We start from the raw sequence: 56,696 nt of genomic DNA on the forward strand, positions 1-56,696 counted from the left end.
GGCTGGCCTCCTGCGGGTCGAACCCTGCCCCCGGTAGGAGGCCGGCCCTCCGGCCGATTGTGCGTTCGGGCAATCTCCGGCGCCGGATCGGCCAGGGGGGCTGGCCTCCTGCGGCACCTTCCCCCGGGCCGCAGGAGGGTGCATTGCCACCGCGACGACACGCGCCGCGTGACCCTTCATGATGGGGGCTGGCCGAACGGAGTCCGGACCCGCGATGATCCCGCTGTGGTTCAAGCTGAGCTGGCTCGCCTTCCTCGCCGTGCTGGTACCGGTGTACCTGCAGGAATACGGGCCGCTGAATTTCCTCTGGCTGTCCTCCATCGCGCTGGTGGCCGGCTGCGCGGCCGCCTGGCTGGAAAACCGGCGTCTCGCCTCCATGCTGCTGGTCGCGGTCCTGCTGCCGGAGCTCGTCTGGGTCCTCGACCTGGTGCTCAGCCTGCTGCTGCTAGGCAATCCGGTCATCGGTGCCGTGCACTACATGTACAACACCGACATCCCGCTGCACGTGCGCCTGCTTTCCCTCTATCACCTGCCGTTGCCGTTCGCGCTGCTGTGGATGGTCTGGCGCCTGGGTTACGACGCGCAGGCCTGGAAGTGGTGGCTGCCGATTGGCTGGGGCGTTCTGCTGGCCAGCTACGCGGTCGCGGAGGAAGGGAGAAATCTCAACTGGGTTCTGGGCCCGCATGGCCAGCCACAGGAATGGGTCGCACCCGAGCTGTGGCTGGCGTTCGTGGTGCTGTTCTGCACCGTGATGTGGTGGCTCACCCACCGCCTGGTGCGGTGGCTGCACCGCCGGCGCTGAAACGAAAAAGGCCCGGCGGGGCCGGGCCTTCGGGGGAGGGCAGGGTCAGTCCGCCAGGCGCTTGTACTTGACCCGGTGCGGCTGGTCGGCCGCGGCGCCCAGGCGCTGGTGGCGGTCTTCCTCGTACTCCTGGTAGTTGCCTTCGAAGAACACCACGTTGCCGTCTTCCTCGAATGCGAGGATATGCGTGGCGATACGGTCGAGGAACCAGCGGTCGTGCGAGATCACGATGGCGGAGCCGGGGAAGTCCAGCAGGGCCTCTTCCAGCGCGCGCAGGGTCTCGACGTCGAGGTCGTTGGTGGGTTCGTCCAGCAGCAGGAAGTTGCCGCCGCTCTGCAGCAGCTTGGCGAGGTGCACGCGGTTGCGCTCCCCGCCGGAGAGCTCCTTCATGCGCTTCTGCTGGTCCTGGCCCTTGAAGTTGAAGCGGCCGCAATAGGCGCGTGACGGCATTTCGAAGTTGCCGACCCGGATGACGTCCTGACCGCCGGAGATCTCTTCCCACACGGTCTTCTCGTCTTCCAGCGCATCGCGGTTCTGGTCCACGTAGGCCAGCTGGACGGTCTCGCCGACGTCGACCGTGCCGTCGTCCGGCTGTTCCTGGCCCGAAATCATGCGGAACAGGGTGGTCTTGCCCACGCCGTTCGGGCCGATCACGCCGATCAGCGCACCGCGCGGCACGTTGAACGACAGGCCCTGGTAGAGCACGCGATCGCCGTAGTGCTTGGACAGGTTGTCCACCTCCAGCACCTTGTCGCCCAGACGCGGGCCCGGCGGGATGTAGATTTCCTTGGTCTCGGAACGCTTCTGGTAGTCGCTGGAGGCGATCTCCTCGAAGCGCTTCAGGCGGGCCTTGCTCTTGGCGCCGCGGCCCTTGGGATTGGAACGTACCCACTCGAGTTCGGCTTCCATCGCCTTCTGCCGCGCGGCCTCGGCCTTTTCTTCCTGCTTCAGGCGCTTTTCCTTCTGCTCCAGCCACTGCGAGTAGTTGCCCTGGAACGGGATGCCCTGGCCACGGTCGAGCTCGAGGATCCAGCCGGCCACGTTGTCGAGGAAGTAGCGGTCATGGGTGACTGCGACGACGGTGCCCTGGAACTCCTGCAGGAAGCGCTCCAGCCAGGCCACGGACTCGGCATCCAGGTGGTTGGTCGGCTCGTCGAGGATCAGCATGTCCGGGCTGGATAGCAGCAGCCGGCACAGGGCCACGCGGCGGCGCTCGCCGCCGGAGAGGTTGTTCACGTCGGCGTCCCACGGCGGCAGGCGCAGGGCGTCGGCCGCGACCTCGAGCTTGCGGTCCAGGTTGTGACCGTCGGCGGCCTCGATCTTCGCTTCCAGTTCGGCCTGCTTCGCGGCCAGGGCGTCGAAGTCGGCATCCGGCTCGGCATAGGCGGCATACACCTGGTCCAGTTCGGTCAGGGCCTCCTTTACCGAGGCAACCCCGTCTTCCACGTTGCCGCGCACGTCCTTTTCCGGATCGAGGTGCGGTTCCTGCGGCAGGTAGCCGATCTCGATGCCCGGCTGCGGCCGCGCCTCGCCGACGATCTCGGTGTCCACGCCGGCCATGATGCGCAGCAGGGTGGACTTGCCGGCCCCGTTGTAGCCCAGCACGCCGATCTTGGCGCCGGGGAAGAAGTTGAGGTTGATGTCCTTGAGGATGTACTTCTTCGGCGGGACGATCTTGCCCACGCCGTTCATCGTGTAGATGTACTGCGCCATGATGCTCCTGCGAAGCGTTTGTCGGGGTAATCAGGGCGTGCACTTTACCATTCCGGCCGGCGGGAAGCTTGGTGGTCGGCCTGCGGGCGGGGCGGTGGCTCGACAGCGCGATGACCGGCCCCGAAAATGACCCGATGATCACGTGGTGGCAGGGCCTGTTGCTGGTAGGGGCGGGGGGTGCGCTGGGCGGGCTGGCGCGCTTCTGGCTCGTGCAGTGGGTCGACAACCGTACCGGCGGCGGTCGGTTCCCCTGGGGGACGCTGGCGGTGAACGTCTCCGGTGCGCTGCTGATCGGCCTGGCGCTGGGCCGGGTGTCCGGGCCGGCCCTGACCTCCTGGCTCTGGTTGTTGCTGGTGGTGGGCGTGCTCGGCAGCTTCACCACGGTTTCGTCGTTCAGCCTGCAGGTGGTGGGCGTGGCGGAGCGTGACGGCCTGCGCCCGGCGGCGCTCTACATCCTGCTGACGCTGGCCGGCGGGCTGACGCTGGTTTCCCTGGGTTATGGTCTGGCTCGCGCGGCGGGCGGGGCGGCATGACGGGGTATGACGTCCGGCTGTCCGCGTTCGTCGCGCTGGGGGCCGCGCTGGGCAGCATGGCGCGTTACGGCCTGTCGTGGACCGGGCTGCACCTGGTGGGCACCGGGTTTCCCTGGGATACGCTCGCGGTGAACATCGCCGGGTCCTGGCTGATCGGGCTGTATGCGGTGATCAGTGCGCCGGAGGGCTGTCGCCCGGCCGACCCGGTGACCCGGCAGTTCGTGCTGGCCGGGTTCTGTGGCGGGTTCACCACCTTCTCGGTGTTCAGTCTGGAAAGCCTGTGGCTGATGCAGTCGGGCGATCCGTGGCGTGCCGCGCTGTACGTGGCCGTGTCGCTGGTGCTGTGGATCGCGGGGGTCTGGCTGGGCAGCCGCATGGGGCGGCGCTGGAACGCGGCCGCGGAACGGCGGGAACGCTGAGCTCCGGTGGGTGAGGCCCGTTCGGCGGCCAACCCCGTTCCGGGGCCCGCGGCGTGGCCCGGTCAACGGGCAGGCGGAAGGGGCGGGGGCTCGATGCCGGTCCGGGTCGGGCCTCCGTGTTCGATCCAGCCGTGGAGCATGCGCGGGGTGGTGGTGCCGGCCGCGCAGCGCCCTGCATGGTCGATCGCAATGGCCCCGCCGTAGCCGCCGATCCGTTCGTCCAGGTGCTGCAGGCTTGTGCTCAGGGCCTCGCGGGCGTCCAGACCGAGGTAGCGGATGCGGTCGGCCAGGTCCCTGGCGAAGACGCTGCGCAGGAAATCCTCGCCGTGCCCGGTGGCGGAGATGGCGGCGGTGGCATCGTCCGCGTACACGCCCGCGCCGGGGATGGGCGAGTCGCCGACCCGGCCCGAGCGCTGGCCGGTCATCCCGCCGGTGGAGGTGGCCGCGGCCAGATGGCCGTAGCGATCGCGCGCAACCGCGCCGATGGTCCCGGGCGCGGGTTCGTCATGATCCAGCGTGACCCGGCCCCGGCGCAGGGCGCGCTCCAGCTGTTCCCGCCGCTGCGGGGTGATCAGGGACTCCTCGTCCACCTGCGCCATCCCCATCTCGCGGGCGAAGGCGGCGGCACCGTCCGCGACCAGCAGTACGTGTTCCCCGTCTTCGAGGATCGCACGCGCCAGGCGGACCGGGTTGGCGATGCCGCGAACCGCCGCGACGGCCCCCGCAGCGAGAGCCGCGCCATCCATGATCGCGGCGTCCAGCTCCACGGACCCCTCGCGGGTCAGGGCGGCGCCGGTGCCGGCGTTGAACAGGGCATCGTCCTCGAGCCGCGCCGCGCAGTACTCCACGGTATCCAGGGCGCGTTCGCCCCGCGCCAGACGCTCTCGGCCGGCCTCCAGGATTGCGTGCAGCGCGGCGTGATACGCCTCGGCAGCCGCTGCGTCCTGCGCCTCGCGCAGCTCCCCGGCGCCGCCGTGGATCATCAGCGAGAAGTCCCCGGATGTCATCCGTTGTCCCGGGGCATGGCGCGGATTACTCCGGGGCCGCCTGGTCATTGCCCGGCTCGGCCCCGCTTCGGCCCTGACCGTGCGGGTCGAACCCGCGGCGGCGCAGGATGGTTTTCTCGATCTCGACCAGCACGAACAGGATCACGCCGAAGGCGAGGATGCGCAGCCATTCCTCGAGGCCGATGGCCGCGGTGCCGAACAGGAACTGCAGCGGCGGGGCGTAGGTGAACAGGCCCTGCAGCAGGATCAGCACGGCCACCGCGATCAGCACCGCGCGGCTGCCCAGCAGCCCGGCGCGGTTGAACACCGGTTCCAGGATGTAGCGGCTGTTGAACAGGAAGAACAGCTGCCCCATGACCAGGGTGTTGATCGCCACCGTGCGGGCGAAGTCGTCGGGGACGCCCTGGTGCTCCAGCCACAGGAAGTGGCCGAAGGTACCGGCGACCAGCAGCACGGAGACGAAGGCCACCCGCCACAGCAGGAATCCGGACAGCAGAGGCGTACCTGGCGGCCGGGGCCGGCGCTGCATGACCCCCGGTTCGGTGGGCTCGAAGGCCAGCGCGAGGGCGAGGGTCACGGCGGTGACCATGTTGACCCACAGCACCTGCACCGGGGTCAGGGGTAGGGTCAGTCCGAGCAGGATGGCGGCGACGATGGTGAAGGCCTGGCCGCCGTTGGTGGGCAGCAGGAACAGGATGGCCTTTTTCAGGTTGTCGTAGACCGTGCGGCCTTCCTCCACCGCGTTGGCGATGGAGGCGAAGTTATCGTCCGCCAGCACCATCTCGGAGGCCTCGCGCGAGGCCTCGGTGCCCTTGATCCCCATGGCCACGCCGACATCGGCGCGCTTGAGCGCGGGGGCGTCATTCACGCCGTCGCCGGTCATCGCGACCACCTGTCCGTTCGCCTGGATGGCGGTGACCAGGCGCAGCTTGTGTTCGGGCGTGGCGCGCGAGAACACGTCCACGTCGCGCACCTGCCGGCGCAGTTCCTCGTCGGACGCGGCCTGGATCTGCTGCCCTTCCATCGCGCCGCCACGGGCACGGATGCCCAGCTCGGCGGCGATGGCCTTCGCCGTCACCGCGTGATCGCCGGTGATCATCTTGACCCGGATGCCGGCTTCACGGCACTTGCGCACCGCCTCGATCGCCTCGTCGCGGGGCGGGTCAATGATGCCGAAGATCCCCACCAGGGTCAGCCGCTGGTCTTCCAGATCCGAGTCCTGCAGTGCGGTCTGGCTGGCGTCGGTGGAACGGATCGCCACCGCCAGCAGGCGCTGTCCGCCGCGCGCGATGGCGTCGATGCGTTCCCGCCAGGCGCGTTCATCCAGCGGGCGTTCACCCTCCGGCCCCAGCTCCTTGCCGCACATGGTCAGCAGCCTTTCCGGGGCACCCTTGACGAAGATGCAGCCGTTGCCATGGTGATCATGGTGCAGGCTGGCCATGTACTTGTAGGCGGAGTCGAAGGGGATGACGTCGGCACGGGGGTGTTCGGCGCGATGGGACGCCGGGTCCAGTCCGGCCTTGGCCGCCAGGGTCACCAGCGCGCCCTCGGTGGGCGCTCCCTCCATGAACCACTCGCCGTCGCGCTGGTGCAGTTCGGCGTCATTGCACAGGAGCCCGGCATGGATCGCGCGCGACAGCACCGCATCCTCCTGCGGGTCGATCTCGGCTTCGTCGCGCGAGAACCCCCCGTCCGGGGCGTATCCGGTGCCGGAGACCGAGGTCACGCTGGTGGTGGTCACGATGGTGCGTACCGTCATCTCGTTGCGCGTGAGGGTCCCGGTCTTGTCGGAGCAGATGGTCGTGACCGACCCGAGGGTTTCAACCGCGGGCAGGCGGCGGATGATGGCGTTGCGCATGGCCATGCGCTGCACGCCGATGGCCAGGGTGATGGTCATGATCGCCGGCAGGCCTTCGGGGATCGCGGCCACCGCCAGGCTGACCGCCGCCAGGAAGGTCTCCACCAGGGCGTAGTCCCGCACCCAGTAGCCGAAGGCGAAGGTGGCCCCCGCCAGACCCACGATGCCGACCGACAGCCAGCGGCCGAACTGCGCGATCTGGGCCAGCAGCGGCGTGGTCAGCTTCTCGACCTCGCCCAGCATGGTGGTGATATGCCCGATCTCGGTGCGTTCGGCGGTGGCCACCACCACGCCGCGGCCCTGCCCGTAGGCGACCATCGTCCCGGAGAAGGCCATGTTGCGGCGATCGCCGAGGTCCGAGTTTTCCGGGCCGGGCTTGGTCTCCTTGTCTGCCGGCAGGGACTCGCCGGTCAGCACGGCCTCGTCGACGCGCAGGTTGTGCACGGAGAACAGGCGCAGATCCGCCGGCACGCGATCGCCCGCGTTCAGCAGCACGATATCGCCCGGGACCAGCTCCTCGGCGGGGATGGTACGCCGCTGGCCGTCGCGCAGGACCACCGCCTGGGGCGAGAGCATGTCGCGGATGGCATCCAGCGCCTTTTCCGCCTTGCCCTCCTGCACGAAACCGATGATGGCGTTGATCAGGACCACGCCCAGGATCACCCAGGTGTCCAGCCAGTGATCCAGCAGCGCAGTGCCCACCGCCGCCGCGATCAGGATATAAATCAGGACGTTGTGGAACTGGAGGAGGAAGCGCTTGAGCGGTCCGGCCTGCTCCGCTTCGGGCAGGCGATTGGGACCGTGGTCCTGCAGCCGCTCGCCGGCCTGGTCCTGCGACAGCCCGTGGTCCGTGTGGCTCTTCAGTTCGTCGGCGACGTCCCGCGCTTCGCGGGCATGCCAGTTCGAGGGCGACTGCTCCGGCTGGTCTTCCAATGCACTTCCCCTGTATGACCCGTATCTGACCCGGCTCTCATCCTGCCGCGGCGCGGGCGGGATGTCACCCGTGCCGGGCCGGCCGGTTCAGCGGAAGTGGCGGACCAGTTCGAGCCCGAGATACCCCCCGGAGTCGCCGCCGTCGCGGATCTGCTTGTGCCCTGTCTTCACGATCATGTCGAGGCCGGGGCGGACCTCGCGCATCTGCAGGGCCAGTCCGTGATGGACGGCGTCGTAGTCGCGATCGCCGTGCACCAGGAGTTCGGGCCCCAGGTAGAAGCGGCTGTCTCCCAGGCGGCGCATGGCCCGGCCGCGCGTCCAGTAGGCACGGTCGGCGGGGGTGACGCTGACCCCGCCGGTGAGGATCCAGCGGTTGTCGATGATGCGGCCGGCGTCCATGTCGAGCACGGCGCGCAGCCGTCCGCCGACCACGTTGCTGGAGTCCGGCTCGGGATCCAGGCGGGTGTGGTTGTAGGTCACCCCGGCGTAGGTGCTGAGCCAGCCATCCTGTACCGGGAACTGGTAGCCCAGTGCCGCCGAGGCCCCGGTGGCCCGGCCTTTCACGGTGGTGTCGTTGTCGGGGTATTCGTACTGCGAATAGTCGACGCGGTAGCGCTGGGCCCAGCCGTGTCCGAGTTCGCCGTCGTTGGGGATGATGGCCGTGGTATAGGCGTAGCCGCCGTCGAACAGGCCCTCGACCCCGGCCAGACCCAGCCAGTCGGCATGGACCGGCACGGCCAGGGCGAGCAGCGGCACGCTCAGGGCAGCCGCCCGGATCAGGCCGAGGCGGCGATGGTGTCGGCGGGTTGCGGACATGATGTCGCTTCCTTTTGCAGGTGAAGTCGATAGAGGTGGACGGGGCCATCGGCGGTGGCCAGCAGACGGGAATCGCCGACGCTGGCGTGCAGTACACGGGTTCCCGACTGGTAGGGGCGTGTATGGATCTCGACATGGCCCCCCGCGATCAACGGCCGGTTGACCAGCAGGTAAGGCGGGATGTCTTCCGGGGTTTCCACGGTCACCACGCCATAGAAGATCTCGTCATCGTATTGCACCGGAAAGCGGCATTCACAGGCGCTCCAGTAGCGGATGGAAGCCAGATGCCGGCCGAAGGCGACGGCGGGCGAGATCTCGGCGTCCGGGTGTTCCTTGCCGCATTCGGCCAGTCGCATCAGGGGGGTGCGTGACTGTTCGCTGTAGCCCCGGACGTGCCACTGCAGGTCGTTGCCGTGCAGGAAGGTTTCCAGACGTTCTTCCACCGGGGACTCGAGTTCGGCGAACTGCAGTCCGTGAATCCGGCTGTAGTGTTCCCCGTCGGGCGCCGTCTCGTTGTGCGAAAAGCGGACGGTCGCGCGGATCGGAAGGGGGCCTCCGGGCAGATGCAGGGAGCATTCCAGGGGTGATTCGGGATCGCTGCCCGAAGGCAGTGCCCCGTAGGCGCGGCATCCGGTCGGGGACAGGTCGTCCACCGTCAGCAGGCGTGGCGCCTCTCCGGGTAGCGTCACGCTCATGGCCACCGGCACGGGAAAGCGGTATTCGGCGCGGCGGTAGCTTGCATTGCGCGCGGTGTAGCGGAACAGCGAGATCGCGATGGCGATCAGCAGCCCCGCCCACAGCACGTTGGCGATCAGGGCATCCCGCGGCAGATGCTCGTACTGGAAAAACAGCGCGATGCCGGCCGGGATCGCCAGGGCATTGAAGGCCAGAAGGAACCACTGCACCCGCAGGGGTTGCGGCCGTCCGTCCTGTTCCGGGAGACGGCTCTTGTGGGTCACCCGGAAGGTGAGATGGCGCCGGAACAGACCCAGTGTGGCGCGGGCGAAGATCGCGAAGCGGGCAAAGTTGTACTGCTCGATGATGGTGGTGCGACCGTACCCGCGGGTCAGTTCCTCGAAGGCCCAGAAACTCAGCAACATGTACGGGATGAAGATGATCAGGAATTCGGTGACGGACACGCTGATCGGCAGGATCCCGGTTACCAGGACGACCGCGGGTATGGCGTAGAAGATCGCCCGTTGCCAGCCGTCGAAGTAGGTGAGCATGCTGGCGAAGTAGTTCAGGCGCTGAATCCAGGTCAGGCCCGGGTTGGTCAGTACCCGTTCCCGACGCCACACCTGCATCGCGCCCTGACCCCAGCGCAGGCGCTGCTTGAGAAAGCCTTCCGGGTCGATGGCGGCGATGCCGAAGGCCAGCGGTTCCGCGTGGTACACGGAACGATAGCCACGTTCATGCAGGCGGATGGAGGTATGCAGGTCCTCGGTCACCGTGCCGGTGGCGAAACCGCCGATGTCGTCCAGACAGCTGCGCCGGCTGATGGCGCAGCTGCCGCAGAAAAAGGCCGCGTTCCAGTGGTCCTTGCCACGCAGGATCACGCGGAAGAACAGCGACTGTTCGGTCCACAGCTGCTTGCGATCCGGGTCCAGCCGGTGCTGGTAGGAATCCAGGTTGTAGAAGTCCTGCGGAGTCTGGACGAAGGCGAGTTCGGGATCTTTGAAGTAGCCCAGGGTGTTGGTGAGGAAGTGGCGATGCGGTGCGTGGTCAGCGTCGAAGATCGCGACAAAGTCGCCCTGCGCGTGGGCCAGGGCGTTGTTCAGGTTGCCGGCCTTGGCATCCTCGCCATTCTCGCGCGCCAGGTAGTGACAGCCCAGGCGATCGGCCAGGGCCTTCATCGCCGGCCGGTTGCCGTCGTCCAGCAGCCAGGTCTCGTGGGGATAATCCATGCGCACGCAGGCCAGCAGCGTCCGCCGCACAACCGACTCGGGTTCGTTGTAGGTGGGGACGAACACGTCCACCCCGAGCCCTTCCGGCGCGGGTGGTGGCGTGCGCACGCTCAGGCGCCAGTTCATGATCACGTGCATGACCATGGTCAGTACGCCATAGATCTCGGCGCCGTAGACCAGCCAGGAGAAGGCCAGGGCTTCGGGGTTCAGGGTGGTGAAGCGCCAGACCAGGTAAAAGGCGGCAACCGCCAGGTAGAACAGGATCAGGCCCCGCTGAGGGAAGGTCAGCGGTTCAAAGTCCGGAGTTCGATGCACGATGTGTCTCGATGCTGTCGGAAGGCGTGCGATCGTTGACAGCGAACGACCACCCTGGTCGTTCGCGCAACCGGCGCCGGATGTCCAACAGCCCTGCATCGGCGCCGATTTCGCGGGAATATCCCGGGGGAACTCCTTTCTGGAGTATGTAAGTTTTTTCGACGGCGTCAATGTCCCGCGGGCGAAAACCCGAGGAATATTCGCGGCCCCCTCGGGGTCTCTCAAGAGAACGCCCCCGAACCGATTCCACCGCTGGAGAATGCCCTCATGCGCATTGCACCCCTGACCCTGACGGCCGTGGCCCTCGCTGCCAGCTTCAGCCTTTCCGCTGCGGCAGCCGAACGCATCACCCTGGAACACGATGGCGTCAACATGGTGGGCCATCTCGCCGAAGGCAGCGGTGCCGCCCCGGAAGACGGCGTGGTGCTGATGCTCCACGGCACCCTGGCGCACGGGCGGATGGAGGTGATGTCGGCCGTGCAGGATCTGCTGGCCGAGCAGCACGGCCTGAACACCCTGTCGGTGAACCTGAGCTTCGGGATCGACGAACGCGAGGGGATGTTCGACTGCGATGCCCCGGTGACCCACGGCCCCGAGGAACACCTGGACGAGCTGGCCGCCTGGCAGGGCTGGCTGGAAGACCAGGGCTACGGCCCGGTGACCCTGATGGGGCATTCCCGTGGCGGTAACCAGATCGCGCGCTATCTGACCGAACGCGAGCCGGACAACGTGGCCGGTCTCGCGCTGCTGGCGCCGGCCACCTTTGACGCGGAAGCAAACGCTGCCGAATTCTACGAACAGACGGGCACCTCGCTGGACGAGGCCCTGACGGCTGCGCGCGAACGGGCCGAAGCCGATGAAGGCATGCTGGAGGACCACCGCTTTCTCTACTGCGAGGCCCTGGAGGTCGCGCCGCAGGCATTCCTCGGGTATTACGAGCCGGGATCGCGGCACGACACCCCCAGCGTGCTCGACGGCATCATCACGCCCACCCGGGTGATCATTGGCGAGGCCGACGAGACGGTACCCGACCTGCCCGAGCGCATGGCGGCGCTGGAGGACGACAGCCATATCCGCGTGGATACCGTGCCCGGGGCCGGGCACTTCTTCCGCGACTTCTTCGCCGACGACGCGGCGGACCTGATCGGGGAATTCGTCCGCCGCTGATGCGTTCGCCATCCCGGGTGGTTCGGGTCAGGGCGTGAACGCCATGGCCGCGTACAGGCCCAGTAACGACAGGCCGAACAGAAACGCCAGACGTCCCCAGCGGGTCATACGTCGTTCGGCCCATTCCAGCTCGTGCCGGGTGATCCTTTGCGCCCGGCGCAACCGGGCCCGCAGGCGCGGGTGCAGGCGGATCTCGCGCAGTGGACTGACCCGGGCATGCAGGCCCTGCGCTGCATGGATCAGCGCATTCGCCAGGATCGCCACGTCCCCTTCCGGGACGTGACGGGCCATCCATTCGCGCAGAACCACGATCCCCAGTGCGCTCAGGACCAGCCCCGCCAGGATGGGCCACAACAGGGAAACAGCCGCGAGCCCGGGTAGCGGTACCGCGGGCGAGGCCAGGGCCGTCAGTGTGGCTACTGCGGGCAGGACCAGGGACATCGCCGCAAGCAGCGCCCAGGGCAGCCAGCGCCCCGTTGGAATCGGGCGTGCCGCCAGTGCCAGATCCTGGCGCAGGCGCCACAGGAAACGCAGCACCAGCAGGGTAGTCCCGATGGCCGCCAGGGTCAGCAGGGTGTAGACCAGCCCCGTGCCGTCCCCGGTCAGCGGGGCCTTCAGGAGGTTCTTGGCGAGCGCCCCGCTGGTGAACGGCAGCCCGGCGAGCGAGAAGCCCGGCAGGGCGATCAGGCCGACTACCGCGTAGCGGCGCCAGCGCGAACGTGGGAGCTGGCCGGCGATATCCACCGCGAGAAACAGCGAGCCCTTGGCCAGGCCGTGATGCAGGGCGTAGATAGCCACGGCGAACAGCAGCGGTTCGCGCATCGCGGGCAGCAGCAGCGCGAGCCCGACCCCGGTGGTCATCAGGCCCATCTGGCTGATCGACGAATAGGCCAGGATGGTCTTGGGCCGCGCCTGGAGCAGCCCCGCCAGTGCGCCCAGGAACGCCGCCGCCAGCCCCAGGGCGACCAGCACCTCGCCGAGCACGGCATGGCCCGTGGCATCCAGCGGCAGCAGGCGCATCCAGCCCAGCAGCCCGGCCTTGATCATGGCTCCTGAAAGCACCGCGCTGGCGGGTATCGGTGCGGCAGGATGGGCCAGTGGCAGCCAGAAGTGCACCCCGAGCATGCCGGCCTTGATGCCCAGTCCCAGCACCAGCAGCACCATCGCCGCGCCCTCGGGCCGTGCCACGGCGATGGCCGCCAGCGTGGTCTCGCCGCCCGCCTGGTGGATGGCGAGCATAAGACCAGCGAACAGTGCGACCTCGCCGAACACCGACAGCACCAGATACAGCCGTGCGGCCATCCAGGCCTCGGTGCTGCGCTTGTGCACCACCAGGCCCCAGGCCGACAGGCTCATCAGGGAGAAGAACAGGTAGAACGAGGCCGCGTCCTGCGCCAGGATCAGGCCCAGGTTGCCCGCCATCGACAGCAGGAAGAACACGAAGAATCGCCGCCGCGCGGGATCGTCCGCGCGTTCGTGCAGCGCGTGCAGCCCGGCGGCCAGCCACAGGCCGGCGGTCAGGACGAGGAAGATCCGGCCGAGCGGGTCCAGCCCGAGCTCGACTCCGGTCATCAGCCATGGCAGCGAGGCCTGCTTGCCCTCCGGGCCCAGCGCGGCCAGCAGCAGGGCAGGCAGCGCCGCCCAGGGCACCAGACGCAGCGGCGCGTGTCCCGGCCGCAGTGACAGCGCCGCGGCCAGCAGCAGCGGAAGCAGCGGCACCCCGAGCAGGATGAACGCGTTCATGGCGTCACCCCCGTGCCGTTGTCCATGTCACCGCCCGGCACCAGCACGTAGCCGCGTTCCACGATCCGTTCCACCCAGCCCAGCGGGCTCAGCTCCAGCCCGGCCAGCAGGCCCGGCAGCAGTGCCAGCACGGCCACGAACAGGGTCGGGAACAGCAACATCCAGTGGCTCTCGAAGCGCGTCTTGTGCGCTGGTGGCCGGGTCACCTCCGGTTCGGCCATCCATCCGGCGATGATGGGCGGCAGGAAATACGCCGCGTTGAGGAGGCTGCTCAGCGCCAGCACGCCGAGGATCCAGACCGCATCCCCCTCCAGCGCGCCCAGCCCCAGGTACCACTTGGAGATGAACCCGGCCAGCGGCGGCAGCCCGATCATGCCCAGCCCGCCGACCGTGAACGCGGCCATGGTCAGCGGCATGCGCCGGCCGACCCCGCGCATCTCGCGGATCTCGTGGATGCCCAGGGTTTCGGCGAAGTTGCCGGCACAGAAGAACAGCGTGATCTTGGTCAGGCCCTGGTGCACCAGATGCACCAGTCCGCCGACCACCCCGAGTGGCCCGGCCAGTGCCAGGCCCAGGGCGATGTAAGACACCTGGCTGACGGTGGAGAAGGCCAGGCGCTGCTTGATGTCGTGGGCACGCAGGGCCTGGATGGAGCCGTAGAGGATAGTCAGCGCGGCCAGCACCAGCAGCACGTCGGTCAGATGCAGGGTCGCGGCCAGCTCCAGGCCGAACACGTCGTTGAACGTGCGCACGAGACCGAAGGCCCCGGCCTTGACCACCGCCACCGCGTGCAGCAGGGCGCTGACCGGGGCCGGCGCGACCATCGCCCGCGGCAGCCAGGAATGCAGCGGGATCAGCGCGGCCTTCACCGCAAAGCCGGCAATCAGGGCCAGACCGATGACCTGCAGAAGGCCATGCGTGTCCGGCGACAGATGCCGGAGGTACCCTCCCGACTCGAATGGCTGCGAACCCGCCAGCAGGTTCAGCGCGATCACCGCGACCAGCAGCACCAGCCCGCTGGTGATGGTGTAGGCGAGATACAGCCGTCCCGCGCGCAGCGCCTCCGGTGTGCCGCGGTGGACCACCAGTGGCCAGGTGGCCAGGGTCAGGATCTCGTAGAAGATCACGAAGGTGATCAGGTTGCCCGACAGGGCGATGCCGACCGTCGCGCTCACGCACAGCGAGAAAAACCCGAAGAAGCGGCTGCGCCGCGGCGACCCCTCCAGATAGCCGATCGCATACAGAGTGGTCACGAACCACAGGATCGAGGACAGGGTCGCGAACAGCAGTGACAGGGCATCGGCGGCGAGCACGAAGTCCACGCCCGGCAGCAGCGTCAGGCCGAACTCGAAGGTCTCGCCCCGCTGCACCCCGAGGAGCAGCATCCCCACCAGTACGAGCTTGATCCCCGCCGCGCTCAGGTTCAGCAGGGTGCGCAGCCCGTGGCGTTCTTCCGGCAGGAAGAAGATCAGCAGTCCCGGTACCAGCGAGCTGGCGAGGATCGCGAGCAGGAGCAGGCCGCCGTCGACGTTCATGACACCCCCGCCGTGTGCTCCAGCAGGTGCATCAGCGGTGCCCCGGCCAGGCCCATGGCCGCCGCGCCCGCGGCCAGTGCCAGTGGCATCCATTCCATGCCGGCGGAGACCGGGACGCCGGGATCACGCTCACCGCGGGCGAAAGCCGGTGCCACCATGCGCAGGATGTACGCAGTGGCCAGCAGGGAACCCAGCGCGACCATGATCACCCACAGCGACGTCCAGGCCTGCATGACCGGCGGGGCATCCGCTGCGCCGTGCATCCCCGCCTCCAGCAGCAGATATTTGGCCAGAAAGCCGCCGGTCAGTGGCAGTCCCATGAGCGAGATGCCGCCCAGGCCCAGGGCGAACACCGTGCGTCCGCGCGCCCGCAGCACCGGTCCCAGGGCATTCATGCGGTCGTGTCCCGCAGCCTTCTGGAGCGTGCCGGCGCCCATCAGCACCGCGGCCTTGGCCAGGCCGTGGGCGAAGGCGAAGAACACCACCACCGGCCAGGCCGCCGGCTGCAGGATCAGGATGGGGAAGGCCAGCGCGATGTAGCCCATCTGCGCCACCGTGGAGTAGGCCGCGACGATCTTGAGCCGGGGCGCGCGCAGCGCCTGGAGCGAGCCCCAGACGAGGGCCGCGCTGCCCAGCAGTCCCAGCAGCACGGCCAGCGCGGGGGTGCCCAGCGGCGCGAAGATCAGCAGCCACAGCCGCAGGATCAGGTAGAACATCGCCGCCACCACCATGCCCGACAGCATGCCGCTGACCGGCGCCGGCGCGCTGGCATGCGCGGTGGCCAGCCATACGTGCAGCGGGAATACTGCCGCCTTCATCAGCAGTCCGCCCAGCATCAGCGCGGCGGCCATGCGTTCGGTGGGGCCGTCTCCGGCCAGCGCGCCCAGCAGGGTCAGGTCCAGCACGCCGAACTCCCCGTACAGCAGCGCGGCACCCAGCAGGAACGACAGCGAGCCGAGCAGGTTGATCAGCAGATAGCGCATCGCGCCGGTGACCGCGTCGGTATCGCCGGTGAGGGCCACCAGCGCCACCGCGGACAGGCTGGCGATCTCCAGGGTGATGTACAGGTTGAAGGCATCGCCCGATAGCACCAGCAGGTTGAGCCCGCCCCACAGCCACAGCCACAGCGGCCAGAACTGTCGCTGTTCGGCGCTCCCGCGGATATAGCCGCGGGCGTACAGGCTGCCCGCCAGCGCCACCAGCGCATTGAGCAGCAGCATCGCCAGTGTCAGGCCGTCGAGATGCAGGGTGACTCCCAGCGGTGCCTCCCAGCCACCCAGCCCCACCCGCACCGCGGGTGCGTCCATCCCCGGCGCGGCATCGAGGAACAGCCCGATGGTCGCCAGTAGCCCGAGGATCGACAGCGACAGGCCCAGCAGGCCGATGCGCCGGGCCTGCCACGGCCAGGCGGAAGCCAGCAGCGGCAGCCCCAGGGACACCGCGGCCAGGGCCCCGGTCGCGAACACCAGGGACTCGGGGATGGTGGCGCTCACGGGTCTTCGGGGCGATTGCCGCGGTGGGTTCTCAGCGGCCCGGGCAGCAGCACTGCATGGCCGGTCAGGCGTGCCAGATGCACCGTCAGCGCGAGGGCGAACGCGGTCGCGCTCACCGCCACCACGATCCCGGTGAGCGTCAGCGCCTGGGCCACCGGATCCGGCGGGGCATCGCTACGCGCGGCGATGCCCAGGAACACCATGAACACCCCGGAGCCCATTATGTTCACTGCCAGGATGCGCAGGATCAGGTGACGCCGGCGGATCAGTCCGTGCAGGCCCAGCGAGAACAGCGCGGCGCCGCCGAAGGGGTACAGCGTGCCGGGATCCAGGGATTCGATCATGTATCCTCCCGCGGCGAGCGTCCGCCGATGAACAGGGCGACCAGGGTCAGCGCGATGGATAATGTCGCGCCGGTCTCGATGATCAGGATCAGGGGGTAGGCCAGATCGCGCGGCCAGGTCAGCAGCGCAGGACCGGCGAACAGCCCCCACAAGCCGAGGGCGAGGAACAGCAGCGCCCCGGCCGTCACGCCGATGCGCAGCAGCCGCGGGTCCGGGTCGGGCAGCGAGTGCGGACGCGCGAGGCTCATCAGTATCCCCGCTGCGCCCAGCACCGCGCCGGCCTGAAAGGCGCCGCCCGGGGCATGGCTCCCGGCCCACAGCAGATATACCCCCGTGACGATGGCCACCGGCAGCAGCAGGCGTACCGCCCCCGGCAGGACCGGACCCGGCGCCGGGCGCGCGGGCAGCGCGTCATGGCGCCCCAGCGACCAGGCGCCCAGTCCGGCCAGCAGGACCATGGCCAGTTCCAGCAGGGTGTCCCAGGCGCGGAAGTTCAGCAGCACCGCGGTGATGCCGTGGTCCACCCCGGACACGTCCATGCGATCGGCCACCGCGGGCTGCAGTCCGGGGCCGTGGTCCTGCGTGGCCAGCGTTGCCATCAGCAGCAGGGCCAGTCCGCCACTCACCGCGACCGCGCTCCAGCGTCCGCGTGCCGGGGTCGGGGCACAGCTCAGCGCGACATTGCCGGCACCCGGGTCGCGGGCGTCGCGGGTCTCCGCATCCGCGTTGTCCGTGTCGGGCGCCACCGGATCCGGGGGCGGGCTCGGGCCCGCGTCCCCGCGGTGCGGGTTCATGATGTGCTTCAGGCGTTCCAGCGTGACCAGCAGCAGCGCCCCGGTGATGCCGGCCCCGATGGCCGCTTCGGCCAGCGCGATGTCCGGGGCCTCGAGCCGGACCCAGGCGATCGCCAGCAGCAGGCCGAAGGTGATGAACAGCACCACCGCGCGGAACAGGTCGGTGCTGGCCAGACAGCGCCAGGCCACCCCCAGAAGGCCGGCCAGCAGGACGACGTCGAAGGCCAGCAGCGCTGCGTTCATTCGCGCCGCTCGAACTCGCCGTGGGTCCAGGTGCGCTGGGCGACCATGTGCGCCGCGGTGGCCCCGGCGGCCAGCACCAGCACCCAGATCAGCACCAGCTTGAGGATCATTGCCGGCCCGTCGGCCTGCAGCATCAGCCCCAGCACCACCAGGCCCAGGCCGAGGTTGTCGGCCTTGGTGAGCGCATGCAGGCGGGTATAGACATCGGGAAAGCGCAGCAGCCCCAGGGTGCCGGCGGCGAAGAACACGAGCCCCGCGAGGACCAGCACGGCGGTCAGCAGATCAGCGATCATGCGTCTTCTCCGTCGGGTTATGCCCCGGGTCGTGCGGGTCTTCTTCTACCGGGTTTTCGTGCATCGGCGTGCCCGCCGGCTCCGGCAGCCCGTGCTGGCGCACGAACGCGACGGCCGCCACCACCGCCAGCAGCGCGAACACCAGCGCCACGTCCACCAGCGCCGGCTGGTCCAGGGCAAAGCCGAGCAGCAGCAGGATGCCGACCCCCGAGGTGCCGAACAGCTGGGCAGTGAGCATCCGATCACCTGAGCCCGGGCCACGCAGCACGCGGATCAGCCCGAACAGGATGGTCAGCAGCAGGAACCCGGCGGCGGTGACCAGCAGCAGGTTCATCGGGCGCTCCCCGGAGGGTCAGAGTCGAGCCCGTAGAGCCGTGCGATGCGCCGCTCGAGTTCCATCAGCGTGGCTGCATTGTCGCTGCGGCCGTCCAGCACGTGCAGGGTCATGCGGCGGCCCTCCAGGCGGACCGCCAGGGTGCCCGGCAGCAGGCTGAGCATGGACATGAACAGGGTCAACGGCGGTCCGTGCGGCAGGCGCACATAATATGGCTCGAACGCGGGGGCCAGCGGCAGGCGCGGATGCACGGCCCGCCAGGCCACATCGATCCCGCCGAGCACGGAAGTGCGCAGGAAGAACCCGAGCAGGCCGGGCAGGGCGGTCGGGTTCAGGCGCAGGGCGCGCCCCGCGGGCAGCGCGAGCACGGCACCCCCGGTCAGGGCGATGGCCAGCCAGGCGAACGGATGCGCCAGCGCCGTGCCCCCGGCCAGCACCGCCCACAGCGCGGCCGCGGCAAGCATCGCCAGCAGCGCACGCAGCCACCCGGGCCGGCGGGCGCGCCGTACGGGCGGGTTCGAACTGGACTGGCGCGTGTCGTTCACGCCGTCATTGTAACGGCGCAGGGCGGCACCGCCAGAAGGTCGTCTCAGAGCCGATTACTGGCCGCAGTGAAGCCCATCAGGGAGACGTCAAAGACCAGCACCTGTTCCGACTGCAGCGGGCGGAAGCCCACGTTGAGTTCGCGGCCCCCGCGCAGTTCACCCAGCATCTCGTCGGTCAGCTCGGTGGCCGCCACGCAGCCCTGCTGGATGCAGGTGACGAAGCCGGCATTGCGTTCTTCGCCCTCGTCGACCTGCATGACGATGCCCGGACGCAGATCCACGCCCAGCGGCAGCAGCAGTTCCATCACGTGTCGGTCACCTTCGCTCCGTACCGTGGTCTGCAGATAGGGCCCCTGCTGGCCCTGGTTTTCCACCTGGAGGGTCTGCTGCATCTGGCAGAACTCGCTGCCGTCATCCAGCTCCCAGCAAAGGCTTTCCCAGTCCTGGTGGGTCGTCACCTCCGGTTCCTGCTGTACCGGCTGCGGCGCCTGGGCCGGTGCCTGGCCCGGCGCCGGGGCCGGCTGCTGGGCCTGCTGCCCCGAGGCGATGGTCGGCGCCAGTGCTACCAGCGCGCCGAGCATCACCGCAGGGCGAAGAACGGCGAAGAACGAAGGAAGCGATGGATGGTTCATGCAGTGCTCCTGGTCCGTGTCGGTCGGCAACCCCATAGCATAGCGCCCCGACGCCCCGATCGCAGGTGGTTGCGTGAGTTCACCGTCAGATGCCGGCCCCGGATGCCCCTGACCGTCGGCAAAGGAAACGCGCGAGGGTGAACCAGATGATGGCCCCCGGCAGAAGGGCGAGCAGCACCCAGACGGCGGCGATGGGTCCGAACAGGTTGGGAGCCTGCATCATCATCGACATCAGGGAATCTTCGTAATAGAAAAACCAGGGGTTGTCGGCCGGGAATATCACCTCGTGCAGCCCGTAGAACACCCGCACCGGGCCGATCAGAAGGATCACCGCGGTGCCGGTGACGAGAACGCCCCCGGTGACGGCGGCGATGCGGATTCCGGAGGGCGGTCGGGCATGTCGCCACCCCGCATGGGCTGCCAGTAGCAGGAAAGTGACGGTGCCGGCCACCCCGGCGATATTCAGGGCGTTGACCAGCCGCGCGACGTCCTCCAGGTGGACGATCTCGGGGGGTGTCAGAAGAGGGGCAACGGCGCGGCCGTCGGGGAGGTGGTAGGTCAGTTCTTCAAGTCCCGCGCCATTGCGATGGATGGCATCGACGATGGCGCCGAACAGGCGCTCCCGTTCGGCGCGGTCGGTGTGGTGAAAGCCGGGCCTGTGGTGGTTCTCGGGTCCGTAAGTCGCGATGGTCTCGTCGATCTCGAGTACGTCGTACCAGACGCCGTAGCCAAAATCGACGGACGCGAGCGCGTGCCAGGACAGGAACAGCGCGGCGACCGCGAGGCCGACGAGCATGGCGGCCCATCGCAGCGCCTCGATGACGCCGGTGAGCCGACCGGACCAGCGCCGGCTGGCGGGGGCCGGATCGTGCGGCTCTCGGGGGCGCTCCGGGCTCATTCCACGGCGAGGGTCATGGAGCCGGCCAGCACCAGGGCGACGAGCTCGGCCTGGCGATGGGTGTCGGTCTTCTGGAACAGGTTGCGCAGGTGGAAGGTGACGGTGGTATTCGACACGTCCATGCGCCGGGCGATGTCGGCGGTGCGCCAGCCGTCGGCCAGGGCCAGGGCGATGCGGGCCTCGGTGGGGGTCAGGTCGAACAGGCGGGCCAGGACGTCTTCCGGCAGGCGGGCGCGCCGTTCGGGGTCGGACAGGAGGATCACGGCCGCGGGTTCCTCCTCCCCGGCCTCCCACCCGGCCTGATCGCCGCTCCCGGGCAGGGGATAGATCATGGCCAGGAGCTCGCGCCGGTGGCCGTCGCGCGGCAGGCGCATGCACTCAATGGCGTCATCGGCGGCCGGTTCTTCGGCGAGGACCCGGCGCAGGGCCTCGCGCAGGCGCCGGTCGTCCTCGGAGTGTACCGGCTCCGGCGGGCGTCCTTCCTGCAAGGTCAGCGCGTCGCCGGCCATGCGCCGCGCCGCGCGATTGGCCAGCAGCACACGGTTGCCGTGGTCGAGCAGGACGACCCCGGGAGCGACCGGATCCAGGGCGCGCGCCGCGAACTCCAGGCTGCGGCGTCCCTGATCCCGGCTCTGGCCGAGTCCACCGAGGGTACGGCGCAGTTCGGCGAACTCGTCCTCTTTCTTCTGGCGCATGCGCCGCACCTGGCGCAGGCGGGCCTCCACGGTCGCCAGCAGCAGGTCGAAGTCCACCGGCTTGACCAGATAGTCGTCGGCGCCCGCGCGCTTGCCATCGACCACCTCGCGCGGGTTGGACAGCGCGGTGAGGAACACGAACGGGGTGTCCGCCAGTTCCGGGCCGCGTTCGCGCACCGCGGCCAGCAGTTCGTAGCCGTTCATGCCCGGCATGTTGATGTCGCACAGGATCAGATCGGGGTGTACGGCGTCGATCTGCTCCAGGGCCTCGTCGCCGTGCGCCGCCTCGATGGCGACATGACCCGCCTCGCTCAGTTCCTCGCAGATGTCCCGGCGCAGCAGGGCTTCATCCTCGGCGCAGAGGATGCGTGCGGCCGGGACGGCGGCATCATTCGGTGTACTGTGGTTCATCCGGATCCTGTCCTCGCGGGAGTTCCAGCGTGAATGTAGACCCTTCCCCTTCGCGGGAACGGACGGTCAGGTCGCCGCCCTGGGTGCGCGCGAGCTGGCGGGCGATGCCCAGGCCCAGACCGATGCCGGTATGGCGGGCGGCATTGCGGGCACGGAAGAAGCGGTCGAACAACCGCGCCTGGTCTTCCTCGGGGATGCCGATCCCGTGGTCCGTGACGTGGCAGGTGATCTTCTCCGGTTCGGCGCGCAGCTCAACCTCGATGGACGCGGTCTCGGGCGAGTATTTTCCCGCATTCGACAGCAGGTTGGCGAGGATCTGCTCGACCAGCGCGCGATCACAGCGCGCCATGACCGGTCCATCCGGGGTGACGCTCAGATGCACCGGATTGTCCGGGGTGATCTGCTGCTGGGTCTCGATGGCCTGTTCCACCAGCGGGCGCAGGTCGCAGGGCGTGGTCGCGGCGGCGACATGACCGCCCTCCAGGCGTGCGGAGGTGAGGGCGTTTTCGATCAGCCGCGTCATGTGGGCGACGGTGTCGCGCAGCTGGCGGTAGCGCGTTCGGCGGCTCTCGCCGTCCATGTCCTCGCCGCGACGCAGCAGGCGCTGCAGCCCCGAATCGATGATCGCCAGCGGGGTGCGGAACTGGTGCGAGGCCATGGCCGCAAAGCTGCGGTAGAACTCGCTGACGCCGCGTTCGCGCTCCAGCGAATGCTCGAGGCTGCGCGCGGCATCCTTGTAGCTGGTGATGTCGGCCAGGCGCAGTACCTGGCCACCGTCATCGGTGCGGCGCAGGGTCATCTGGACCCAGCCGCGACCGGGGACTTCCAGGTCGTACTGCGCACCGTCGTCCGCGGTGATGTCGGCCGGGTCGCCGTGTTCGGTGTCCGGCCGGGTGACGGCGCGGATGCTCTCGAGCAGGGCCTCCAGCGTCTGCCCCTCGTCCAGGGCCCCGTCGGGCAGCGGCAGCAGGCTGGCGAACTGCGGGTTGACCAGGATCAGGCGGTCATCGGAATCGAATGCGGCAAAGCCGTCGGGCGCGGTGTCGATGGCGTCCACCACGCGGCGGCGTTCGGCTTCCAGGTCGCGGGTGCGGTTGCGGACCTCGATCTCCAGCCGGTCACGGTGTGCGGCCAGCGCCTCCTGTGCGTGGCGCCGCTGCCGCAGGGCATTCATCAGGAGGGCGGTCAGCAGGATCCCGGTGACCAGGATGCCGATCATCATCACGATGGCCTGGATCAGGCTGGCGCGGTGTTGATCCAGGCGTTCCCCCGTGCTCTCCCATTCCTCGATCATCACCGCGTTGGCGATCCGGTTGAGTGCCGACATCAGGGGCTTGACTTCGGCATGGATCGCGTGGGCCGCCTCGACGTTGTCGGGGGCGACGTCGTCGATCATCGGCTCGATGCGCTCCAGCCGCTCGAAGGTACCGTCCAGTGTTTCTTCCAGCCCGATGTCCTTGACGTAGCGCCGCTGTGGCCCGGCATCCAGCAGGACCAGGCGGCTGGTGAGCACGTCGTAACGCAGGCCGGGTCGGGCATCCGCGTCCCCCAGGGTCCGTCGGTGGACTTCCTCGTCCAGACGGTGACTGGCGACCTGCGCCTGGGCGGTGACCCACAGCATGTTCTCGTCCACATTGCTGCGCATGTCCTGCTCCACGTCGTGCAGGCGCATCAGCGACACCGTCAGGAAGATCGCGAAGGTAAGGACCGCGAGCACCGGCAGCACATACGTCGAGACGCGGCGCAGGCTGGGGACGGCCGAGGGATCCGGGGCACGGCCCCGCTCGGGTGCGGGCTCGCGGGCCGGGCGCGCGATCATCGCACCTCCAGGTGCTCCAGCTGCCAGACCCAGCGGTAGTCGTAGCGGATGTCGTCCAGCTCCGCGTGATCGTCCCGCGGGTAGACGATCCACAGCGGACCCTTGTCGCGCGGGGTCAGGGCCTCGCCATCCCGGGTATGCGCGACGACCACGTCATAGTCGTGGAAGTCCTCCATCGGGATGTCGACGATGTAGTCGTTCAGGGCCGTGGCCACCACCTCGTCACCCTCCGCACCGAGAGCCCCCAGCAGGTCGCGCATCAAAAAGCCCTCGAAGTGGTTGACCCCGTCGGTGACCACCGTGGAGGTCTCCAGCTCCACATGCGGAAGACGGTCCAGCATCGTCCGGTCCAGCAGGGCCCGGTCTCCGTCGTTCGCATGTTCGATGGCCCCATCGACCCGCAGAATCACCTCGCCCTCGGGGGCGTCCATGGGGTCGAAGCCGGCGTCGGAATCGCCGGGTTCGGCAGCCGCGGCACTGAGGGGCAGGAACAGGAACATGGCCACCAGGGCGGATGTGAGACGCGCGGGTGAGCGGAACGGGTGAATTCGGGTGACGGACATGAAAAACCTCCGGACGGATGGCAACCACCAGTTCGGAGGCAGTGTCGCGCGAAATGCTCCCTTATGGAAGCAGGGGGCATTGAGCACACCACTCATTATGCCCAAGCCCGGATGGAATGGCCCCCTCCGTTCGGAGGGGGCTGCGGCCTGCGGGGACCTTACCAGTTGCGTCGGAAGGTCAGGCCGATGGCGTGGAGGTCGTCGGAGGAGGCGATTTCGCCCTGGTAGCCGACGTTGAGGAAGGAATCCTCGTTGAGGCGAGCGTCCAGACCGGCGGCGACCCGCACACGATCCCGGCTGAGGCGGGGACCCTCGATGGTGAAGCGCGTGGAGGTGTCGGCCGCGAAGGCGGTGTCCATGCGGCTGGAACGGTCGCCGTGCTCGTGCACCCAGGCGGCTTCGGCGTAGGGGGCGACCCGGCCGCCGGTGGTCTCGAACGCCTGATCGAAGCGCACGCCGGCCTGACTGCGCAGGGAATATTCGCTTTCGCGATCCACATCCAGATTGGCGGCCCCGGCGCCGGATTCCGAGAACCCGCTGCGGCGCAGGTATTCGTAATCCAGTCCGCCAAACGGGGTCAGTCGGGCCGTGTCACCGATCTCGAAGGTATAGCCACCCTCGGCCCGCATGCCCACGCCGCGCGCGGAGTAGTCTGCTTCCGCGGTGCGGCCGACGGTGTCAACGAAGCGCTCGGTGTCGGTGCGGTGATAGGCCATGCCGACGCTGCCGCGGGCATACAGGGCATCGCGCTGCCATCCGCCGTAGCCGGCAAGATGGACGGAATCGACGTCGATATCGCCCCCGGCGGTGTCGCCGCGGTTGCGGGTGTATCCCATGGCCGCACCAAGATGGAGTTCTTCGGAAACCGGGGCATCAAAGCCGACCGTGAGTCCGGTGAAGCGATAGTCGGCGCCGCTGGCGTTGGTGGTGTCGTCGATGTCACCGCGGCCACCTTCGGCGTTGACCCACCAGCCCCGCGATGTTCCCGGGGAGTCGTCCAGCAGCCCTCGGGGCTGTCCGGCGGAGGCGAGCTGGAGGCCGGCGAGCTGCTCCAGGCTGGCGGTCTCGCGCGGGGCCTGCGCGCCACCGGGCCCGGGCATGCGGCCGGTGAGGCCAGCGCGGAAACGCTGGGCCCCACGCAGCCCGATCTGCTGGACGTGGGTGTGATCGACGCCGGACAGGTCGTCCAGTGAGGCGCGGGCGTTGTCTTCGTCCATGGCGATGAGTGTGTCCAGAACGGGAGACATGTCGGCATTCTGCGTCTGTTCATCGAGGCCGCCCGCTACGGCCCGCTGGTTGCGGGTACGGGCTACATCAACGAAATCCGCCACCTGAGTCAGGGTCAGATAGACCTGATCCGAACCGTAGCCCAGTTCGGACTCCAGAAATGCGAAATCATCGGTGACATCGCCAAACTCGCCGTACACCGCCTGCTCGGCGTTGAGGATCGTGTACGTCGTTTCGGGGTCCCACGTGCTTCCGTCATCGGTGCCGTTTTCGGCGGTGACGTGCACGCTGGCACTGTCGTGGATATGGATGTCACCTTCGACGGTCACGTAATCGTTGTGGACCCCGGCGGTATTGCCACCATCGTTGACTTCCACCCGATACACCGAGTCCTGGTCCAGTGTCAGGTCGCCGTTGGTGATGGTCAGGCTGCCGATGGAATTGCCGGGTGCGAGCATCCCGCGAATGGTGGCGTCGCCATGAACCTGTCCGTCGCCTCCCAGTTGGCCTCCGGATTCGACTTCGAGGCCGTCCTGGCTGGCGAGGGTCCCGTTGACCACCAGTGTTCCCCGCGCATCCGGATCGTCTGCCACGATCACCCGGCGTCCGGCCGAGACTTCGGAATCCGGGGCGATTTCCAGATGACCCCGGCCGTTGTAGCCGACCCTGAGGCTCTGGGATACGATCCACTCGGAGTCCGATCCGGAGACGTACACGGAACCATCACCACGGTCGTTGAAGCCGATCCACCCGCTATCGCTGGTGACGGTCGCTCCGTCTTCGATGTCGAGCCGTGCGGTGCCCGAATTCCCGATGCGCAGAAGACTGCCTACTTCCCAGGTGGAATCGGGGCCCGCCACCCGCCCGCTGGCGCTGCTGCCCGGATGCACCGCGAGTGAGGCCATGGACTGACTTTCGACTCGGGCGCCATCCAGGATCTCCAGCTGGCCGTGGCCGAGGCGCCCGATTCGCAGGGTGTCGCCGGTCTGCAGAATCGAGTCCGGTCCGGTGATGCTGACTTCGCCATGAGAACCGGATTCGTGTCCGATCCAGCTCTCGCCTCCAACGATGACGTGCCCTCCGTCGCGGACTGCGAGATCGGCCGAGCCATCAAAGCCGATAAACAGCCCGTCGTGCACCGTCCATCCGGATCCGTTGCCCCGGATCGTTGCCGTTCCCCGGGCGCCGTCTTCGATGCCGAGCCCACCGACGATGGTTTCCGCTTCACCGCCGTTGCTGAGCTCGAGGTCACCTTCGCCTTCAATCCCGATCCCCAGGACGGACTCCGGGCCCTGGCCGGTGATCTCCAGCATCGAATCGGACCCGTCGATGACAACGGAACCCTCCGAGCCGGATTCGTCGGCCACAAGGACGCGTTCACCGGCCTCGACCCGAGCTCCGTCAAGGATGTGGAGTGCCCCTTCGCCCGCTTCTCCGACGAAGATGTCGTCCTCCGCCTGCCAGCTGGAGCCCGGGCCGCGGAGCCGGACGAAACCATCGCTGTCTTCACCGTGGGCAATGTGGCTCATCCCTTCGGTGACCAGTTCGCCCCCGTCCAGGACCTCAATCTGGCCACTGCCGGCATCGCCGACGGCCAGGGCACCCTGCGCGGTCAGGCGAGAACCGGAGTCGGTAATGGTGGCTTCGCCCCGTCCCGAGGCCAATCGACCCAGCAACACGTTTGCACTGGTCACTTCGCCCCCGTTCCGGATGTCGAGGTGGCCTTCACCGCTCCATCCGGCCGTCAGGTCGCTGGTGGTCCAGCTGGATTCGTCCCCGTCGCCGGAAACGGTTGCGGTCCCGTGACCGGTAGCGTCAAAGCCAAGATAGGTATTGCCACTGGTGACCTCACCGCCGTTGGCGATGGTCAACTCCCCGTGACCGCCGCGCCCGACGGCCAGATAGGTCGTGATGTCCCACTCCGCATCATCGACTTCAACCGATCCGCTGGAGCCTTCGTGATATCCCACGTCGGCGTCCCAGTGTTCGGCAATGGCTTCGTCGTCCATTTCGAGCGTGCCGGTTCCCCCGGTACCGACCCGTATGGAGTCTCCGACAAGCGTTGCATCGGTGATCCGGATGGTTCCGTTCGCGCCGGAGCCGTTCGCCACGAAGGTGGTTCCCGAATCCTGCTCGAGTCGGGCGCCATTCTCCAGGACCAGTGTGCCGGTACCACCTACGGTACCCACATTCAGATTGAGATCGTTGTGCTGCCATTCCGCATTACCGCCGGAGATCACGGCTTCTGCGTCGGCGGAAGACCGTCTCCCGATGTTGACACGGGAGTTGGTGACGACGGCGCCTTCCACCCGGAGGTTCGCGGTTCCCTGGAGATGGAAATTGTCGTGGGTTTCGAGCGAACCGTCCGTCGTGATTTCCAGCTCTCCGTCATTCAGCTGAATGCCGTTGGCTTCCGCACCGGTGTTATCAATCTGTACGCGGTCATCCTCGTCGAGGATCAGGGCCTCGGTGTCCGCATCGGGGGCATCCTGGTCCCAGTTGTCGTCCTGAAACCAGTCGATGTTGGCCGCAACGCCGTCGGTCCATTCGGTCTGATCGGCGCCGGCTCCGTTGATCCCGATGGCGAGGATGGCGGGGGCCACCAGTCCGGGGATGGTCCAGTGGCGGTGGGCGGAGGCGCGCGGCCTCAGAGCACGGTAAACGGCATGACTGAGCGGGGTGGGTCGAAATACTGGCATCCTGAGTCTCCCTGGAATCCTTGTGTGAACGAAACACGAAGACCCGCGAAATGGGGCGGGTACAGGGATTCTGGCGCCTCATGGCGCGTCGGGCCCCGTCTGAACGGAGGGGGTTGCGGAACTTTTCGGGGCGGTCATGTCGCCCCTTTGGTTCACGGGATGTCGGCGTAGCGCTCGCGGAAGGCGCAGCGGCCTTCGGGGAGCCAGGCGGGGATGTCGTAGTAGTGTTCGAGGACCGGGCGCAGGACGTCCTCGTGGTAGGCGGCGTAGTCGAAGCCGTGGCCTTCGGCGACCTGCCAGGGGATGCCGCCGGCCTCGCCGGTGCGGATCTCGACGCGGTCGAAGAACGGTGCCAGGTCTTCGCGGTCGACCTCGCCACGGCGCGGGATGAACACGAAGTCCTCGCCGTCGAGGGCACGGAAATCGGTGATCAGGTCGTCCTGGCGGCCGTAGTGCGAGCCTTCGCCGAAGACCCCGAAGTAGTGCCCGGAGTAATGGCTCAGCATGGCCGAGCGCGAGTAGCTGCGGGTGAAGAAATGCCAGTCTGCGTCGGACCGGTCCGCGTTGGCGTAGGGCTCGGTCAGCGCGGCGACCTCCTCGGGCGCCAGGTAGAACACCGCACTGGCGTGGTCGCCGTGGCCGCGCAGCCAGTCCACCGGCAGGGTGGCGATGGCCAGCAGCAACAGCGCGTGCAGCAGGGCCAGCAGGCCGGAGAGCCAGACCGAGATCCGCAGGGCGCGGGTGGTGAGGAACAGCGCGGGCACCAGAAGCAGCGGGGCGAACGCCGCCAGCCAGTGCAGCCCGATTCCGGCGAACGGGGACAGCAGGGCGAACAGGCCCAGCGGGATCAGCCCGGCGGAGACGAACACCCCGAGGCGGTGTTCGCGCACCCCCTGCACCACGGCCCGGCGCTGGCGTGCGAGGAACCACAGCAGCCAGGGCGTGAACAGGTACACCAGCAGGGCGGTATAGGTCAGGGTGCCGCCGGGGTCGAAGCCGTCCCCGCCGTGGCGGTTCACCACGTTGAACATCACGTTGTACCAGCAGTTGTCCCAGTTCCAGTACAGGTTGAGGGCCACCGCCGGCAGCACGCCGAGGATGATCAGCAGCAGGCCGCGCCAGTGCTCGCGGGCGAACAGCACGATGTGCAGGCCGATGGCCACGCCCAGCAGCACGGCGAAGTATTTCGACAGGAACGCCAGCCCCAGCGCGACGCCGCCGAGGAAGAAGGCCAGGGCCGCCACGCCCGGGCGCGGTTCCCGCAGCGCGTACCACACCAGCCCGGTGGCCAGCAGGCCGAACAGGATCAGCGGGGTGTCGGTGGCCACCAGCACGGCGATGAACAGCAGCGGCATGAACAGCGCCAGCAGCGAGACCAGGCGGGCGCGCACCGGGTCGTGCCGGTGCCACAGGGCGAGGATCAGCAGCGCCGGGGCCACGGAGACCAGGATGCCCGGGATACGGATCACCAGCGGGTGTTCGGACACTGCGGTGACCGCGCTCAGCCACCAGCCGATCATTGGCGGGTGGTCGTAGTAGCCGAGATCCGGATGGGCGGCCCAGATCAGGAAATAGGCCTCGTCGCCGGTGATCGGCAGCAGCGCGGCGATCAGCGCCTTCAGCGCGATCACCGCGAGCAGTACCGCCGGGTAGTGGCGGGCGGGCCAGGGGGCGTCGGCGGGCAGGTTCACAGCCGCAGGTGGCGGAACAGCCAGTCGGGGAAGTTGCGGATGATCAGCATGATGATCCGCCAGAACCACGGCACATAGGCCACCGCATGGCCTCGGCGCAGTGCGCGAAGGATGCCACTCGCGACACGGTCGGGTTCCGCCCACAGGGCCCCGGCGCGATTGAAGCCCTCGGTCATTGGGGTGCGGACAAAGCCCGGCTTGATGGTCACCACATCCACGCCCGCCGGCGCGAGGCGATGCCGCAGGCCCTGCAGGAAGGTCGCGAGCATGCCCTTGGCGGTGCCGTAGACGTAGTTGCTCTGGCGGCCGCGGTCGCCGGCGACCGAGCCGATGGCGCCGATCACGCCATGGCCCTCCGCCTCGAAGTCGGGGGCGATGCGGGTGAGCAGGGCGACGGCGCTGGTGCCGTTGATGCGCAGCGCCTCCTGGGTGGCCTCCACCGAGTCGTGGCAGGTGGCGGGATCGGGCAGGCTGCCCCAGGCCAGCAGCGCGGCATCCACCGTGCCCAGGTGTTCGCGGGCGGCGGCCCAGGCGTCGGCGTGGGTGGCCGGGTCGGCGGGATCGGCGGCCAGCCCGCGGATGCGCTCGCCGGCGGCGTCGTCGCCGCGCACGCGCAGATCCGCCAGCAGGCTTTCCAGACGCTCCGGATTGCGGGCGACGCAGAACAGGCGGGCGCCGGAGCTGGCCAGACGGCGGGCGACGGCACTGGCGATGGCGGAGGTCGCGCCGAAGATCACGACGTTGTTCAGCGGATTCATGCGGTCACCCGGCGCCAAAAGCTGGAGGAGAATTGAGGGTCGGTCAACTTAGCGAACTCGATCCATTCAGGAAACCCGGCACGGAACATCGCGCCGGACATGCGTGCGTCCTTGGCCGGGTACAGCGCTCCGTGCGCCTCGCGCACCACACGGTCGAGGCGCTCGAACAGCGCATGGGTCGCTGCCCCGCGATCGGGGAAATCCAGCGCCAGGGTGGTGCCCGGGCGCGGGAAGGACAGCATCCCGGCCGGCGACTGGCGGCCGAAGGTCTTGAGCACCGCGAGGAACGAGCCCTGGCCGCTGCGCGCGATCTGGCGCAGCAGCTCGGCGACGGCGTCGCGCGCGGTGCGTTCGGGGAGCACGCACTGGTACTGGTAGAAGCCTCGGCGGCCGTAGATGCGGTTCCAGTCGCGGATCCCGTCCAGCGGGAACAGCCAGCCGCGATGATGCGCCGGATGCGGGCTGCGGCGCAGCGGCTGGTGGAAATACAGCTCGTTGAACGCGCGCAGGCCGGGACCGTTGACCAGCGAGAACGGCGGATCCACCGGCACCCGCCGCCGGGGTTCGCGGAAGCGGGCGCGCGGGGGCGGGGTAACCGCGTGGCGGCCTGCGGAATAGATCCCGCGGCCCGGGGGATGGCGCCGACCATCGGCCAGGCAGTCGATCCAGGCCACGGTGTAGGGCCATTCGCGGCGCGCGCGGGCATCCAGCGCCCAGAAATCGTCCAGGCTGTGGAAGCGTTCCGACCACACCGACATCCAGGCCGAGGATACCGGCACGAGCTGCAGGGTCACGGTCTCGATCAGCCCGGTCAGGCCCAGCCCGCCGATGGTGGCGGCGAACCAGCGCGGATTGTGCTCGGGGCTGACCTCGACGCGGCCGGCATCGCTGCGGTGCAGGGTCAGGCGCTTTACGTGCGCACCGAAGCTGCCGGCGACGTGATGGTTCTTGCCGTGTACGTCGTTGGCCACCGCGCCGCCCAGGGTCACGAAGCGGGTCCCCGGGACCACCGGCGGGAACCAGCCGCGCGGCACGCTCAGTTCCAGCAGTTCGTCCAGCGTGACCCCGGCCTCGGCGGTGATTACTCCAGTGTCGGTGTCGAACTCGACGAAGCGGTCCAGCCCGCGGGTGTGCAGCAGATGGCCGCCGGCGTTGAGGCAGCAGTCGCCGTAGGAACGTCCCATGCCGTGGGCCAGCAGCGGCCCTTCCGGCAGCCGGTCCGGGCGGAACGCCGGCGCGCTGTGCGCGGCGTGTTCCACCCGCGGAATGCGGTTCCAGCCGCTGGTCGTCATGCCGGTCCCCCGTCGTGTCGGCGCTCCGGGGCCGTGTCGCCGCGTGCGTCGGGGTGGCTGCCGAGCGCGATCAGGCCCAGCAGCACCGCGAACCACAGGGTGGTCAGGCGGATCAGCGTGGTGGCCGCCACCGCGTCCGCCGCCGGCATGTCGTGCAGCAGGAGCAGGCCGATCATCACCGCCTCGGTGCCGCCCAGCCCGCCGGGCAGGAAGCTCAGCGCCCCGGCCAGCATGGCGAGGGCGAACACGAAGGCGGCGAACGCGAATCCGGCCTCGAAGCCCATCGCGTTGAGGATCCACCAGAAGGCCAGCGCCTCGGCGCTCCAGGCCACCACACTCAGGACGGTGGCGCCGGCGAGCAGGCCCGGTGCGTGGCAGCGCCGCGCCTGCAGCAGGATGGTGGCGGCGTGATGCAGGCCGCGCCACAGCCGCCGGCCGGGGCGGTCCGCGTGGCGTTGCAGGGCCTCCAGCGGTCGGCGTTGCGACAGCACCAGCAGGCCGGCGGCGACGGCTGCCACGCCGGCCAGGATCAGCGAGGTCCCCTGAGCCACCAGCGTGAGCCCCAGCAGCGACAGCAGTACCACCGCCACCAGATCCGACAGCCGTTCGCTGACGAACGCCGCGAAGCTGTCCGGATAGGGGACACCCCGGCGCTTGAGCAGCACCCCGCGCAGGGCCTCGCCGGCCTTGCCCGGGGTGGTGGTCAGGGCAAAGCCGGCGAGGTAGATGTGCAGGCTGGCGGGCGCGGCGATGCGATGCGCCAGCGCCCGCAGGTACAGCTGCCAGCGGGCGAACCGCAGGCTGTAGTTGACCAGCGACAGCGACAGGGCCAGCAGCAGGCCGAACGGGCCGACCTGCACCAGTGCGTGCCAGACCTCTTCCGCACCGGCCCAGATGGCGATGCCCAGATACGCCGCGGCGGCCACGATCACCGACAGGATCAGCCCGCGCAGGCGCCAGCCGGTCAGGACCGGCTTCCCGCTCACGACAGCACCGCGAGGGTCACGCCCAGCCAGGCCACCACCGTCACCAGCAGATGGGCATCGGTGAACAGGTCGCGCGAGGTGTCGCCGCCGCGCCCGCGGAAATGCAGCAGGTACAGGTAGCGGAAGATCCCGTAGATCACGAACGGCAGGGTATAGATCAGCTCATCGGTGCCGTGCAGGGCGATGACCTCCGGGCTGACGGTGTACAGCCCATAGGCGATCACCGTGCAGGCCGCGCTGATCGCGATGAACTGGTCCAGCAGCGCGGTGGAATAGTCGTCGAGCACGCGCCGGGTGTCGCCCCGCGTGTCGCCCCGCGTGTCGCCCCGGCTGTCGTCCCGGGATTCGGGGGCGGGGTCCGCGGGAGCCGGGCCGGCGGTCACGGCGGTTTCCGCCAGCTCCGAGCGGCGCTTGGCGAAGCCCAGGAACAGGGTCAGCATCAGGCCGCACAGCAGCAGCCACTGCGAGGGTTCGATGCCCAGCCCCAGGGTTCCGGCCAGGATGCGCAGCATGAAACCGCCGGCGATGCTGAACACATCCAGGATGACGACATGCTTGAGCGCCAGCGAATAGGCGATGTTCAGCACCAGATAGCCCGCCAGCAGCCCGGTGACCCAGGCGCTGACCAGCAGGCCCAGGGCCAGCGCGAGCACCACCAGCACGCCCAGGATGATCCGCGCGGCCGGGATGCCGATGGCCCCGCTGGCCAGCGGGCGCCGACACTTGGTCGGGTGCCGGCGGTCGGCTTCGACGTCGAGGATGTCGTTGAGCACGTACACCGCGCTTGCCATCGCGCAGAAGGCGAGGAACGCGAGCGTGGCCGCCAGCAGGGTCTCGCCCTCCCAGGCATGCGCGAACACCGGTCCGAGGAACACGAACCCGTTCTTGATGTACTGGTGCGGACGCAGCAGTTTGAAAATCGGCTGGAGCATCGGTGCGTGCGGAAAGGCCGGCGGAACGGGCTGGCAGTGTAGGCAAATGCGCCGTCCGGTGCACCCGCGAAGATGGGCACGTGCCCGGTTTCGCAGTGTGCGCGGGTGCGATCGGTTACCATCCGGGACGTTTCTCCGATCAATCCGCTGTCACCGGGAGTCTGTCATGCAAGCACTGTCCGTCCTGAAGAAAACCGTCGTCCTGTCCGCCGGCCTGGGTCTGCTGCTGGCCGCCGCGCCGGCGGCCGCCGATCTGTCCGAGGGCGACGCCTTCCCCGACGTCACCCTCAACGACCAGCACGGGGAGCCGCTGGAGCTGCCCGGCGATGCGCGCGTGGTGCTGATGACCGTGGAGATGGCCCCGGCCGACATCACCAATGATGTCCTCGGGGACATGGGGCCCGAGGCGATCGAGGAGGCCGGCATCCGCTACGTAGCCGATACCCACGGCATGCCGCCGTTCGTGCTGGAGAACGTGGTCATGCCGCGCATGCAGGAGCGTCCCTATCGCACCGGTGTGACCGAGGGACCCGATGACATGGGCTTCATGCCGCATCAGCGCGATCACGTGAGCGTGGTGTTCCTGGATGGCGAGGGAACGGTGACCGGCACCGGCGCGGCCGCCAGCGAGGCCGCCCTGCGGCAGATGCTGGAGGGCGCCGGCGACTGAAATGGCCTTCCTGCTGGGCCTGCTGACCGCGCTGGGCTACGGCGCGGGGGATTTTCTCGGCGGCCTGGCCTCGCGGCGGGTTTCGGCGCTGGTGGTGGCCTGCTACTCGCAGTTGCTGGTCACCGCGCCGTTGCTGGTGCTGGCATTGCTGGTGGCGGGGTTGCCCGGGGAAGCGGCCCTGTTGTGGGGCGGCGGCTCCGGCGTGGCGATGGCGCTGGGCCTGCTGGCCTACTACCGCGGACTGGCCGAAGGCTACATGGGGCTGGTCGCGGCGGTGACCGGGGTGCTCTCGGCGCTGGTGCCGCTGGCGGCGGGGCTGGCCCTTGGCGAACGCCCGGGATGGTTGTCGCTGGCCGGGATCGTGGCCATCGTGGTGGCGATCGCGCTGGTGTCGGGCGGGGCCCGGGAGGCCAGTCCGCGTGACCCGGACGCGCCGGTGCGGGGGGCGGATGGCCTCGGTCACTGCGGGCCGCATCCGCTGCTGGGGGTGTTCGACGGCGTGCTTGCCGGGGTCGCCTTCGGCCTGGTGTTCGTGTTCCTTGACCAGGCCAGCGAAGGGTCGGCCCTGTGGCCGGTGGTCATGGCCGGCGGCGTGGGCGGGCTGGTGCTGCTGGGCGTGATGCTGCTGCATCGCCCCGAGCGACACATGGCCCGCAGCACGCTGGTGCTGGTCGCGCTGGCGGGCCTGCTGCAGGGGCTCGCCACCCTGGCCTTCGTGGTGGCCGTGCGCATCGGACTGTTGTCGGTGATCGCGGTGGCCGGGGCCCTGTCGCCGGCACCCACCGCACTTCTGGCGCGGTTCTTTCAGGCCGAGCGCATGAGCCGCCTGCAGCTGGCCGGGTTCGGCTTCGCGCTGGCCGGCATCGTGCTGATCGTGCTGGGCGGGGCGGGGTGAGCCGGGAAGGCATGGGGGCTTCGGCAAGCGCCGTATTCGCGTGCAAGCACGCTCCCACCAAGCGCGCTCCCACAATCAGGCACCGGGATGACCCGCAGGAGCGCGCTCGCGCGAGAATGCAGCAATCGTAGAAGGAGAGAGGCATGGAAACGGAACTGGCGAATGAACCCCGCACCGACCGCACGTTCGTGACGATCATCTACGTGCTGTATTTCGTCGGCTTCTTCATCGCCATCACGGCCCTGGTCGGGGTGATCATGGCGCACGTGAAGCGCAGCGATGCGGATGCGATCAGCGAGACCCACCTGCAGTATCAGATCCGGACTTTCTGGATCGGTCTGCTGATGGCCGTGCTGGCGACCCTGACCGCGGCGATCGGGATCGGGCTGATCATCGGGCTGCTGTTCCTGGTGTGGGTGCTGGTGCGGTGCATCAAGGGCGTGATCCGCAACAGCGATGACCGGGCCATCGAGGACCCGGCCACCTGGCTCTGGTAAGCCCCGCAGTGCGGGGCCCGGGCGGGGTCTCAGCGCTCCAGGTACTGCAGCTTGCCCTCGACGCCGTCCCATTCTTCCGCGTCTTCCGGCGGGTCCTTGCGCGCGGTGATCACCGGCCAGGTGCGCGCCAGTTCGGCATTGAGCTCGATCATGTGCACCTGATCCTCGGGCACGTCATCCTCGGGGACGATCGCCTCGGCCGGGCACTCCGGCTCGCACAGGGTGCAGTCGATGCATTCGTCGGGGTCGATGGTGAGGAAGTTGGGCCCCTCGTGGAAGCAGTCCACCGGGCAGACTTCGACGCAATCGGTGTACTTGCACCGGATGCAGTTCTCCAGAACGATGAAAGCCATTGCGCTTCTCCATTGGTCGTGTTGCGACGCCACGGCTCCTGTGTGCCGTCGCTCGGTCCGTTCGGCGTATTGTAACCGCTCCTCCCGAGCGGCCGGGAATCCCGGCTGCCGCGGCTGTTATTCCGCGACTCCCCGTTCCAGCGTGTCCTTGAGCCGGTAGAGCGCGTCCAGCGCCTCGCGCGGGGTCAGGCCGTCCGGATCGAGTTCCGCCAGGGCCCGCGCGACGTCCCGCGCCGGCTCGGGTACTTCGGGTGCCGGCGGGGCGGGTTCTTCCGGCGCCGCGGGTGCGGGCGGCTCCGGCGGGAACAGCCCCAGCTGGGGCGAGTCGCTGTCCCGGGCACGGCTTTCCAGATCGGCCAGATGGGTGCGGGCGCGCTGCAGCACGTCGGCTGGCACCCCCGCCAGCGAGGCCACCTGCAGCCCGTAGCTCTGGTTGGCCGGCCCCTCGCGGACCTGATGCAGGAACACGATGTCGTGGCCGTGTTCCACCGCGTCGGTGTGGATGTTGGCCACCGCCGGTTCGCGTTCGGCCAGCGCGGTCAGCTCGAAGTAGTGCGTGGCGAACAGGGTCAGCGCGCGGTTCTCCCGCGCCAGGCGTTCGGCACAGGCCAGCGCCAGCGCCAGGCCGTCGAAGGTGGAGGTGCCGCGCCCGATCTCGTCCATCAGCACCAGGCTGCGTTCGCCGGCGTTGTGCAGGATGCTGGCGGCCTCGGTCATCTCCACCATGAAGGTCGAGCGCCCGGAGGTCAGGTCGTCGGAGGCGCCGATGCGGGTGAAGATGCGGTCCACCGGCCCGATGCGGGCCACGTCCGCGGGCACGAAACTGCCCATGCAGGCCAGCAGCACGATCAGCGCGGTCTGGCGCATGTAGGTGGACTTGCCCCCCATGTTGGGCCCGGTGATGACCAGCAGCCGGCGGCTCTCGGGATCCAGTCGGGTGTCGTTGGCCACGAACGGGGTGTCCAGGGTGGCCTCCACCACCGGGTGGCGACCCTGCTCGATGTGGACGCCGGTCTCGGGCACCAGTTCGGGGCGGCTCCAGTCGAGCCGTCGGGCGCGTTCGGCGAGGGTGGCCAGCACGTCCAGCCGGGCCACCGCGTCGGCGATCGCCCGCAGGCGGTCGGCGCGCCCCTGCAGGCCGGCGAGCAGGTCGTCGAACAGCTGGCGTTCGCGCGCCAGGGCCTGTTCCCGTGCGGACAGGATCTCGTCCTCGAAGCGCTTGAGTTCCTCGGTGGTGTAGCGCTCGGCGTTCTTCAGGGTCTGGCGGCGCATGAAGCGCCCGGGCAGCTCCTCCGAGCGCGAGCGGCCCACCTCGATGTAGTAGCCGTGCACCCGGTTGTAGGCGACCTTGAGCGTGGCGATGCCGGTGGCCTCGCGTTCGCGTGTCTCCAGATCGCGCAGGAAGCCGTCGGCGTTATGCTCCAGGTCGCGCAGGCGGTCGAGTTCGGGATCGAAGCCGGGGCGGATCAGGCCGCCGTCGGTGACCCGGATCGGCGGTTCGTCGACCAGCGCGCGGACCAGGGTTTCGCTCAGTTCCGTCTCCGGCGCGAGTTCGTCGCGCAAGGCGGCGAGGGTGTCGGCCTCGTCTGCGGCGGGCTGCAGTGCCGCGTGCAGGCCGGGCAGGCGTTCCAGCGCCGCCTGCAGCGCGACCAGATCGCGTGGCCGTGCGGAGCCCAGGCTGATGCGCGAGACGATGCGTTCGACGTCGGCCATGCCGGTCAGGGCCTCGCGCAGGCCTTGTTCGGCTGCGTGGTCCAGCAGCGTGGCGATGCCCTGCTGGCGTTCCCGCAGCAGGGCGCGGTCGGCCAGTGGCTGGTGCAGCCACTGCGACAGCAGCCGGGCGCCCATGGGGGTGCGGCTGGTGTCCAGCAGGTCGAACAGCGAGCCGCGGCGCTCCCCGCTCAGGGTGCGGGTCAGCTCCAGGTTGCGCCGGGTCGCCGGGTCCAGCATCAGCATCTGGCCGCGGTGTTCGCGCCCGAGCCCGGTGATATGGGCAAGGTTGCCGCGATGCTGCGCCTGCACGTAGGCCAGCAGCGCGCCCGCGGCGGCCAGGCCCAGCACCAGGTCGTCGCAGCCGAAGCCGGCCAGGTCGGTGGTGCCGAAATGCCGGGTCAGGGTGCGCTGCGCGGAGATCGCGTCGAAATGCCAGTCGGCATGATGCCGCGGGGCCCAGGCCTCGATCCCGGGGATCGCCGGGGCCGGGTCGGGGACCAGGCATTCCACCGGGTCGAGACGCGCCAGTTCGGCCTCCAGTTCGGTCGCGTCGGCGACCTCCAGCACCCGGAAACGGCCGCTGGCGAATTCCAGGCTGGCGATGCCGTAGCCTTCGTTGCGGCCGCGCACGGCGGCGCTGGCGGCCGGACACACGGCGACCATGCGATTGACCTGGCGGGCCTCCAGCAGGGCGTCCTCGGTGACCGTGCCCGGGGTCACGATGCGCACGACCTCGCGCTGTACCGGGCCCTTGTTCTCGCCCACCTGTCCGGTCTGCTCGCAGATCGCCGCACTCTCGCCCAGCTTCAGCAGCCGCGCGAGGTAGCTCTCCAGGGTGTGCACCGGGATCCCGGCCATCGGGATCGGCTCGCCGGCCGACTCGCCGCGGCGGGTGAGGGTGATGTCCAGCAGCCCGGCGGCGCGCTCGGCGTCGTCGTAGAACAGCTCGTAGAAATCCCCCATGCGGTAGAGCAGCAGGGTCTGCGGGTACTCCGCCTTGATCCGCAGGTATTGCTGCATCATGGGGGTATGTTTTGACAGGGCGTCCGCGTCGCTCACTGGCCGTTCCTGCTGTTCGGGGGCGTCGGTGGCCGGATTGTAACGGGTCCGGTGGGGGGTGCGGGGGGTTATGTGACGCAATCGCCGGAATGTCCGGGGGCCGCGGGACTTCCCTTGCTCAAGAATTAGAGAGTTCTTATATTAGGAAACACTAAATAACAGGAAAGGAGAGCCCGCATGATTCGGAAGAACCTCGGGGAAGAATACAGCCCGATGTATTTCCTGGGCGCACTGGGGGCCGGTGGCACGGCCGTTACGTTTTTCATGTTCCTGATGTTCATGACGCCCTATGACACCCCGATCCCCACATACGAGGCCATGATGGCGCTGATGGCGGGCGAGGGCCCGCTGATCGCCGTGCTGGTGGGTGCGGCCATGGCCGGCATCCTGTTCTTCGTGGCGCTGCATCTGCGCCTGCTGGTGTGGAATATCCGCGAATACCGGCAGTTTCGCCGGACCGAGGCCTTCACCCGGCTGCGCCGTTCCAACCAGGAAGTGGCCCTGATGGCGATCCCGCTGACCCTGGCCATGACCATCAACGCCGGCTTCATCGTCGGCGCGGTGTTCGTGCCGGGGCTGTGGAACGTGGTCGAGTACCTGTTCCCGCTGGCCATGCTGGCCTTCCTGGCGGTTGGCGCCTTCGCGCTGGTGATCTATTCGCGCTTCCTGGCACGGCTGTTCACCGAGGGGGATTTCGATTTCACCGGCAACAACAACCTGAGCCAGCTGCTGGCGGTGTTCGCGTTCGCGATGATCGCCGTGGGTCTCGCGGCGCCGGGGGCGATGAGCGAGAATCTGGCAATCAACGCCGCGGGGATCTTCTTCTCGCTGACGTTTGCCGCGCTGGCGCTGGTGCTGGGGCTGGTGATGTTCGTGCTGGGCTTCAAGTCGACGCTGCGCTACGGCATCGCGGAGGCGGCCAGCCCGAGCCTGTGGATTGCGATCCCGATCCTGACCCTGCTGGGCATTGCCTTCATCCGTCATCAGATGGGGCTGCACCACGGGTTTGGCGCTCCGCTGAACGAGGCGATGCTGTTCGTGTTCACCTCGCTGGTGCTGGGCGCTCAGCTGGTGTTCGGCCTGATCGGCTACGTGGTGATGAAGAAGCTGGGCTACTTCCGTGACTACATCCACGGCGAGAAGAAGAGCCCGGTCAGCTACGCGCTGATCTGCCCGGGGGTGGCCCTGGTGGTCTTCTCCTGGTTCTTCATCAATCTGGGACTGGTGTCCAACGGGGTCGTCGAGCCGTTCAGCGTGGCGTATTTCGCCCTGCTGGCCCCGGTGGTCTACCTGCAGGTGGTGACGATCGCCACGCTGTTCCGGCTGAACCGCAAGCTGCTGCGGGCGGAACCGGCGACCGAGGGCGCCTCCCAGCAGTCGTGATCGCGCCACTGGTTCGGTGCCAGACGGGCGGTGTCCGGGGGTTCCCGGACACCGCCTTTTTTTGTCCGGTCAGGCGGTGGCGGCGGGGCGTTCTTCGCGGCCCTCGCGCGACCCGGTGTAGCGCCAGGCCTTGCGGAAGGTGGTGCGCAGGGGCGATTCGAGATGCGCGCGGGCGCGTGCCGGCGCGATGCCGTGGTCGCGGCAGAACAGGGCCAGGGCCCAGGCGAGTTCGTCGCGGCCGAGGTCGGCGTCGCGATCGGCCGACGGGCCCTTGCACGCCCCGCAGCCGTTGACCCGCACGCGGAACGCGGTGTTGGCCAGAAAGATGCCGAAGCCCATGCGCGTGGCCACCAGCTCGGCAATGGCGTCGGCATTGCGCTCGGCGGCCGGGGCGGGTTCGCGGATGCCCTCCACCCACCAGGCCGCCAGTTCCTGCGCGAAGGTGCCGACCAGGGCCTGACGATTCCCGATCAGCTGCGGGTCGTAATGGAAGATCCGCTCGCCACCGGCGCTGGCCGCGCCCAGCGCGGTGACCGGCTGCGGTGCCAGTCCTCCGGGTTCGGCCAGGCGGGCCGCGCGCTGCTCCAGGCCCGCATGCCGGCGGACGCTGGCGAACACCTGCTCGGCCATGCCGTGCGGGCTGTCCGCCTCGCCCGGGAAGTGTTCACGGATGGGCTGCACCAGGGTCGGCGGGTCGAAGGGCCGGTCGGCGGCGGGCTGACGGTCCACCCACGCAAACACCGCGCGGATCCACTCGCGGGTGTCGACATCAAGGACCGGATCGGGCTGGAACAGGCGTGCAAGCATGGCGGGCGCGTTTCTGGAGGTGGTTGATCCATGGTATGCCATTCCGTCCCGTCGCGGCAGCCCCTGCTGCAAGCGCACCGGAATGTGTCAGACTCGGAGTCCGAATCCCCAGGGGCAAGGATGGAGACATGTTTGGCGAGGAGGACCGGCGACGGGATCGTCGCATCCCCGTGGGCGTGACCGGGGAGGTGTACTGGACCGGTTCGGGGCAGACCACGCGGGTGGAAATCCATGACCTGGCCGCCGGCGGCTGTGCGCTGATGACCGGCTTCGAGGTGGATGCCGGGGTGGGGGTGATGGTGACGGTGCCGAGCCCCGATCCGCGCATCGAGAACCTGCAGCGGCGGGGTCGGGTGCTGCGCTGTGACAGCGCGGATCCCGACCGCGAGGGCCGGCGCCGATGGCGCCTCGCGGTGGCCTTTGAAGAAGAACCCACGAGAGACGCGACACCATGACCGAATTGCGCAAGGCGGATGTCACCGGGCTGTCGGCCCTGGTCTATGACCTGGGGGAGCGGATGACCGCGCGCGGGCTGATCATGGCCACGGTGGAATCCTGCACCGGGGGCGGGATTGCCCAGGCACTGACCGATGTGCCCGGCAGTTCGGCCTGGTTCGAGTGTGGCTGGGTGACCTACAGCAACGCAGCCAAGACCCGCCTGGTGGGCGTGGACCCGGCGTTGCTGGAGGCCCATGGCGCCGTGAGCGAAGAGGTGGCGGCCGCGATGGCCACGGGCGGCCTGACGCACAGCGGCGCCGACCTGTCCCTGTCGGTCACCGGCGTCGCCGGGCCGGGCGGCGGTTCGCCGGACAAGCCGGTGGGCATGGTGTGCTTCGGGTGGCAGGCGCGCGACGGAGCCGTGCGCACCGAGACGCGGCACTTCGCCGGCGAGCGCCACGAGGTGCGTCGCCAGGCCATGTTGCACGCCCTGGCCTCGCTGCTGGAGCACGAACTGGGCTGAAGCACGCGCCCGGCGAGCGGACCGCGGTGCGCGGAGGCCTACTTCGGTCCGAGCAGCAGCCAGGCGATCAGCCCCAGCAGGGGCAGGAACAGCAGGATCAGGATCCACAGGACCTTCACCACCGGGCCGGCGGGACTCTGTGCGGTCCGGACAATCGCCCAGATGATGATCAGCAGCCAGACAAGGCCCAGAATGCCGGTGATTTCAATGCCCATGCGGTGCTCCGGTAGCGGCGTGAATCGCGTCGAACGCACGGATATCACGTGCAGGGCCGGAACACCAGCCCGCCGGGGCGATGGTCTATACATCAAAGGTACTGAAGGGCGCTGGCGGCACGGGAGATATGGTGATGCAGAAGATTCCGGCAACGTCGGGTTCGGGTGCTCCCCCGGATCCGGGCACTCCGACGGGGCGAGCGGAAGAGTGCGACAGCGAGACCGGCGACGAGGGCACGCCGACGGCCGCCGCCCGGAGTCCGAGCATGCACGAAGGCGTGGAGTTCTGGTGCGACTGCTGCTCCTGCGAGGCCGAACCCTACTGGCTTGCGGTGGCCGCGGACCTGGGAATCGATCCGGACTGAGCCGTCCGAACTGCCGAGAGGGAACCATGATAAAGGGGTCAGTGACCGACCGAGGGTCCCGCGTGCCCGTCCGTCGGATGTCGGGGCAGGCGGGGGCATCGGCATGAAGATCTGGGTGGACGCGGACGCCTGTCCGGCGGTCATCAAAGAGATCCTGTTCCGGGCCGCGAAGCGCACCGGGGTGGCGATGACCCTGGTGGCCAATCAGCCGGTGCGCACGCCGCCGTCGAAACTGATCGACTCGATCCGGGTGAGCAGTGGCTTCGACGTGGCGGATAACGAGATCGTGCGGCGGCTCGAGGCGGGTGATCTGGTGATCACCGCGGATATCCCGCTGGCGGCCGAGGTGATCGAAAAGGGCGGCGAGGCGCTCAACCCGCGGGGCGAGCTCTATACCCGCGACAATATCCGCGAGCGCCTGAGCATGCGCGACTTCATGGACACCCTGCGCTCCAGCGGGGTCGACACCGGCGGGCCGGCGGCACTGGGCCCGCGCGACCGTCAGGCCTTCGGCAATGCCCTGGACCGCTGGCTGGCGCGTAACTCCTAGGGCAGTGCCAGCTGGGTGTATGGTCCGTGTTCGTCGATCCTGTCGTCGTCGAACTCGAAGGGCGGTCCGGGCGTATTCGTTCCAGTGCAGAACCAGCCGAGTATTGGAGGGCATGCGATGAAGTGGCAAGTACTGGCGGTGTTCGCGGGCCTGGCGCTGGTCTGCGCCCCGGTGGCGGCCTCGGACCGCGAGGGTCCGGCGGAGCTCGACGGGGTCGCTGTCGAGGAGGTGGTGGAGGAGGATGACGGCGAGGAGGACGCGCTGTCGTTCGACCAGCGTCGGGCGGTGGAATTGCTGGGCGAAGCGAGCCGGCACTTCGACGAGCTGACCGAGCTGCCGGAAAGCCGCTGGCTGCGGCGCGATCAGCAGAGCGCCCGGGAGGACATCGACGACCTGATCGATGACGCGCTGGAGGTCATGGACGTGCCCGAGATCGTGTCCATGCGTCGCCAGTACCGGGAGCTGGAAGACCGGATCATGACCGAACAGGAACGTCGGGCCGATCTGCGCGAGGAGCGGATGTTCGCGCCGGATACGGATGCCAGCACGCTCGCTCGGTTCACGCCCACCGAGACCCTGCGCGAGATGACCGCCCGCACCCGGGGTGACTTCGACCGCCTGATCGAGGCACGCGAGCGCAACATCGCCGCCTACGAGGAGGAACTGGAGGCGCTCAAGGGCGAGATGGCCACGGCGCTGGAAGGCGTGGGGCTGTCCATGCCGCCGGACCAGCTGGAACTGTGGATGAGCTCGGCGATCGGCGACGACGTGGTGTCCATGGCGGTGGTGTTCCGCAGCATCCGCACGCTGACGCAGCGTCTCGAGGAGCTCACCCGCGAGAGCGGGGAAAATCTCAACGTGGCCGGTCGTTACTACGGCATGGTGGTGATCCTGCATCGGCTGGTGGTGACCATGCAGGGGCGTTTTGTCGAACGGGTGGACGAGGAGATCGTCCCGCGCCTGGAGGCCTACCGCGAAGAGGCCGACGAGATCATCGCCGAGTCGCGGGAACTGATCCGCGAGGGCGGGCACCGCGACAGCCTGGAGTCCAATATCGCGGCCAACGAGCTGACCCGCCAGGCGATCGACCTGTACCTGGAGGTGGTGACCGGCCAGCGCGACCAGGTGGCCGAGGCACTGGAGATCAGCCGCTACGAGAAGCAGGTGGCGGTCAACACCTACCGCACCGTGCAGCTCAGTGCCAACGTGGCGGATCTGATCCGTGATGGCCTGGACACCTTCGAGACCCTGTCCGAGCTGCAGGTCCCGGAGACCGCGGAATTCCGCAACGACAAGATCCGCGAGGAATTCCGCCGTCTGACCGACCGGCTGGAACGATGAATGGCAGGAAGACCTCCCCGACGCGCAACGCGTCCTGACCCTGTCCCGTCCTCTCAGCCTCGCGGCTGATGGTGTACCCACAGGTGGGTGGCGCCGATCACCGCCGCCGGGACCAGCAGCAGGTTGACCACCGGCACCATCGCCAGGACCGTCGTGCCGGCGCCGAACGCGAGGGTCTCTGGACGGCGCCGGCCCAGGCCCTTGCGGATCTCGGCAAAGGTGAACCCGTCGTTGGCCTGCGCCGGCTCCTGGAACTCCACCGCGAGGACCCAGCTGCCGAACACGAACCAGGCGAGCGAGGCCAGCAGGTTGAGGCCGGGTATCACGGTAATCAGCAGCACCGGGATGAACAGCAGCGCGTAGTAGCCGAACTTGCGCAGGGCGGTGGCCGTGGCGTGGCCCATCTCCCCCGCCAGCGAGCGCGCGGGCTGGCGTGGTTCGTGGCCGAGGCCCCGGGCGGCGCGGTAGGCCAGCGGTCCCGAGAACGGACTGGCGATGATCGCGGCCAGGGCCACCGCGGAGACCCCGAAGCCTACCAGCAGGGTCAGCACGAACAGTGGCCAGAGCAGCCAGGCGAGCCAGTCCCAGCCGGCCGGCAGCCAGGTGTCCAGCAGGATCTCGAAGCCGAATCCGGCGGCGACACCGACCCCGATGATGACCCCGATGTTGATCAGCAGCGGACCGATGACGAGGCCGCGCAGGCCCGGGTCGAACACGCGCGCCAGCCCGCGAAACGGCGCGAGGAACGCGAACAGGGCGTTCATCCCGCCTGCCACTGGGCCAGCCATCGGGGAATCTCTGCGGCGGGCATCGGGCGTGCGATGCCGTAGCCCTGGACGACCTCGCAGCCGAGTTCCCGCAGGCGCTCGCCCTGCTCGGGGGTTTCCATGCCTTCGGCGATGATCTGGCGCTGGAACACCTGGGCGAGCTGTATGATGCCTTCCAGCAGGGCGAGGTCGTCGGGGTCCTCGAGCATGTCGCCGACAAAGCTGCGGTCGATCTTGACCACCTGTACCGGGATGCGCTTGAGGTAGGAAAGCGACGAGTAGCCGGTGCCGAAGTCGTCCAGCGAGAACTGCACGCCCAGCTTGGCGCAGCGTTCGATCACGCGCGAGACGTGGGCGAGGCTGGCGAGGGCGCTGGATTCGAGGATCTCCAGTTCCAGGCGGTTGGCGGGCAGGTCGGGGAAGCGTCCGAGCAGCCCGGCGATCTGCTCGGCGAAGTCCGGTTCCTGCAGGTGAAGTGCCGGGACGTTCACGCTGACCGGCAGGTGGATGCCGCCTGCCTGCCAGGCACTGACCTGCGTGAGGGCCTGTTCCATGACCCAGCGGCTGACATCCACTTCCAGCGGCTGTTCCAGCAGGTCGTCGAGGAAGGCGCCCGGGGGCAGCAGTCCGCGTTCGGGATGTTGCCAGCGGATCAGGGCCTCCGCACCGATGACCTCGCGCGTGCGCAGGTTCACCTTGGGCTGGTAGAACAGCACGAACTCCTCGCGTTCCAGCGCGAGTTTCAGCCGCTCGAGGGTCTCGTGGCGATCGCGCAGGCGGCGATCCCCGGCGGCGTCGAAGAAGTATGGCCGGTTCTTGCCCTGCAGTTTGGCCTGGTAAAGGGCCTGGTCGGCCTGACGCAGCAACTGTTCGCCGTCCACGTCCTCGTCGGCCTGCGGATAGGTGGTCACGCCGATGCTGGCATTGCAGCCGAGGTTCTGCCCGTCGATCGGCATCGGGCGCTGCAGCGTGTGCAGCAGTTCGTCGATCAGGGCGCGGCACTGCTCGTCGCTGTCCAGGTTGACCAGTACCAGCACGAATTCGTCACCGGCCAGCCGGGCCACGGTGTCGCCCTCGCGGCGACCGGCGTCCAGCCGCCGGGCGAGTTCCAGCAGCATCCGGTCACCGGTCGCGTGTCCCCATTGCTCGTTGATGTCCTTGAAGTCGTCCAGATCCAGGTAGGCCACGCACACCCGGCGGCTTTCGCGCGTGGCGAGCTGCATGGCCTGGCGCAGACGGTCGAGCAGCAGGACCCGGTTCGGGAGTTCGGTCAGCGGGTCGTAGTGCGCGAGGAATTGGAGCCTCTCCTGGTATTCCCGGCGTTCGGTGATGTCGGAGAACAGGCCCACGTAGTGCAGCAGCTCTCCGTGTTCGTCGCGTACCGCGCTGATGGTGCCCAGCTGCAGGTAGAGCTCGCCGTTCTTGCGCCGGTTCCACAGTTCGCCGTGCCAGTAGTCGTTTTCCCGCAGGTCCTGCCACATCCGGCGATAGAACGCTGCGTCCTGGCGTCCGGAACCGAGGATCGACGGGTTGTGACCCTCGACCTCTTCCGGTGTGTACCCGGTCAGCCGGGTGAAGGCCTCGTTGACCATCAGGATCCGGGACTGCGGGTCGGTGATGATGATCGCCTCGTTGGCGCTGGTGAACACGCTGGCGGCGAGTTTCTGGCGTTCCCGTGCCCGTTTGTGTTCGCTGATGTCGCGGAACAGGGTGACCGCGCCGGTCCGGACCCCTTCCTGGTACAGCGGCCGGCTGGAGACCTCCACCGGGATCAGGCGGCCATCCTGATGGCGGAAAGTTTCCTCGCCCTCGAAAACCTGCCCCGTGGTTACGCGTTGGCGGATGGGGCAGTCGCGCTCGTCGGGGTACAGGTTGCCGGCGTGACGATGGAACTGGGTGTGGGCGTCCTTGCCCAGCAGGTCCTCCGGCCGACAGCCCAGGATCTCGCTGGCCGCGGGGTTGATGAAGGTGATGCGGCCCGCCTCGTCCTGGGCGTACAGGCCCTCGGCCATGGTGTTGGTGATGGCCTGCTGGTAGGCGCGCTGGTTGCGCAGACGTTCACGGGAAGTCACCAGCCGCAGCAGCAGGACCAGGGCCAGGCCGATCAGCAGCGTGGCGCCCAGCGCGGCGGCGGCGAATTCGCGCCGGAACACGCCGGTCAGCGGGTCCGGGGTGTAGGCGACCACATAGGCCACGCGGTCCCCGGCCGGATCGGTGATCGGCAGCAGGTTGGCCGCCCAGGTCGCGCCCTCCAGCTCGACGGAGAGCACCCCCCGCGCCCCCGCATCGATCGCCTCGGCGGTGCCCGGGTCATCGGCCAGCTGCTGGCTGATCACACGGATCTCTTCCGACGGCGGCCGGGGAGAGTCGGGAAACACCAGACTGGTGTCCTCGATGACGTAATCCGGGTGCAGGCAGGAGGTCTCGTACAGCGAGAGGAAACCCGGCGGCACCTTGTCCTCCACTGCGTCGCGCCGCAGGATCAGCTGGAACTCCCGGGTTTCGTCCAGCTCGTTCATCATCTCGCGGACGTAGCGAAACGGGATGCTGAACTCCACGCTGCCGACGAATTCGTCCCCGTCGTGCAGCGGATAGACATAGCGAAAACCGGACAGCGAGCGCCCGGTCTCGAACCCGGCCGCCGGTTCCCGGGTGCGGTGAACTTCGCGGATCAGTGGTCGCGTCGCGTACAGATCATCACCGTGGTATTCCGGCGAGAAAAAGCGCAGAAAGCTGATTCCCTCGGCGGTGTGGAAATGCAGTTGCCGCAGTTCGCCTTCGCGCAGGCGGTCATAGGTTGGCCACAGGGTGCGATATAGCCGCCCGCGCAGGCGGGCGCGCTCCGCCTCGTCCTCGGCCTGCTGGCCCGCGCGCAGCAGTTCCACGACCTCGGTGCGATTGACCGCTTCGCGGAAGTACGCCTGCGCGGCGAGGTCAAAGCTGTTGACCGCGGCCCGGTAGGCGGTGTCGAGCGTCGCGGTCTGGCGCTGTTCGTGCATGCCTGCCTTGTCCTGCCAGTTCAGATACAAAAACAGCAGGACGAGCACCCAGGCCACCGCAGCCAGCAGCCAGATGATGCGACGATCCAGGGTCATGGTGCGGGGGGCGTCAGGTCGGGGAGCCCGAGCTCGGGAATCGCGACCTCGCCGTGCAGCCGCCGTACCGCCGCGTAATCCTCATCGTCGACCGCCTGCGCGCCGTAGCGCAGGCTTTCGCCCCATTCGGCCATGCGTTCGGCGTCCCGGGCCGATTCTGCGGGCCGCAGACGAACCAGCGCCTCGCGCAGTTCCTGCAGCCGTGCGTCGCTGACGGTATCGCGATTGGCGACCAGCGCGAATCCGGGCAGCGGTTCGCTCTCGGCCACCGTCACCAGGCCCAGGTGCGCATATTTGCGCGCGATGTGCGTTTTTAGTCCCCCGGCGAGGGCCTCGCCGCGCACGACGGCCAGGGCCACGTCGTCGTGATGCCCGAGATAGCGGTAATCGGTGGCCGCCAGTCGGGTGCCGCCGTCGCGCAGCAGGTGCGCGGTGGCCAGATAGCCGCAGGTGGACAGGGGCTGGGTCAGTGCCACCGGCTGGTCGGCCAGCTCGTCCAGCGGACGGAGCTCGTCGGCGAACATCACCATCGAACAGGTGTACTGCGCCTCACCTCCGGGTTCGCGGAAGGCCACCACCGGTGTGGCCTCGGGGTAGCGGGCGCGCAGCGAGACATAGGGCAGGGGGCCCAGATACGCCAGATCCACCGTGCCGTTGTGGAAACGTTCGAGGATCTCGTCGTAGTCCGTGGCGTAGCGGATCTCGAAATCGACCTCCAGTTCCTGGCTCAGGTACTCGAGCATCGGCTGAGTCTCGCGCATCACCGTTTCCGGATCCTGCATCGGCAGCGGGGCAAACTGCAGGGCCCCGGCGAAGGCCAGACCGGGCAGCAGCCCACACAACAGAAGCGGCATTCGGAAAAGTCGCACGTTCAGCATGGATCCAGCGTAACACTCTCCAGCGATGCTACCGCGAGGCAGGCGGCCCGGGCGCCGTGGCGTTCGAGCACGGTCCATTCGTCCAGCCGCAGACCGGCGGCGCGCAGCTGGGCGCGGAACTCGTCCTCGTAGGTGACGCGGCCGAAGTCGATGCTGGTGATCCGGCGCAGGGCGGGCTTGAGACGCTCCAGCACCGGTGACGGGCGCTGCTGGATGGTCTGGGTGAAGTAGATCCGACCGCCGGGGCGCAGCAGGCCGGCACAGTGGCGCAGGGCCGCCCCGGGATCCGGCAGCAGCATGAAACTGGCGGAGAAATACACCGCGTCGTAGGGGCCGCCGGCGTGCTCGTAGACCGATTGCCGGTGCACCGTGACCCGGGCGGACACAGGCGATGCCGCCAGCCGCTGCTGCGCGCGTTCGACGTAGTCGGGGTCGATGTCGATCCCCGTGATCGCGAGCTCCTTGCGTGTGACGGCATCGGCGTTCGCCAGCAGTGCGCCGGCGGTACCGATCCCGACGTCCAGCAGGGCCACCCGGGGCGGCAGGCGCTCCAGGACTTCGGCGTACCAGCGCGCGGTCATGCGCAGGATCAGGCTGTCGTAGATGCGGCTTCGGAGCATGTGCTGGGCGGTTCGCGGGGGGCGGCCGGGACGAACACGCAGGATACCGGATCGTGCCCGCGTGCGTGGATCCGTGCATGCCCGGGCGAGGGCACGCGCGGCATTGAGGTGGCGCAGGTTCGCCGCATGGGGTCCGGATTATCGGTCTGCAGGGTTGGTTGATGCCCGAGTGAAGGGCTCGGTCTTGGAAGACGCCGTTGTCAATGTGGTTTAAGTTTCGGGACTTTGTGGCGTTAAATAGTTCACAGATTTTTCAAAGGGGATCCCGATGCAATGGCTCGCTAACCTCAAGCTTCGCAGCAAGCTGGGGCTCGCCTTCGGCGTGGTCCTGCTCCTGATGGTGGCCATGGCGGTGACCAGCCTGACCGGGGACCGGTACACCACGGCGCAGTACGAGGCGGCGATGGAACGCATGGAGGACGTGCAGTTCCAGATCCAGATGGAGACCCAGCACGTCAAATGGGCGCTGGACCTGTCGCAGTCGCTGCTGACCGGCAATGAATTCACCGGCGAGCTGGACCATACCCAGTGCAATTTCGGGCGGTGGTATTACGATTTCCAGGAATCCGAAGCCTACGAAATGGCCAGCCCGGAATTTCGCCGGGCGTTCGACCGCCTGGAACAGCCGCATTACAACCTGCACGCCAGCGCACATGCCATTACGGGGGCCGTGCGGGACGGCAATGACGGCGAAGCGGAGGCGACCTACAGTCGGCAGACACTCGCGCATCTGGAAACCATGGAGCAGGGTCTGCAGCGCATGCAGGAATTGCTGACGGCCGAAAGCGAGGCCATGAGCGAAGCCGCGCGCGGCGCACAGTTCCGGGCGGCGGGGATCATGCTCGGTACCTCCGGCGTGGCGATCCTCGCCGGGGTGCTGATGGCGATACTGCTGGCCGGCTATCTGGTGCGCGCGATCGACGCCCTGCGTGCCCGGGCGGTGGAAATGGCGGACGGCGACCTGCGCGGAGAGCCGCTGCCGGTGCGTGGCTGCGACGAGATCGGCGTGGCGACCGACGCCTTCAACACCATGGAACAGGACATGCAGAGCCTGGTGCGCCAGGTGGTGGATTCCGGGGAGCAGGTCGCCTCGGCGACGGATCAGCTGGCGGCGGTGGCCGAGCAGACCCGCAATGGCGTGGCGCGCCAGAAGGATGAGACCGATCAGGTGGCCACCGCGATGAACGAGATGTCCGCGACCGTGGCCGAGGTGGCGAGCAATACCCAGTCCGCGGCGGACGCGGCCGGCGCCGGCGATCAGGCGGCCACCGAGGCCAACGCGACCACGCGCCAGACCGCCGAGGCGGTCGACCGGCTGTCTTCCGAGATCCACTCTTCGTCGGATGCGGTGCGCGAGGTGGCCGAGAAGAGCGAAGAGATCGGCCAGATCCTGAACATGATCCAGGAGATCACCGAGCAGACCAACCTGCTGGCCCTGAACGCGGCGATCGAGGCGGCGCGGGCCGGCGAGGCCGGCCGTGGCTTTGCGGTGGTGGCCGACGAGGTGCGGGTGCTGGCCGGGCGTACCCACGAGTCCACCGAGCGGATTGGTTCCATCATTACCGGCCTGCAGAAGGGCGTGAAGAACGCGGTGGGCGCGATGGAGACCAACGAGAACAGTGCCCGCAGCGTGGTCGAGGAAGTCCACGGTGTGCGCGATCGCCTGGAGCAGCTGAGCCAGTCCATCCGCACGATTGACGAGATGACCACCCAGATCGCCAGCGCGGCCGAGGAGCAGAGCACCGTCTCCGAGGAGATCAACCGCAACGTGCAGAACATCAGCACCGTCGCGGACGAGAGCCTCAGCGCCTCCAGCCAGGTGGCCACGGCCAGCGAGCAGCTTTCGCGACTGGCGTCCGAATTGCGCCAGCGCGTGGAGCGTTTTCGGGTGTAGGATAAGACGGGTCGAACGGTGGAAGGCCGGAGGCCCGCATGTCCACAGCAAGGAACGCCGTAGATCGGCTATGGCGAATGCCTGCGCCCACGCTGGCGGTCGCGGGCTTTTTTGTGCTCGCCGGATGTGGTGTCGATACTTCGCGGGACGACCCGACGATGCTGCGGGTGGGGCTGTACGAGAACGAGCCCAAGATCTACACACGGGAAGACGGACGCCCGGCCGGGCTGTTCCCGGTCCTGCTGGAGGCCCTGGCCGAGCGGGAAGGGTGGCGCCTGGAGTACCGGGACTGCCAGTGGGCCGAATGCCTGGCGCAACTGGAGGGGGGCGAACTGGACCTGATGCCGGATGTGGCCCTGACCGGGGAGCGCGAGCATCGGTTTCGTTTCCACGAAATCCCGGTCGCGCAGTCATGGAGCCAGGTCTATGCCCCGCGCGAGGCGTCGGTGCGCTCGCTGGCGGACCTGACGGACCAGCGGATCGCGGTGCTGGAGGGTTCGGTGCACGAGGGCTGGCTGACCCGGGAGATGGAGCCGTCGGGGGATGGTGAGCCGCGCCTGGCAAGCCGCCAGTCTCTGGACCGGGTGCTGGAGGCGGTGGACGCGGGGGCTGCGGACGTCGCGGTGACCAACAATTTCCACGGCGGGCGTCACGCGGAGCGCTCCGGGCTGTTCGAAACGCCGGTCTCCTTCGACCACACGGGGCTGTATTTCGCCGCCTCGCCCGCGCTGGACCCGGCCATCCTGGAGGCCGTGGATCGTCATCTGGCTTCGTGGAAGGGCACGCCCGATTCACCGTATCACCGTGCCATGGCCGAGACGCTGACCCCGGAAGTCCGGGGGGTACTGCCCCGCTGGGCGGCGCCGGTCCTTGCGAGCGCGGGCGGGCTGGTGCTTCTGTTCGGCGTGCTGGCACTGGTCCTGCGCTGGCAGGTGCGGTGGCGCGCGCGGGAACTGAAACGGGCCAACCGCCGCTTTCGGCATCTGCTCGACAGCTCGCCGGTGGTGATCTACTCGCTGTCCTCCGCCGGGGACCCGCTGCACTGGGTCAGTGGCAACCTCCATCCGCTGTTCGGCTACTCCCCCGAGGAAGCGCTGCGACCCGGCTGGTGGCGTGAACGTCTGCATCCGGAGGACCGAACCCTGGCCCGGCGGGCGCGTGAACAGGCGCGGGAGCAGGGACATGCGGTGATCGAATACCGATTGTATGACGCCCGGGGCCGGGTGCGCCGCGTGCGGGACGAGATGCAGTGGAGTCCCGCGCCCACCCGTAGTGGAGTGGGCGAGATCATCGGCAGCTGGACCGACCTGACCCAGAGCTTTGAACAGCGTGAGCAGCTGCGCCTTCTGAGCCATTACGACAGCCGGACCGGGCTGCCCAATCGGACCCTGCTGCACGACCGGATCGGACACAGCATCGAGATGGCGATGGGGCAGGACGAGTCGCGACGGCTGATCGTCCTGCTGGATGTCGACCGCTTCAAGGGGCTGAACGAGACGCTGGGCACGGCGCTGGCGGACCAGGTCCTCCTCGGCGTCGCCCAGCGTCTGTCACAGTATGCCGGCCCGCAGGACACGGTGGCGCGCTCCGGCGCGGACGAGTTTGCCCTGCTGCTGGAAGGGCCGCCAGCGGGGGAGGCCCGCGAGCAGTGGCTCGACGGACTCCTGGACGTGCTGCGCGAACCGTTCCGGCTGGCGGGACGGTCCCTGCGGGTTACCGTAAGCGCGGGCTATGCGGAATTCCCGGTGGACGGGGCCACCACCGAAGAACTGGTGACCGCGGCGGAACTGGCGCTGGACGAGGCGCGGCGCGGAGGAGGCAACCGCCGGGAAGCCTACGTCTCCGGTCTGGGGGAACGCACATCGCGGCGCACCCTGCTGGAAAGCGACCTTCGCGAGGCGCTGGTGCGCGAGGAGTTCGAGCTGTTTCTGCAGCCCCAATATGGCCTGGACCCGTTCGTCCTGACCGGGGTCGAGGCACTGGTACGCTGGAACCACCCGGAACGGGGCCGGGTGTCCCCGGGCGAATTCATCCCGCTGGCCGAGGAAACCGGGCTGGTCATGGCGATCGATCAGTGGGTGCTGGACCAGGCCTGCGCCCACCTGGCGGAGCGGGATGCGCAGGGGTTTCATGTCCCCCGCATGGCGGTGAACCTGTCGGTGATGGAGCTGGAAGACGGGCATCTGACCCGAATGGTGCAGTCGGTCCTGGACCGCTACGGCCTGCAACCGCATCGCCTGGAACTGGAAGTGACCGAGACCATGCTGATGCGTACTCCGGAGAACGCACTGGCCGAGCTGGGGCGGCTCAAGGAGCTGGGAGTCGAGCTGGCAATGGACGATTTCGGCACCGGCTATTCCAATCTGGCCCTGCTGCATCGCATGCCGCTGAACCGCCTCAAGCTGGACCAGTCGCTGGTGCAGGATATCGGGCGTTCCCGCTCCAACGAGGACATCATTCGTGCGATCCTCGCGCTTGCGCGGACCCTGGATCTTGAAGTGATTGGCGAGGGTATCGAGACCGAAGCGCAGCGTGATTTCCTGCTGCAGGTCGGGTGTCGCGAGGGGCAGGGGTATCTGTGGTCCCCTCCGGTGCCGGCCGAGCAGTGCCCCTGCCGTGACTGAGCCAGCCCGCGCTGGCTTGTAATGGGGCCGGGAAGGCCGTATGGTGGCGGATTACCGAACGCCTCGCCCGTCAGCGTCCGTTCACTTGATCGTTTCGATCCCCCCGATGTCGTCTTCCCCGATGGGTGCCCCTTGGCCGAGCGTTGAGCGGCGGGTTGCGCTGGAGCACTCATGTCTGACCAACCGACTTTTGCCGGCCTGAATCTGGCCGAACCCCTGCTGCGCGCGCTTTCCGCCGCCGGCTACACCCATCCCACGCCGATCCAGGCCGGGGCCATCCCCGAAGTGCTGGCCGGTCGCGACCTGCTGGCCGCGGCCCAGACCGGAACCGGCAAGACCGCCGGCTTCACCCTGCCGATCCTGCAGAAGCTCGCGGAAAATCCGCCGGCGCGCGCCGGCAACGGCCGTCCGCGCGCCCTGGTGCTGACCCCGACGCGGGAGCTGGCTTCCCAGGTTCACGATTCGGTGAAGACCTACGGCCAGCATCTGGAGCAGCGTTCCATGACCATCTTCGGCGGGGTGGGCATGAATCCGCAGATCCGCGCGCTGCGCAGCCGCATGGACGTGGTGGTAGCCACGCCCGGGCGCCTGCTGGATCACGCGAACCAGAAGACGATCGACCTGTCCGGGGTGGAGATCCTGGTGCTGGACGAGGCGGATCGCATGCTCGACATGGGCTTCATCCGCGACATCCGCAAGCTGATCGCGATGCTGCCGAAGAAGCGGCAGAACCTGATGTTTTCGGCCACCTTCTCCAATGACATCCGCAAGCTGGCCGATGGCCTGCTGACCGACCCGGCCTGCGTGGAAGTGGCGGCACGCAACACCGCCTCGGAGAGCGTGGAGCAGAAGGTCCACCTGGTGGAAAGCCATCAGAAGCGGGATCTGCTGAGCCATCTGATCCGCAGCAACGACTGGGAGCAGGTGCTGGTGTTCACGCGCACCAAGCACGGCGCCGATCGTCTGGCGGACAAGCTCACGAAGGACGGCGTCCAGTCGGCGGCGATCCATGGCAACAAGAGCCAGAACGCCCGCACCCGGGCGCTGGAACAGTTCAAGTCCGGCCGCGTGCCGGTGCTGGTGGCCACCGATATCGCCGCGCGCGGGCTGGACATCGACCAGCTGCCGCAGGTGGTCAACTTCGAGCTGCCCAACGTGCCCGAGGACTATGTGCATCGCATCGGCCGCACCGGCCGCGCGGGGTGTGAAGGCTCGGCGCTGTCGCTGGTTGGCGGCGACGAGCTGAAGCTGCTGGCCGGGATCGAAAAGCTGATCCAGCGTCCGATCGAGCGGATGGAGACCGACGGCTACGCGGCGCCGCAGCCGGTGGCGGATGACCGCCCCCGCCGTGGCCGTGGCAAGGGCAGTGGTGCTCCCCGTGGCAAGGGCAACGGAAATGGCGCCGGCAATCGTTCCGGACGCGGCGGAGGTGGCCCGCGGCAGGGGCAGGGCCGCGGCGCCGAAGGCCGGGGTCGCGGTCAGGCCGCCTCCGGGCGCCACTGACACGGCTTCCCCGGTGTCGCGGCGCGGCACCGGGGAATGCGGGGCGAGCGTCTTCCGTCCGCTCCCAAAGAAATGTGAAGTAGTACACGAAACGCACCTCCCGGGGTGCGTTTTTTCGTGGGGCTCAAGGCGGCTGGAGATTGGCCGTCAAAGGGATCAGGAACCGGAGGATGACGATGAAGATACAGGGCCTGCGCCTCAAACTGATCCTGCTGGTGATCGCGGTCAGCACCATCCCGCTGTCCATCATGGGCGGGGTGACCTTCCACAGCATGAAGGGTCAGCTGAACGCCAGCCTGGAACAGACGCTGATCAACGTCGGCGAGCAGGTGCAGGCGGCAGTCGACCGGCGCGTGGTGGAACACGGTCAGGCTCTGCGCAGCGTGGCCCGGGCCGAGCTCGCCGATCCGCGGGATGCGGAAACGGCCCTGGAAGGGTTGCGTGCCGAGTACGAAGGGTTCCGCTGGGCCGGCCTGCTGGAGGACGCCGCGGAAGTCGTGGCGGAGTCGGGGCGCATGGCCGAACGCGCCGGCGCGGGCCCGGGCGCCACCCGAGAAGGCAAGGTGCGCGCGGCGCAGGCCGGTGACCGCCTGCTGGATGTCGACGTCGGGGCGGACTCCGCCGACGGGCGCTTCATCACCTATCTGGAACCCCTGGATGACGGCCGGGTCCTGGCGGCACAGCTGCCGATGGACGCCGTCAAGGCGGTGTCTGACCGCGTGGCGATCGGAGAGACCGGTCGCGCCACACTGTTCAACAGCGACGGACGGCTGATCGGGCACCGGAACATGGACCGGTTCGGGTACGACATGAGCGAATACACCATCATGCAGGCCCCGCTGCGCCATCGCGAAGGGGACCCGGGCGGCGAATTCCTCAGCGGCGACGGTGACCGCAAATGGGGTCTGACCCGGATGCTCCCGGAAATGGCGCAGGAGTATGACGTCCATTGGGGCCTGATCGTGGATCAGACACTGTCGGAGCTGTACGCGCCGGTGAACATGCTCTGGTGGCTTCTGTGGGCACTGTGGATCGTGGCGTTCCTCGTCGCGCTTGTGATCGGCTGGATCTATGCCGGTGTTCTGACCCGGCCGCTGGAGCGTCTGGCTACT

At 68.5% G+C, this 56,696-nt stretch carries 49 protein-coding genes (1 of these 49 running past the window's edge); 17 read left to right on the plus strand and 32 right to left on the minus strand.

The annotated features are described in order from the left end of the window. Positions 1–214: 214 nt before the first annotated feature. Entirely contained in the window at positions 215–802 is a 588-nt protein-coding gene (locus G020_RS0108640; RefSeq protein WP_018947957.1) for a hypothetical protein, read from the plus strand. A 45-nt stretch (positions 803–847) separates the two neighbouring features. On the opposite strand, the gene ettA is transcribed toward G020_RS0108640, so the two are convergent. Then, positions 848–2,515: an energy-dependent translational throttle protein EttA gene (gene ettA, locus G020_RS0108645; protein ID WP_024329326.1), complete on the minus strand. Its 1,668-nt coding sequence runs from the start codon at positions 2,513–2,515 to the stop codon at positions 848–850. 110 nt (positions 2,516–2,625) lie between these two features. Between ettA and G020_RS0108650 the strand changes: the two genes are divergently transcribed. Both G020_RS0108650 and crcB read left to right on the plus strand, forming a co-directional pair. Beyond that, positions 2,626–3,048, plus strand: a complete 423-nt coding sequence (locus G020_RS0108650) for a CrcB family protein (RefSeq protein ID WP_024329327.1) — start codon at positions 2,626–2,628, stop codon at positions 3,046–3,048. After that, on the plus strand, positions 3,045–3,467 hold the full coding sequence (gene crcB / locus G020_RS0108655; protein ID WP_024329328.1) for a fluoride efflux transporter CrcB: 423 nt from the start codon (positions 3,045–3,047) through the stop codon (positions 3,465–3,467). Before G020_RS0108650 ends, crcB begins: the two co-directional genes overlap by 4 nt. Before the next feature lie 62 nt (positions 3,468–3,529). Here crcB and G020_RS0108660 read toward each other — a convergent pair whose 3' ends face one another. The 4 genes from G020_RS0108660 to G020_RS0108675 all read right to left on the minus strand — a co-directional run bounded on the left by G020_RS0108660 (position 3,530) and on the right by G020_RS0108675 (position 10,300). Next, complete coding sequence (locus tag G020_RS0108660) at positions 3,530–4,474, minus strand: isoaspartyl peptidase/L-asparaginase family protein (RefSeq protein WP_024329329.1); 945 nt, start codon at positions 4,472–4,474, stop codon at positions 3,530–3,532. Positions 4,475–4,499: 25 nt separating this feature from the next. Further along, on the minus strand, positions 4,500–7,265 hold the full coding sequence (locus G020_RS0108665; protein WP_024329330.1) for a cation-transporting P-type ATPase: 2,766 nt from the start codon (positions 7,263–7,265) through the stop codon (positions 4,500–4,502). Positions 7,266–7,352: 87 nt separating this feature from the next. Next, entirely contained in the window at positions 7,353–8,081 is a 729-nt protein-coding gene (gene bcsS, locus G020_RS0108670) for a cellulose biosynthesis protein BcsS (RefSeq protein WP_024329331.1), read from the minus strand. After that, positions 8,042–10,300, minus strand: coding sequence for a glycosyltransferase (locus G020_RS0108675; protein ID WP_018945566.1), 2,259 nt, complete (start codon positions 10,298–10,300; stop codon positions 8,042–8,044). Before G020_RS0108675 ends, bcsS begins: the two co-directional genes overlap by 40 nt. Positions 10,301–10,567: 267 nt before the next feature. Here G020_RS0108675 and G020_RS0108680 point away from each other — a divergent pair, with 267 nt between their 5' ends. Continuing rightward, positions 10,568–11,467, plus strand: coding sequence for an alpha/beta fold hydrolase (locus G020_RS0108680; protein ID WP_024329332.1), 900 nt, complete (start codon positions 10,568–10,570; stop codon positions 11,465–11,467). A 27-nt stretch (positions 11,468–11,494) separates the two neighbouring features. Here G020_RS0108680 and G020_RS0108685 read toward each other — a convergent pair whose 3' ends face one another. The 19 genes from G020_RS0108685 to G020_RS0108775 all read right to left on the minus strand — a co-directional run bounded on the left by G020_RS0108685 (position 11,495) and on the right by G020_RS0108775 (position 33,394). Further along, complete coding sequence (locus tag G020_RS0108685; RefSeq protein WP_024329333.1) at positions 11,495–13,210, minus strand: complex I subunit 5 family protein; 1,716 nt, start codon at positions 13,208–13,210, stop codon at positions 11,495–11,497. After that, positions 13,207–14,745, minus strand: a complete 1,539-nt coding sequence (locus tag G020_RS0108690; RefSeq protein WP_024329334.1) for a complex I subunit 5 family protein — start codon at positions 14,743–14,745, stop codon at positions 13,207–13,209. Before G020_RS0108690 ends, G020_RS0108685 begins: the two co-directional genes overlap by 4 nt. Then, positions 14,742–16,238 (minus strand): complex I subunit 5 family protein, encoded by a 1,497-nt coding sequence (locus tag G020_RS0108695; protein WP_024329335.1) that lies wholly within the window; start codon positions 16,236–16,238, stop codon positions 14,742–14,744. Before G020_RS0108695 ends, G020_RS0108690 begins: the two co-directional genes overlap by 4 nt. Continuing rightward, positions 16,235–16,582 (minus strand): NADH-quinone oxidoreductase subunit K, encoded by a 348-nt coding sequence (locus tag G020_RS0108700; protein ID WP_024329336.1) that lies wholly within the window; start codon positions 16,580–16,582, stop codon positions 16,235–16,237. Before G020_RS0108700 ends, G020_RS0108695 begins: the two co-directional genes overlap by 4 nt. Continuing rightward, positions 16,579–17,619 (minus strand): hydrogenase subunit MbhD domain-containing protein, encoded by a 1,041-nt coding sequence (locus G020_RS0108705; protein ID WP_024329337.1) that lies wholly within the window; start codon positions 17,617–17,619, stop codon positions 16,579–16,581. The genes G020_RS0108700 and G020_RS0108705 overlap by 4 nt, the downstream gene beginning before the upstream one ends. After that, entirely contained in the window at positions 17,616–17,912 is a 297-nt protein-coding gene (gene mnhG, locus G020_RS0108710) for a monovalent cation/H(+) antiporter subunit G (protein WP_019569896.1), read from the minus strand. Before mnhG ends, G020_RS0108705 begins: the two co-directional genes overlap by 4 nt. After that, on the minus strand, positions 17,902–18,246 hold the full coding sequence (locus G020_RS0108715) for a monovalent cation/H+ antiporter complex subunit F (RefSeq protein ID WP_024329338.1): 345 nt from the start codon (positions 18,244–18,246) through the stop codon (positions 17,902–17,904). Before G020_RS0108715 ends, mnhG begins: the two co-directional genes overlap by 11 nt. Beyond that, entirely contained in the window at positions 18,243–18,791 is a 549-nt protein-coding gene (locus G020_RS0108720) for a Na+/H+ antiporter subunit E (protein WP_024329339.1), read from the minus strand. Before G020_RS0108720 ends, G020_RS0108715 begins: the two co-directional genes overlap by 4 nt. Positions 18,792–18,835: 44 nt before the next feature. Further along, positions 18,836–19,423 (minus strand): invasion associated locus B family protein, encoded by a 588-nt coding sequence (locus G020_RS0108725; protein WP_018945576.1) that lies wholly within the window; start codon positions 19,421–19,423, stop codon positions 18,836–18,838. An 85-nt stretch (positions 19,424–19,508) separates the two neighbouring features. Continuing rightward, positions 19,509–20,321 (minus strand): DUF1461 domain-containing protein, encoded by an 813-nt coding sequence (locus G020_RS0108730; RefSeq protein WP_024329340.1) that lies wholly within the window; start codon positions 20,319–20,321, stop codon positions 19,509–19,511. Further along, on the minus strand, positions 20,318–21,427 hold the full coding sequence (locus G020_RS0108735) for a response regulator (RefSeq protein ID WP_024329341.1): 1,110 nt from the start codon (positions 21,425–21,427) through the stop codon (positions 20,318–20,320). The genes G020_RS0108730 and G020_RS0108735 overlap by 4 nt, the downstream gene beginning before the upstream one ends. Continuing rightward, entirely contained in the window at positions 21,405–23,246 is a 1,842-nt protein-coding gene (locus G020_RS0108740) for a PAS domain-containing sensor histidine kinase (protein ID WP_024329342.1), read from the minus strand. Before G020_RS0108740 ends, G020_RS0108735 begins: the two co-directional genes overlap by 23 nt. Then, positions 23,243–23,809 (minus strand): molybdopterin-dependent oxidoreductase, encoded by a 567-nt coding sequence (locus tag G020_RS0108745; protein ID WP_024329343.1) that lies wholly within the window; start codon positions 23,807–23,809, stop codon positions 23,243–23,245. The genes G020_RS0108740 and G020_RS0108745 overlap by 4 nt, the downstream gene beginning before the upstream one ends. A 158-nt stretch (positions 23,810–23,967) precedes the next feature. Then, the gene (locus G020_RS14950; RefSeq protein ID WP_081647404.1) at positions 23,968–27,735 is read right to left on the minus strand and encodes an autotransporter domain-containing protein; all 3,768 of its coding nucleotides are present in this window, start codon (positions 27,733–27,735) and stop codon (positions 23,968–23,970) included. Between the two features lie 152 nt (positions 27,736–27,887). Continuing rightward, positions 27,888–29,426 (minus strand): glycosyltransferase family 39 protein, encoded by a 1,539-nt coding sequence (locus G020_RS0108755; protein ID WP_024329345.1) that lies wholly within the window; start codon positions 29,424–29,426, stop codon positions 27,888–27,890. Beyond that, a complete protein-coding gene (locus G020_RS0108760) occupies positions 29,423–30,184 on the minus strand; it encodes an SDR family oxidoreductase (RefSeq protein WP_024329346.1) in 762 nt (253 codons plus the stop codon). The genes G020_RS0108755 and G020_RS0108760 overlap by 4 nt, the downstream gene beginning before the upstream one ends. Next, complete coding sequence (locus tag G020_RS0108765; RefSeq protein WP_024329347.1) at positions 30,181–31,476, minus strand: FAD-binding oxidoreductase; 1,296 nt, start codon at positions 31,474–31,476, stop codon at positions 30,181–30,183. The genes G020_RS0108760 and G020_RS0108765 overlap by 4 nt, the downstream gene beginning before the upstream one ends. Beyond that, positions 31,473–32,462 (minus strand): lysylphosphatidylglycerol synthase transmembrane domain-containing protein, encoded by a 990-nt coding sequence (locus tag G020_RS0108770; protein WP_024329348.1) that lies wholly within the window; start codon positions 32,460–32,462, stop codon positions 31,473–31,475. Before G020_RS0108770 ends, G020_RS0108765 begins: the two co-directional genes overlap by 4 nt. After that, positions 32,459–33,394 carry a UbiA prenyltransferase family protein gene (locus tag G020_RS0108775; RefSeq protein WP_019591876.1) on the minus strand — a complete coding sequence of 312 codons (936 nt, stop codon included), beginning with the start codon at positions 33,392–33,394 and terminating at the stop codon, positions 32,459–32,461. Before G020_RS0108775 ends, G020_RS0108770 begins: the two co-directional genes overlap by 4 nt. A gap of 166 nt (positions 33,395–33,560) precedes the next feature. Between G020_RS0108775 and G020_RS0108780 the strand changes: the two genes are divergently transcribed. The 3 genes from G020_RS0108780 to G020_RS0108790 all read left to right on the plus strand — a co-directional run bounded on the left by G020_RS0108780 (position 33,561) and on the right by G020_RS0108790 (position 35,456). Further along, positions 33,561–34,064 (plus strand): hypothetical protein, encoded by a 504-nt coding sequence (locus G020_RS0108780; protein ID WP_018870472.1) that lies wholly within the window; start codon positions 33,561–33,563, stop codon positions 34,062–34,064. Position 34,065: 1 nt separating this feature from the next. Further along, a complete protein-coding gene (locus tag G020_RS0108785; protein WP_019591875.1) occupies positions 34,066–34,959 on the plus strand; it encodes a DMT family transporter in 894 nt (297 codons plus the stop codon). Positions 34,960–35,102: 143 nt separating this feature from the next. Further along, a complete protein-coding gene (locus G020_RS0108790; RefSeq protein ID WP_019569908.1) occupies positions 35,103–35,456 on the plus strand; it encodes a DUF4870 domain-containing protein in 354 nt (117 codons plus the stop codon). Between the two features lie 29 nt (positions 35,457–35,485). On the opposite strand, the gene fdxA is transcribed toward G020_RS0108790, so the two are convergent. Then, the gene (fdxA, locus tag G020_RS0108795; protein WP_018870469.1) at positions 35,486–35,809 is read right to left on the minus strand and encodes a ferredoxin FdxA; all 324 of its coding nucleotides are present in this window, start codon (positions 35,807–35,809) and stop codon (positions 35,486–35,488) included. A gap of 117 nt (positions 35,810–35,926) precedes the next feature. Next, entirely contained in the window at positions 35,927–38,581 is a 2,655-nt protein-coding gene (mutS, locus tag G020_RS0108800; RefSeq protein ID WP_019591874.1) for a DNA mismatch repair protein MutS, read from the minus strand. Positions 38,582–38,758: 177 nt separating this feature from the next. On the opposite strand from mutS, the gene G020_RS0108805 reads away from it, so the two are divergent. Then, the gene (locus G020_RS0108805; protein ID WP_019591873.1) at positions 38,759–39,964 is read left to right on the plus strand and encodes a hypothetical protein; all 1,206 of its coding nucleotides are present in this window, start codon (positions 38,759–38,761) and stop codon (positions 39,962–39,964) included. Between the two features lie 69 nt (positions 39,965–40,033). On the opposite strand, the gene G020_RS0108810 is transcribed toward G020_RS0108805, so the two are convergent. After that, entirely contained in the window at positions 40,034–40,771 is a 738-nt protein-coding gene (locus G020_RS0108810) for a hypothetical protein (protein ID WP_019591872.1), read from the minus strand. A gap of 128 nt (positions 40,772–40,899) precedes the next feature. On the opposite strand from G020_RS0108810, the gene G020_RS0108815 reads away from it, so the two are divergent. After that, positions 40,900–41,226: a PilZ domain-containing protein gene (locus G020_RS0108815; RefSeq protein WP_019591871.1), complete on the plus strand. Its 327-nt coding sequence runs from the start codon at positions 40,900–40,902 to the stop codon at positions 41,224–41,226. Continuing rightward, positions 41,223–41,732, plus strand: coding sequence for a CinA family protein (locus G020_RS0108820; RefSeq protein ID WP_019591870.1), 510 nt, complete (start codon positions 41,223–41,225; stop codon positions 41,730–41,732). The genes G020_RS0108815 and G020_RS0108820 overlap by 4 nt, the downstream gene beginning before the upstream one ends. 38 nt (positions 41,733–41,770) lie before the next feature. Here G020_RS0108820 and G020_RS14955 read toward each other — a convergent pair whose 3' ends face one another. After that, the gene (locus G020_RS14955; RefSeq protein ID WP_018870463.1) at positions 41,771–41,947 is read right to left on the minus strand and encodes a PLDc N-terminal domain-containing protein; all 177 of its coding nucleotides are present in this window, start codon (positions 41,945–41,947) and stop codon (positions 41,771–41,773) included. Positions 41,948–42,081: 134 nt separating this feature from the next. On the opposite strand from G020_RS14955, the gene G020_RS15270 reads away from it, so the two are divergent. From G020_RS15270 to G020_RS0108840, 3 genes are all read left to right on the plus strand, one after another. Beyond that, the gene (locus tag G020_RS15270) at positions 42,082–42,312 is read left to right on the plus strand and encodes a hypothetical protein (protein ID WP_156002720.1); all 231 of its coding nucleotides are present in this window, start codon (positions 42,082–42,084) and stop codon (positions 42,310–42,312) included. A gap of 103 nt (positions 42,313–42,415) precedes the next feature. Continuing rightward, the gene (locus G020_RS0108835; protein WP_019591868.1) at positions 42,416–42,862 is read left to right on the plus strand and encodes a YaiI/YqxD family protein; all 447 of its coding nucleotides are present in this window, start codon (positions 42,416–42,418) and stop codon (positions 42,860–42,862) included. A gap of 117 nt (positions 42,863–42,979) precedes the next feature. Continuing rightward, positions 42,980–44,203, plus strand: coding sequence for a hypothetical protein (locus G020_RS0108840; protein ID WP_019591867.1), 1,224 nt, complete (start codon positions 42,980–42,982; stop codon positions 44,201–44,203). Positions 44,204–44,256: 53 nt separating this feature from the next. Here the strand turns inward: G020_RS0108840 and cysZ are convergent, their stop codons facing one another. Genes cysZ through G020_RS0108860 form a run of 4 tightly spaced genes read right to left on the minus strand, consistent with a single transcriptional unit; the run spans position 44,257 to position 49,563 of the window. Next, entirely contained in the window at positions 44,257–44,967 is a 711-nt protein-coding gene (gene cysZ / locus G020_RS0108845) for a sulfate transporter CysZ (RefSeq protein ID WP_019591866.1), read from the minus strand. Continuing rightward, a complete protein-coding gene (locus tag G020_RS0108850) occupies positions 44,964–48,065 on the minus strand; it encodes an EAL domain-containing protein (RefSeq protein ID WP_024329349.1) in 3,102 nt (1,033 codons plus the stop codon). Before G020_RS0108850 ends, cysZ begins: the two co-directional genes overlap by 4 nt. After that, positions 48,062–48,943 carry a PhnD/SsuA/transferrin family substrate-binding protein gene (locus G020_RS0108855; protein ID WP_024329350.1) on the minus strand — a complete coding sequence of 294 codons (882 nt, stop codon included), beginning with the start codon at positions 48,941–48,943 and terminating at the stop codon, positions 48,062–48,064. The genes G020_RS0108850 and G020_RS0108855 overlap by 4 nt, the downstream gene beginning before the upstream one ends. Beyond that, complete coding sequence (locus tag G020_RS0108860; RefSeq protein WP_024329351.1) at positions 48,937–49,563, minus strand: bifunctional 2-polyprenyl-6-hydroxyphenol methylase/3-demethylubiquinol 3-O-methyltransferase UbiG; 627 nt, start codon at positions 49,561–49,563, stop codon at positions 48,937–48,939. The genes G020_RS0108855 and G020_RS0108860 overlap by 7 nt, the downstream gene beginning before the upstream one ends. Positions 49,564–49,831: 268 nt before the next feature. On the opposite strand from G020_RS0108860, the gene G020_RS0108865 reads away from it, so the two are divergent. From G020_RS0108865 to G020_RS15620, 4 genes are all read left to right on the plus strand, one after another. Beyond that, positions 49,832–51,457, plus strand: coding sequence for a methyl-accepting chemotaxis protein (locus G020_RS0108865; protein WP_024329352.1), 1,626 nt, complete (start codon positions 49,832–49,834; stop codon positions 51,455–51,457). Positions 51,458–51,534: 77 nt separating this feature from the next. Continuing rightward, positions 51,535–54,081: an EAL domain-containing protein gene (locus G020_RS0108870; RefSeq protein WP_029681261.1), complete on the plus strand. Its 2,547-nt coding sequence runs from the start codon at positions 51,535–51,537 to the stop codon at positions 54,079–54,081. 171 nt (positions 54,082–54,252) lie between these two features. Next, positions 54,253–55,584, plus strand: coding sequence for a DEAD/DEAH box helicase (locus tag G020_RS0108875; protein WP_024329354.1), 1,332 nt, complete (start codon positions 54,253–54,255; stop codon positions 55,582–55,584). A 170-nt stretch (positions 55,585–55,754) separates the two neighbouring features. Continuing rightward, a protein-coding gene (locus G020_RS15620) for a methyl-accepting chemotaxis protein (protein ID WP_024329355.1) crosses the window boundary here: on the plus strand, positions 55,755–56,696 show its 5' portion. Its footprint extends 972 nt past the window's final position; the window shows 942 of its 1,914 coding nt (coding positions 1–942); its start codon is at positions 55,755–55,757; its stop codon lies off the right edge, out of view.

This window comes from Thioalkalivibrio sp. ALR17-21 (genome assembly GCF_000420185.1).
Taxonomy (GTDB): Bacteria; Pseudomonadota; Gammaproteobacteria; order Ectothiorhodospirales; family Ectothiorhodospiraceae; genus Thioalkalivibrio; species Thioalkalivibrio halophilus.

Excerpts from the sequence above, each read along its gene's own strand:
- G020_RS0108840 (WP_019591867.1), top strand. The coding sequence starts at position 42,980 with ATGAAGTGGCAAGTACTGGCGGTGTTCGCGGGCCTGGCGCTGGTCTGC.
- G020_RS0108855 (WP_024329350.1), bottom strand. The coding sequence starts at position 48,943 with ATGCTGAACGTGCGACTTTTCCGAATGCCGCTTCTGTTGTGTGGGCTG.
- G020_RS0108705 (WP_024329337.1), bottom strand. The coding sequence starts at position 17,619 with ATGAACGCAGCGCTGCTGGCCTTCGACGTCGTCCTGCTGGCCGGCCTT.
- G020_RS0108805 (WP_019591873.1), top strand. The coding sequence starts at position 38,759 with ATGATTCGGAAGAACCTCGGGGAAGAATACAGCCCGATGTATTTCCTG.
- G020_RS0108730 (WP_024329340.1), bottom strand. The coding sequence starts at position 20,321 with ATGAGCCCGGAGCGCCCCCGAGAGCCGCACGATCCGGCCCCCGCCAGC.
- G020_RS0108650 (WP_024329327.1), top strand. The coding sequence starts at position 2,626 with ATGACCGGCCCCGAAAATGACCCGATGATCACGTGGTGGCAGGGCCTG.
- cysZ (WP_019591866.1), bottom strand. The coding sequence starts at position 44,967 with ATGAACGCCCTGTTCGCGTTCCTCGCGCCGTTTCGCGGGCTGGCGCGC.
- G020_RS0108815 (WP_019591871.1), top strand. The coding sequence starts at position 40,900 with ATGTTTGGCGAGGAGGACCGGCGACGGGATCGTCGCATCCCCGTGGGC.
- G020_RS0108690 (WP_024329334.1), bottom strand. The coding sequence starts at position 14,745 with ATGAACGTCGACGGCGGCCTGCTCCTGCTCGCGATCCTCGCCAGCTCG.
- G020_RS0108660 (WP_024329329.1), bottom strand. The coding sequence starts at position 4,474 with ATGACATCCGGGGACTTCTCGCTGATGATCCACGGCGGCGCCGGGGAG.
- G020_RS0108740 (WP_024329342.1), bottom strand. The coding sequence starts at position 23,246 with ATGATCGCGCGCCCGGCCCGCGAGCCCGCACCCGAGCGGGGCCGTGCC.
- ettA (WP_024329326.1), bottom strand. The coding sequence starts at position 2,515 with ATGGCGCAGTACATCTACACGATGAACGGCGTGGGCAAGATCGTCCCG.
- G020_RS0108835 (WP_019591868.1), top strand. The coding sequence starts at position 42,416 with ATGAAGATCTGGGTGGACGCGGACGCCTGTCCGGCGGTCATCAAAGAG.
- G020_RS0108685 (WP_024329333.1), bottom strand. The coding sequence starts at position 13,210 with ATGAACGCGTTCATCCTGCTCGGGGTGCCGCTGCTTCCGCTGCTGCTG.
- G020_RS0108865 (WP_024329352.1), top strand. The coding sequence starts at position 49,832 with ATGCAATGGCTCGCTAACCTCAAGCTTCGCAGCAAGCTGGGGCTCGCC.
- G020_RS0108700 (WP_024329336.1), bottom strand. The coding sequence starts at position 16,582 with ATGATCGAATCCCTGGATCCCGGCACGCTGTACCCCTTCGGCGGCGCC.
- bcsS (WP_024329331.1), bottom strand. The coding sequence starts at position 8,081 with ATGTCCGCAACCCGCCGACACCATCGCCGCCTCGGCCTGATCCGGGCG.
- G020_RS0108735 (WP_024329341.1), bottom strand. The coding sequence starts at position 21,427 with ATGAACCACAGTACACCGAATGATGCCGCCGTCCCGGCCGCACGCATC.
- G020_RS0108760 (WP_024329346.1), bottom strand. The coding sequence starts at position 30,184 with ATGAATCCGCTGAACAACGTCGTGATCTTCGGCGCGACCTCCGCCATC.
- G020_RS0108680 (WP_024329332.1), top strand. The coding sequence starts at position 10,568 with ATGCGCATTGCACCCCTGACCCTGACGGCCGTGGCCCTCGCTGCCAGC.
- G020_RS0108810 (WP_019591872.1), bottom strand. The coding sequence starts at position 40,771 with ATGCTTGCACGCCTGTTCCAGCCCGATCCGGTCCTTGATGTCGACACC.
- G020_RS0108790 (WP_019569908.1), top strand. The coding sequence starts at position 35,103 with ATGGAAACGGAACTGGCGAATGAACCCCGCACCGACCGCACGTTCGTG.
- G020_RS14955 (WP_018870463.1), bottom strand. The coding sequence starts at position 41,947 with ATGGGCATTGAAATCACCGGCATTCTGGGCCTTGTCTGGCTGCTGATC.
- G020_RS0108725 (WP_018945576.1), bottom strand. The coding sequence starts at position 19,423 with ATGAACCATCCATCGCTTCCTTCGTTCTTCGCCGTTCTTCGCCCTGCG.
- G020_RS0108745 (WP_024329343.1), bottom strand. The coding sequence starts at position 23,809 with ATGTCCGTCACCCGAATTCACCCGTTCCGCTCACCCGCGCGTCTCACA.
- G020_RS0108715 (WP_024329338.1), bottom strand. The coding sequence starts at position 18,246 with ATGAACCTGCTGCTGGTCACCGCCGCCGGGTTCCTGCTGCTGACCATC.
- fdxA (WP_018870469.1), bottom strand. The coding sequence starts at position 35,809 with ATGGCTTTCATCGTTCTGGAGAACTGCATCCGGTGCAAGTACACCGAT.
- G020_RS0108870 (WP_029681261.1), top strand. The coding sequence starts at position 51,535 with ATGCCTGCGCCCACGCTGGCGGTCGCGGGCTTTTTTGTGCTCGCCGGA.
- G020_RS0108875 (WP_024329354.1), top strand. The coding sequence starts at position 54,253 with ATGTCTGACCAACCGACTTTTGCCGGCCTGAATCTGGCCGAACCCCTG.
- G020_RS0108860 (WP_024329351.1), bottom strand. The coding sequence starts at position 49,563 with ATGCTCCGAAGCCGCATCTACGACAGCCTGATCCTGCGCATGACCGCG.
- G020_RS0108820 (WP_019591870.1), top strand. The coding sequence starts at position 41,223 with ATGACCGAATTGCGCAAGGCGGATGTCACCGGGCTGTCGGCCCTGGTC.
- crcB (WP_024329328.1), top strand. The coding sequence starts at position 3,045 with ATGACGGGGTATGACGTCCGGCTGTCCGCGTTCGTCGCGCTGGGGGCC.
- G020_RS14950 (WP_081647404.1), bottom strand. The coding sequence starts at position 27,735 with ATGCCAGTATTTCGACCCACCCCGCTCAGTCATGCCGTTTACCGTGCT.
- G020_RS0108765 (WP_024329347.1), bottom strand. The coding sequence starts at position 31,476 with ATGACGACCAGCGGCTGGAACCGCATTCCGCGGGTGGAACACGCCGCG.
- G020_RS0108785 (WP_019591875.1), top strand. The coding sequence starts at position 34,066 with ATGGCCTTCCTGCTGGGCCTGCTGACCGCGCTGGGCTACGGCGCGGGG.
- G020_RS0108640 (WP_018947957.1), top strand. The coding sequence starts at position 215 with ATGATCCCGCTGTGGTTCAAGCTGAGCTGGCTCGCCTTCCTCGCCGTG.
- G020_RS0108850 (WP_024329349.1), bottom strand. The coding sequence starts at position 48,065 with ATGACCCTGGATCGTCGCATCATCTGGCTGCTGGCTGCGGTGGCCTGG.
- G020_RS0108775 (WP_019591876.1), bottom strand. The coding sequence starts at position 33,394 with ATGCTCCAGCCGATTTTCAAACTGCTGCGTCCGCACCAGTACATCAAG.
- mnhG (WP_019569896.1), bottom strand. The coding sequence starts at position 17,912 with ATGATCGCTGATCTGCTGACCGCCGTGCTGGTCCTCGCGGGGCTCGTG.
- G020_RS0108780 (WP_018870472.1), top strand. The coding sequence starts at position 33,561 with ATGCAAGCACTGTCCGTCCTGAAGAAAACCGTCGTCCTGTCCGCCGGC.
- G020_RS15270 (WP_156002720.1), top strand. The coding sequence starts at position 42,082 with ATGCAGAAGATTCCGGCAACGTCGGGTTCGGGTGCTCCCCCGGATCCG.